This window comes from Micromonospora sp. NPDC047548 (genome assembly GCF_040642975.1).
Taxonomy (GTDB): domain Bacteria; phylum Actinomycetota; class Actinomycetes; order Mycobacteriales; family Micromonosporaceae; genus Micromonospora.
Map to the genome: position 1 here is coordinate 1 of NZ_JBEYTI010000039.1, position 52,143 is coordinate 52,143.

The 52,143-nt window shown below is 73.9% G+C and carries 46 protein-coding genes; 22 read left to right on the forward strand and 24 right to left on the reverse strand.

Going from position 1 to position 52,143, the window contains the following annotated elements:
* The first annotated feature begins 133 nt into the window (after positions 1–133).
* The 6 genes from ABZ807_RS26865 to ABZ807_RS26890 all read left to right on the forward strand — a co-directional run bounded on the left by ABZ807_RS26865 (position 134) and on the right by ABZ807_RS26890 (position 6,508).
* Complete coding sequence (locus tag ABZ807_RS26865; RefSeq protein WP_357163715.1) at positions 134–1,342, forward strand: methyltransferase domain-containing protein; 1,209 nt, start codon at positions 134–136, stop codon at positions 1,340–1,342.
* Between the two features lie 5 nt (positions 1,343–1,347).
* Positions 1,348–1,827, forward strand: coding sequence for a Cys-tRNA(Pro) deacylase (gene ybaK / locus ABZ807_RS26870; protein WP_357163596.1), 480 nt, complete (start codon positions 1,348–1,350; stop codon positions 1,825–1,827).
* Positions 1,828–2,088: 261 nt separating this feature from the next.
* Entirely contained in the window at positions 2,089–3,186 is a 1,098-nt protein-coding gene (locus ABZ807_RS26875) for a substrate-binding domain-containing protein (protein ID WP_357163599.1), read from the forward strand.
* Positions 3,187–3,227: 41 nt separating this feature from the next.
* Positions 3,228–4,052 carry an ATP-binding cassette domain-containing protein gene (locus ABZ807_RS26880; protein ID WP_357163602.1) on the forward strand — a complete coding sequence of 275 codons (825 nt, stop codon included), beginning with the start codon at positions 3,228–3,230 and terminating at the stop codon, positions 4,050–4,052.
* Positions 4,049–5,308, forward strand: a complete 1,260-nt coding sequence (locus ABZ807_RS26885) for an ABC transporter permease (RefSeq protein WP_357163605.1) — start codon at positions 4,049–4,051, stop codon at positions 5,306–5,308. Before ABZ807_RS26880 ends, ABZ807_RS26885 begins: the two co-directional genes overlap by 4 nt.
* An 18-nt stretch (positions 5,309–5,326) precedes the next feature.
* Positions 5,327–6,508, forward strand: coding sequence for an ROK family protein (locus ABZ807_RS26890; protein WP_357163608.1), 1,182 nt, complete (start codon positions 5,327–5,329; stop codon positions 6,506–6,508).
* Between the two features lie 165 nt (positions 6,509–6,673).
* Here the strand turns inward: ABZ807_RS26890 and ABZ807_RS26895 are convergent, their stop codons facing one another.
* From ABZ807_RS26895 to ABZ807_RS26940, 10 genes are all read right to left on the reverse strand, one after another.
* Complete coding sequence (locus ABZ807_RS26895; RefSeq protein WP_357163718.1) at positions 6,674–6,928, reverse strand: hypothetical protein; 255 nt, start codon at positions 6,926–6,928, stop codon at positions 6,674–6,676.
* Between the two features lie 23 nt (positions 6,929–6,951).
* Positions 6,952–7,998 (reverse strand): tRNA (adenosine(37)-N6)-threonylcarbamoyltransferase complex transferase subunit TsaD, encoded by a 1,047-nt coding sequence (gene tsaD / locus ABZ807_RS26900; RefSeq protein ID WP_357163611.1) that lies wholly within the window; start codon positions 7,996–7,998, stop codon positions 6,952–6,954.
* Entirely contained in the window at positions 7,998–8,474 is a 477-nt protein-coding gene (gene rimI, locus ABZ807_RS26905; protein ID WP_357163614.1) for a ribosomal protein S18-alanine N-acetyltransferase, read from the reverse strand. The genes tsaD and rimI overlap by 1 nt, the downstream gene beginning before the upstream one ends.
* Positions 8,471–9,148 (reverse strand): tRNA (adenosine(37)-N6)-threonylcarbamoyltransferase complex dimerization subunit type 1 TsaB, encoded by a 678-nt coding sequence (tsaB, locus tag ABZ807_RS26910; RefSeq protein WP_357163617.1) that lies wholly within the window; start codon positions 9,146–9,148, stop codon positions 8,471–8,473. Before tsaB ends, rimI begins: the two co-directional genes overlap by 4 nt.
* A 202-nt stretch (positions 9,149–9,350) precedes the next feature.
* Positions 9,351–10,052: a uracil-DNA glycosylase gene (gene ung, locus ABZ807_RS26915; protein ID WP_357163620.1), complete on the reverse strand. Its 702-nt coding sequence runs from the start codon at positions 10,050–10,052 to the stop codon at positions 9,351–9,353.
* Positions 10,053–10,106: 54 nt separating this feature from the next.
* Positions 10,107–10,589 (reverse strand): tRNA (adenosine(37)-N6)-threonylcarbamoyltransferase complex ATPase subunit type 1 TsaE, encoded by a 483-nt coding sequence (gene tsaE / locus ABZ807_RS26920; protein WP_357163623.1) that lies wholly within the window; start codon positions 10,587–10,589, stop codon positions 10,107–10,109.
* Positions 10,586–11,683, reverse strand: a complete 1,098-nt coding sequence (locus ABZ807_RS26925; protein ID WP_357163626.1) for an alpha/beta hydrolase — start codon at positions 11,681–11,683, stop codon at positions 10,586–10,588. The genes tsaE and ABZ807_RS26925 overlap by 4 nt, the downstream gene beginning before the upstream one ends.
* Positions 11,680–12,798 (reverse strand): alanine racemase, encoded by a 1,119-nt coding sequence (gene alr, locus ABZ807_RS26930; protein WP_357163629.1) that lies wholly within the window; start codon positions 12,796–12,798, stop codon positions 11,680–11,682. The genes ABZ807_RS26925 and alr overlap by 4 nt, the downstream gene beginning before the upstream one ends.
* A gap of 102 nt (positions 12,799–12,900) precedes the next feature.
* On the reverse strand, positions 12,901–14,373 hold the full coding sequence (locus ABZ807_RS26935; RefSeq protein ID WP_357163632.1) for an NAD(P)H-hydrate dehydratase: 1,473 nt from the start codon (positions 14,371–14,373) through the stop codon (positions 12,901–12,903).
* 57 nt (positions 14,374–14,430) lie between these two features.
* The gene (locus ABZ807_RS26940) at positions 14,431–14,799 is read right to left on the reverse strand and encodes a holo-ACP synthase (protein WP_357163635.1); all 369 of its coding nucleotides are present in this window, start codon (positions 14,797–14,799) and stop codon (positions 14,431–14,433) included.
* A gap of 172 nt (positions 14,800–14,971) precedes the next feature.
* Between ABZ807_RS26940 and ABZ807_RS26945 the strand changes: the two genes are divergently transcribed.
* Both ABZ807_RS26945 and ABZ807_RS26950 read left to right on the forward strand, forming a co-directional pair.
* Positions 14,972–15,268: a hypothetical protein gene (locus tag ABZ807_RS26945; protein WP_357163638.1), complete on the forward strand. Its 297-nt coding sequence runs from the start codon at positions 14,972–14,974 to the stop codon at positions 15,266–15,268.
* Complete coding sequence (locus tag ABZ807_RS26950) at positions 15,265–16,899, forward strand: alpha/beta hydrolase (protein ID WP_357163641.1); 1,635 nt, start codon at positions 15,265–15,267, stop codon at positions 16,897–16,899. The genes ABZ807_RS26945 and ABZ807_RS26950 overlap by 4 nt, the downstream gene beginning before the upstream one ends.
* A 90-nt stretch (positions 16,900–16,989) precedes the next feature.
* On the opposite strand, the gene glmS is transcribed toward ABZ807_RS26950, so the two are convergent.
* Positions 16,990–18,903, reverse strand: coding sequence for a glutamine--fructose-6-phosphate transaminase (isomerizing) (glmS, locus tag ABZ807_RS26955; RefSeq protein WP_357163644.1), 1,914 nt, complete (start codon positions 18,901–18,903; stop codon positions 16,990–16,992).
* 242 nt (positions 18,904–19,145) lie between these two features.
* On the opposite strand from glmS, the gene ABZ807_RS26960 reads away from it, so the two are divergent.
* Genes ABZ807_RS26960 through ABZ807_RS26975 form a run of 4 tightly spaced genes read left to right on the forward strand, consistent with a single transcriptional unit; the run spans position 19,146 to position 22,304 of the window.
* Positions 19,146–20,264: an MmpS family transport accessory protein gene (locus ABZ807_RS26960; protein WP_357163647.1), complete on the forward strand. Its 1,119-nt coding sequence runs from the start codon at positions 19,146–19,148 to the stop codon at positions 20,262–20,264.
* Positions 20,265–20,295: 31 nt separating this feature from the next.
* Positions 20,296–21,489: a pyridoxal phosphate-dependent aminotransferase gene (locus ABZ807_RS26965; RefSeq protein WP_357163650.1), complete on the forward strand. Its 1,194-nt coding sequence runs from the start codon at positions 20,296–20,298 to the stop codon at positions 21,487–21,489.
* Positions 21,489–21,620 carry a hypothetical protein gene (locus ABZ807_RS26970; protein WP_357163653.1) on the forward strand — a complete coding sequence of 44 codons (132 nt, stop codon included), beginning with the start codon at positions 21,489–21,491 and terminating at the stop codon, positions 21,618–21,620. Before ABZ807_RS26965 ends, ABZ807_RS26970 begins: the two co-directional genes overlap by 1 nt.
* Before the next feature lie 3 nt (positions 21,621–21,623).
* Positions 21,624–22,304: a beta-eliminating lyase-related protein gene (locus ABZ807_RS26975; RefSeq protein ID WP_357163721.1), complete on the forward strand. Its 681-nt coding sequence runs from the start codon at positions 21,624–21,626 to the stop codon at positions 22,302–22,304.
* A 96-nt stretch (positions 22,305–22,400) separates the two neighbouring features.
* On the opposite strand, the gene ABZ807_RS26980 is transcribed toward ABZ807_RS26975, so the two are convergent.
* A complete protein-coding gene (locus ABZ807_RS26980) occupies positions 22,401–23,174 on the reverse strand; it encodes a helix-turn-helix transcriptional regulator (RefSeq protein ID WP_357163656.1) in 774 nt (257 codons plus the stop codon).
* A 98-nt stretch (positions 23,175–23,272) separates the two neighbouring features.
* On the opposite strand from ABZ807_RS26980, the gene ABZ807_RS26985 reads away from it, so the two are divergent.
* Both ABZ807_RS26985 and ABZ807_RS26990 read left to right on the forward strand, forming a co-directional pair.
* A complete protein-coding gene (locus ABZ807_RS26985) occupies positions 23,273–26,107 on the forward strand; it encodes an FtsX-like permease family protein (protein WP_357163659.1) in 2,835 nt (944 codons plus the stop codon).
* Positions 26,108–26,109: 2 nt separating this feature from the next.
* Positions 26,110–26,856 (forward strand): ABC transporter ATP-binding protein, encoded by a 747-nt coding sequence (locus ABZ807_RS26990; RefSeq protein ID WP_357163662.1) that lies wholly within the window; start codon positions 26,110–26,112, stop codon positions 26,854–26,856.
* Between the two features lie 19 nt (positions 26,857–26,875).
* Here ABZ807_RS26990 and glmM read toward each other — a convergent pair whose 3' ends face one another.
* From glmM to ABZ807_RS27020, 6 genes are all read right to left on the reverse strand, one after another.
* Entirely contained in the window at positions 26,876–28,231 is a 1,356-nt protein-coding gene (glmM, locus tag ABZ807_RS26995) for a phosphoglucosamine mutase (protein ID WP_357163665.1), read from the reverse strand.
* 112 nt (positions 28,232–28,343) lie between these two features.
* The gene (gene rpsI / locus ABZ807_RS27000; RefSeq protein ID WP_088998399.1) at positions 28,344–28,808 is read right to left on the reverse strand and encodes a 30S ribosomal protein S9; all 465 of its coding nucleotides are present in this window, start codon (positions 28,806–28,808) and stop codon (positions 28,344–28,346) included.
* Between the two features lie 20 nt (positions 28,809–28,828).
* On the reverse strand, positions 28,829–29,272 hold the full coding sequence (rplM, locus tag ABZ807_RS27005) for a 50S ribosomal protein L13 (RefSeq protein WP_089005245.1): 444 nt from the start codon (positions 29,270–29,272) through the stop codon (positions 28,829–28,831).
* A 260-nt stretch (positions 29,273–29,532) separates the two neighbouring features.
* On the reverse strand, positions 29,533–29,826 hold the full coding sequence (locus tag ABZ807_RS27010; RefSeq protein ID WP_357163670.1) for a type II toxin-antitoxin system PemK/MazF family toxin: 294 nt from the start codon (positions 29,824–29,826) through the stop codon (positions 29,533–29,535).
* Complete coding sequence (locus tag ABZ807_RS27015) at positions 29,816–30,073, reverse strand: DUF6364 family protein (protein WP_357163673.1); 258 nt, start codon at positions 30,071–30,073, stop codon at positions 29,816–29,818. The genes ABZ807_RS27010 and ABZ807_RS27015 overlap by 11 nt, the downstream gene beginning before the upstream one ends.
* A gap of 176 nt (positions 30,074–30,249) precedes the next feature.
* Positions 30,250–30,951 carry a class I SAM-dependent methyltransferase gene (locus tag ABZ807_RS27020; protein ID WP_357163676.1) on the reverse strand — a complete coding sequence of 234 codons (702 nt, stop codon included), beginning with the start codon at positions 30,949–30,951 and terminating at the stop codon, positions 30,250–30,252.
* 161 nt (positions 30,952–31,112) lie between these two features.
* On the opposite strand from ABZ807_RS27020, the gene ABZ807_RS27025 reads away from it, so the two are divergent.
* On the forward strand, positions 31,113–32,201 hold the full coding sequence (locus ABZ807_RS27025; RefSeq protein WP_357163678.1) for a uroporphyrinogen-III synthase: 1,089 nt from the start codon (positions 31,113–31,115) through the stop codon (positions 32,199–32,201).
* A 12-nt stretch (positions 32,202–32,213) separates the two neighbouring features.
* On the opposite strand, the gene ABZ807_RS27030 is transcribed toward ABZ807_RS27025, so the two are convergent.
* The 4 genes from ABZ807_RS27030 to ABZ807_RS27045 form a co-directional block, all read right to left on the reverse strand.
* On the reverse strand, positions 32,214–32,834 hold the full coding sequence (locus ABZ807_RS27030; protein ID WP_357163681.1) for an ATP/GTP-binding protein: 621 nt from the start codon (positions 32,832–32,834) through the stop codon (positions 32,214–32,216).
* On the reverse strand, positions 32,815–33,177 hold the full coding sequence (locus tag ABZ807_RS27035) for a DUF742 domain-containing protein (RefSeq protein WP_357163684.1): 363 nt from the start codon (positions 33,175–33,177) through the stop codon (positions 32,815–32,817). Before ABZ807_RS27035 ends, ABZ807_RS27030 begins: the two co-directional genes overlap by 20 nt.
* 90 nt (positions 33,178–33,267) lie before the next feature.
* Positions 33,268–33,675 carry a roadblock/LC7 domain-containing protein gene (locus tag ABZ807_RS27040; RefSeq protein ID WP_007465177.1) on the reverse strand — a complete coding sequence of 136 codons (408 nt, stop codon included), beginning with the start codon at positions 33,673–33,675 and terminating at the stop codon, positions 33,268–33,270.
* The gene (locus tag ABZ807_RS27045; RefSeq protein ID WP_357163687.1) at positions 33,672–36,854 is read right to left on the reverse strand and encodes a nitrate- and nitrite sensing domain-containing protein; all 3,183 of its coding nucleotides are present in this window, start codon (positions 36,852–36,854) and stop codon (positions 33,672–33,674) included. The genes ABZ807_RS27040 and ABZ807_RS27045 overlap by 4 nt, the downstream gene beginning before the upstream one ends.
* Before the next feature lie 434 nt (positions 36,855–37,288).
* Here ABZ807_RS27045 and ABZ807_RS27050 point away from each other — a divergent pair, with 434 nt between their 5' ends.
* Positions 37,289–38,473 carry an ABC transporter substrate-binding protein gene (locus ABZ807_RS27050; protein WP_357163690.1) on the forward strand — a complete coding sequence of 395 codons (1,185 nt, stop codon included), beginning with the start codon at positions 37,289–37,291 and terminating at the stop codon, positions 38,471–38,473.
* Between the two features lie 271 nt (positions 38,474–38,744).
* On the opposite strand, the gene ABZ807_RS27055 is transcribed toward ABZ807_RS27050, so the two are convergent.
* Complete coding sequence (locus tag ABZ807_RS27055) at positions 38,745–39,650, reverse strand: ABC transporter permease (RefSeq protein WP_357163693.1); 906 nt, start codon at positions 39,648–39,650, stop codon at positions 38,745–38,747.
* A gap of 92 nt (positions 39,651–39,742) precedes the next feature.
* Positions 39,743–40,771, reverse strand: coding sequence for an ABC transporter substrate-binding protein (locus ABZ807_RS27060; RefSeq protein ID WP_357163696.1), 1,029 nt, complete (start codon positions 40,769–40,771; stop codon positions 39,743–39,745).
* A gap of 268 nt (positions 40,772–41,039) precedes the next feature.
* Here ABZ807_RS27060 and ABZ807_RS27065 point away from each other — a divergent pair, with 268 nt between their 5' ends.
* The 6 genes from ABZ807_RS27065 to ABZ807_RS27090 all read left to right on the forward strand — a co-directional run bounded on the left by ABZ807_RS27065 (position 41,040) and on the right by ABZ807_RS27090 (position 52,033).
* Positions 41,040–41,819, forward strand: coding sequence for an ABC transporter ATP-binding protein (locus ABZ807_RS27065; RefSeq protein WP_357163699.1), 780 nt, complete (start codon positions 41,040–41,042; stop codon positions 41,817–41,819).
* Between the two features lie 2 nt (positions 41,820–41,821).
* A complete protein-coding gene (locus ABZ807_RS27070; RefSeq protein WP_357163724.1) occupies positions 41,822–42,772 on the forward strand; it encodes an LLM class F420-dependent oxidoreductase in 951 nt (316 codons plus the stop codon).
* Positions 42,769–43,077: a cupin gene (locus ABZ807_RS27075; RefSeq protein ID WP_357163702.1), complete on the forward strand. Its 309-nt coding sequence runs from the start codon at positions 42,769–42,771 to the stop codon at positions 43,075–43,077. The genes ABZ807_RS27070 and ABZ807_RS27075 overlap by 4 nt, the downstream gene beginning before the upstream one ends.
* A gap of 65 nt (positions 43,078–43,142) precedes the next feature.
* Positions 43,143–45,260, forward strand: a complete 2,118-nt coding sequence (locus tag ABZ807_RS27080) for a hypothetical protein (protein WP_357163705.1) — start codon at positions 43,143–43,145, stop codon at positions 45,258–45,260.
* A 303-nt stretch (positions 45,261–45,563) separates the two neighbouring features.
* A complete protein-coding gene (locus ABZ807_RS27085) occupies positions 45,564–51,386 on the forward strand; it encodes a ThuA domain-containing protein (protein WP_357163709.1) in 5,823 nt (1,940 codons plus the stop codon).
* An 83-nt stretch (positions 51,387–51,469) separates the two neighbouring features.
* Positions 51,470–52,033: a hypothetical protein gene (locus ABZ807_RS27090; protein WP_357163712.1), complete on the forward strand. Its 564-nt coding sequence runs from the start codon at positions 51,470–51,472 to the stop codon at positions 52,031–52,033.
* The last annotated feature ends 110 nt before the right edge of the window (positions 52,034–52,143 follow it).

The following is a 52,143-nucleotide window of genomic DNA, read 5'->3' on the forward strand; positions in this document are numbered from 1 at the left end:
GTGGGGCGGGCCGGTGGGGCGGGCCGGTGGGGCGGGCCGGTGGGGCGGGCCGGTGGGGCGGTGGGGCGGGCCGGTGGGGCGGGGCGGTGGGGCGGTGGGGCGGGGCGGTGGGGCGGGCCGGGAGAATGGGCGCGTGGACATCGACCAGTTCGCCGCGCTGCGTACCCCCGAGGGGTCGGCCGCGCTCGCTGCGGCGGGCGGGCTGGCCGGCGGCGACCCGCTGGCCGCGGCCGCCGCGCTCCGCGCCGCCGGGGTGCCGGCCGGGCTGGCCGCCGCCGCGCTGACCCAGGCCGAGCTGCGCCGCCGGGCGGCCGGCAAGTTCGGCCCCGCGGCGGCCGGGATGTTCCTCACCCGGGCCGGGCTGGAGCAGGCCACCCGCCGGCCGGTCGCGGACCGGCGCGCCGCACGGTTGCGCGCGGCCGACGTGCGCACCCTCGCCGACCTCGGGTGCGGCCTCGGTGCGGACGCGCTCGCCGCCGCCCGGGCCGGCATCCGGGTGTACGGGGTGGAGGCCGACCCGGTGACCGCCGCGATGGCCACCGCGAACGCCGAGGCGGCCGGGCTGGCCGGACGGTTCACCGTGGAGTGCGGCGACGCGACGGCGTTCGACGTGACCCGGGTGGACGGGGTCTTCTGCGACCCGGCGCGTCGGCGGGCGGGCACCGGCCGGCGGATCTTCGACCCGAACGCCTACTCCCCGCCCTGGGACTTCGTCACGCACCTGGCCGAGCGGGTGCCGCACACGGTGGTGAAGGTGGCCCCCGGCATCGACCACGCGCTGATCCCGGCGGGTGCCGAGGCGGAGTGGGTGAGCGTGGACGGCGACCTGGTCGAGGCGGCGCTCTGGTGCGGCCGGCTGGCCGAGGTGCCCCGCCGGGCCACCGTGCTGCGCGGCGACGTCGCGCACCGCCTCACCGGCTCGGGCGGGGCGGAGGCGACGGTCGGCCCGACCCGCCGCTTCCTGTACGACCCGGACCCGGCCGTGGTCCGCGCGCACCTGGTCGCCGAACTGGCCGACATCCTCGGCGCGACGATCGCCGACCCGAGCATCGCCTACCTGTACGCGGACACCCCGACCGCCACTCCGTTCGCCCGCTGCCTGGAGGTCACCGACGTGCTGCCGTTCTCGCTCAAGCGGCTGCGCGCGCTGCTGCGGGAGCGCCGGGTGGGGCGGGTGGAGATCCTCAAGCGCGGCTCGGCGCTGGAACCGGAGAAGCTGCGCCGCGACCTGAGGCTGGCCGGCGATGCGGCGGCGAGCCTGGTGCTCACCCGGGTCGCGGCGGCGCCGACAGTGCTGGTCTGCCGGCCCGTCGCGGGCCGGCCCGGGGCCGGGTTAGCGTGACCGGCATGGCGGGACAGGGCACTCCGGCGACGGCACTGCTGGCGAAACGGAAGATCCGGCACAGCACTCACCCGTACGACGTCTCCCCCGACGCGCCCCATTACGGCGCACTGGTCGCCGAGGCACTCGGGGTCCCGCCGCAGCGCGTGTTCAAGTCGCTGGTCACCGAGGTGGACGGGGCCCTGACGGTGGCCGTCGTCCCGGTCACCGGCGAACTGGACCTCAAGGCGCTCGCCGCGGCCGTCGGCGGCAAGCGGGCGACGATGGCCGACCGGAGCGCCGCCGAGCGGGCCACCGGTTACGTCCGGGGCGGGATCAGCCCGCTCGGCCAGCGCAAGCGGCTGCCCACGGTGCCGGACTCCTCGGCGCTGGCGTACGACACCATCTACGTCTCAGCCGGCCGTCGCGGCCTGCAACTCCAACTCGCCCCTGCCGATCTGGTCGCGCTGACCGACGCCACCACCGCCCCCCTCGCCGCCCACTGATCAGTTCCGGCGAAAAGGCACGGCTCAGTTCCGGCGAAAAGGCACGGCGTTCGGGTCCGAAACAGTTTTTCGCCCCGAAACTGATCGACCGGCGCAGTGGGGCCGGACCGGCGGTGATCCGCCATTCTTCGCGTTACGGGATCGTTACGGCGATCAGCGAAACTCTGACCTCGGCAGTCTTGCGCCAGCGACAGGGGTGGCAATACGTTGCCGCTCACAACAAACCGCCTGCCACCGCCCCACCCGAAAGGACCCGTGCAGATGCGCAAGGGCCTCCTCGCCTCCGCCACCGTCGGCCTGCTGGTCGTCACCGGCGTGGCCGGTTGCGGCGACCAGTTCGCCAGCGACAGTCAGGCTGGTGGCGCCAGGAAGCCGAAGGTCGGGGTGATCCTGCCCGACAGCAGGACCTCGGCCCGCTGGGAGGGCGCGGACCGCAGGTTCCTCGAGGAGGCGTTCGACGCCGCCGGTATCGACTCCGACATCCAGAACGCGCAGGGCGACAAGTCCCAGTTCTCCAACATCGCCGAGCAGATGATCACCAATGGGGCGACCGTTCTGATGATCGTCAATCTCGATTCCGGCACCGGCAAGGCGGTGCTGGAGAAGGCGAGATCGCAGGGCATCGCCACCATCGACTACGACCGGCTCACCCTCGGCGGCTCCGCGCAGTACTACGTCAGCTTCGACAACGAGGCCGTGGGCAAGCTCCAGGGCCAGGGCCTGAGCAGGTGCCTGACCGAGAAGGGCGCCGGGAAGCCGGTCGTCGCCTATCTCAACGGTTCACCGACCGACAACAACGCCACCCTGTTCAAGAAGGGCTACGACTCCATCCTCAAGCCCCGATTCGCCGCCGGGGAGTTCACCAAGGGCCCGGACCAGTGGGTGCCCGACTGGAACAACGCCCAGGCCGGGGTCATCTTCGAGCAGATGCTCACCCAGACCGAGGGCAGGATCGACGGCGTCCTCGCGGCCAACGACGGCCTCGCCAACGCGGCCATCTCCGTGCTCAAGAAGAACAAGCTCAACGGCAGGATCCCGGTGACCGGCCAGGACGCCACCGCGCAGGGCCTGCGGCACATCCTCGCCGGCGACCAGTGCATGACCGTCTACAAGGCGATCAAGGAGGAGGCGACGGCCGCCGCAGACCTGGCCATCGCGCTGGCCAACGGGCAACGGAAGGAGACCGGCCAGAAGGTCCGGGACCCGGAGAGCGGCCGGGAGGTGGACGCCCTCCTGCTCACCCCGCAGGCCATCTACCGGGACGACGTCAAGGACGTGATCGCCGACGGCTTCGTCACCAGGGACGAGGTCTGCACCGGGGAGTACGCCAAGCTCTGCGCCGCCGCCGGCATCAGCTGACCGCATCCCAGGCCACCCCGACACGCGAAAAGGAGAACCTCGTGTCCGCGACCCCCCTGCTGGAGCTGAGCGGGATCGACAAGAGCTTCGGTCCCGTGCAGGTCCTGCGTGACGTCGCTCTCTCCGTTCACCCGGGCGAGGTGACCGCGCTGGTCGGCGACAACGGCGCCGGAAAGTCCACCCTGGTCAAGTGCATCAGCGGCATCCACCCGACGGACTCCGGCGAGTTCCTCTTCGAGGGCCGCCCGGTCACCATCGGCAGCCCCCGGGACGCCGCCGCGCTGGGCATCGACGTCGTCTACCAGGACCTCGCGCTCTGCGACAACCTCGACATCGTGCAGAACATGTTCCTCGGGCGGGAGAAGCGCTGCGGGATCGTGCTCGACGAGCCCACCATGGAGCAGATGGCCGCCGAGACGCTCGCCGGACTGGGTGTGCGCAACGTCAAGTCGCTGCGCCAGCACATCTCCAGCCTCTCCGGCGGCCAGCGACAGACCGTCGCCATCGCGAAGGCCGTGCTCTGGAACAGCCGGCTGGTCATCCTCGACGAGCCGACCGCCGCGCTCGGCCTCGCGCAGACCGCCCAGGTCCTCGAGATAGTCCGCCGGCTGGCGGACAACGGCCTGGCCGTGGTGCTCATCTCGCACAACATGAACGACGTCTTCGCCATCTCCGACCGGATCGCCGCGCTCTACCTCGGCCAGCTGGTCGCCCAGGTGAAGACCACCGACATCACCCACTCGCAGGTCGTCGAGCTGATCACCACCGGCCGCTCCCGCCACCTCGGGCTGGGTGGCGAGCCGGCCGCGGGCGCCCCGCGCAACGGCAGCGAGCCAGCCCACCTGATCCCGGGAGCCGTCCGATGACCACCACCCTGCTGCCGCAGGAAGGCCCGGTGGCCGGCACCCCGGCACCGACCGTCGGCGACCACGTCCGCGACTACCTCGCCCGGGTACGCGGGGGCGACCTCGGCTCCCTGCCGGCCGTCATCGGCCTCACCGTGCTCTGCCTGACCTTCGCGACCGCCCGGCCGGTCTTCTTCTCGGCGGCGAACTTCGCGAACCTGTTCACCCAGGGCGCCGCGGTCACCGTGATCGCGATGGGGCTGATCTTCGTCCTGCTGCTCGGCGAGATAGACCTCTCCGCCGGCTTCGCCAGCGGCGTCTGCGCCACCGTCCTGGCCAACGTGGTCAGCGTGCTCGGCTACCCCTGGTACGTGGCGGTCCTCGCCGCGATCGCCACCGGTGTCCTCATCGGTCTCACCATCGGCTTCCTGGTGGCCAAGGTCGGCATCCCGTCCTTCCTGGTCAGCCTGGCCGGCTTCCTCGCCTTCCAGGGCATCGTGCTGCTCCTGATGAAGGAGGGCACCAACATCTCGATCGACGACAAGGTGATCATCGCGATCGAGAACAACTACGTGCCGCCCACCCTCGGCTGGCTGCTGGCCGCCGTGGCGGTCACCGGGTACGGCATCGGGCAGTTCCTCCGCCACCGCAACCGGGCCAACCGGGGCCTGGTCACCGAACCGGTCGCCGTGGTGACCGCCCGGGTCGCCGGGCTGGCCCTCCTGCTCGGCTCCGCCGTCCACGTCCTCAACGCCGAGCGCAGCATCAACACGCTGATCAGCTCCACCAAGGGGATGCCCGTCGTCGTACCACTCATCGGGGCCCTGCTGGTCTTCTGGACCTTCGTGCTCAACCGCACCGCGTACGGCCGGCACCTCTACGCGGTGGGCGGCAACCCGGAGGCCGCCCGGCGGGCCGGCATCAACGTGGACCGGCTGAAAATCTCCGCCTTCGTGATCTGCTCCGCGATGGCGGCCGTGGGGGGCATCATCGCCGCCAGCAAGGACCGTTCGGTCGACCCGAACACGGGCGGCAGCAACGTCCTGCTGTACGCGGTCGGCGCGGCGGTCATCGGCGGCACCAGCCTCTTCGGCGGCAAGGGGCGGATGATCAATGCGGTGCTCGGCGGCGCGGTGGTGGCTGTCATCATCAACGGGATGGGCCTGCTGGACCTCAGCTCCGGCCTGAAGTACACCTCTACCGGACTGGTGCTGCTGCTGGCCGCCGGCGTCGACGCGCTGTCGCGGCGCCGCTCGGTCGCCGCCGGCACGCGCTGACCACGGAGTACCAGGACGATGCGGGTAGGACCGAGCCAGGACGAGATCCGGCGGCAGAACCTCGGTGCGCTGCTGCGGCACGTCCACGTCCACGGCGCGACCTCCCGCGCGGAGCTCACCAGCACCCTCGGGCTCAACCGCAGCACCATCGGCGCGCTGACCGCCGACCTGGCCGGCGCCGGGCTGGTCAGCGAGGGGACGCCGAAGGAGACCGGCCGGGCCGGGCGACCGTCGCTGGTCGTCCGGCCCGAGTCGGCCCGGGTCTACGCGTACGCGTACAGCATCGAGGTGGACCGGTTGCGGGCCGCACGGATCGGTCTCGGCGGTGAGGTGCTCGACCGCCGCGGCCTGGACCGGCCGCGCGGCATGGACGCCGGGGAGACCGCGCCGCTGCTGGCCGGCGTGCTCAAGGAGATGCACCAGCACGTGCCGCCCGGCTCGCTCTGCGTCGGCGCGGGGGTGGCGGTCTGCGGCATGGTGCGCCGGGCCGACGGGCTGGTCCGGCTCGGCCCGACCACCGGCTGGGTGGACGAGCCGATCGGCGCCGCGCTCGCCGCCGCGCTCGGCACCGACGTACCCGTCACCGTCGGCAACGTGGCCGATGTGGCCGCCTTCGCCGAGCACGCCCGGGGCGTCGCGGCAGACTGCGACAACGTCATCTACCTGTACGGCGACGTCGGCGTCGGCGCCGGCATCATCGCCGGCGGGCGGCGGCTCACCGGCCACGGCGGGTACGGCGGCGAGGTCGGACACATGGTGGTGGTCCGCGACGGCGCCCCGTGCGAGTGCGGCTCCCGGGGCTGCTGGGAGACCGAGATCGGCGAGCACGCGCTGCTCCGGGCCGCCGGCCGTCGCGACGCCCATGGCCGGGACGCGTTGCTGGCCGTCTTCGACGCCGCCGACCGGGGCGACGCCCGGGCCCAGACGGCGGTACGCCAGGCCGGCGACTGGCTCGGCTTCGGGGTGGCGAATCTGGTCAACATCTTCAACCCGGAGATGGTCATCTTCGGCGGCACCATGCGGGACCTCTACCTGGCCGCCGCCGCCCAGGTCCGCAGCCGGCTCAACTCGATGGGGCTGCCCGCCTGCCTGGAGCACGTCCGGCTGCGCACTCCCACGCTCGGCGAGGACGCGGCGCTGATCGGCGCCGCGGAGCTGGCCTTCGAACGGCTCCTCGCCGACCCGCTCGACGCCGGCTGAGCGACGGCTCCCGCCGGCGCCCCGGGCCTGCGGCGGGGCGGCTGGTGCTCTTCGCGGTCGCCGCGGCCACCCTGCTGCTGCTCGGGGTCTTCATGGCACTGTCCCGGTGAACTGATCGGGTCGGTGATCCGTACCAGTGGACGGACGGGCAGCCGGCGGGTGCGGTCAGCGGTCGACCTGGGTGAAATCCCAGGAGTGCGGGGGCCGGGCGACCAGCATGGCCGGCGGCTCGGGCAGCGGTCGGGGGTTGCTCCGCCACTTGGAGATGACCACCACCCGGTGGTCGGTGGAGGAGAAGACCTCGCTGGACAGGTGCAGCGGGTCGTGTTCCAGCTCGGGCAGGGCCGTGTCGCAGACCCAGCTGATCAGGTCGCTGAAGCCGTACGGCTCCGCGCGCGCCTCCCACATCCGCACGATCACGTCGACCCTCCCCTTCCGTACCGTCACACGCTGACCGTGGTCAGCGGCAGCGCCGAGTCGGCGGGTAGGTCGAGCCGGCTCGGCGTCACCCCCGCCGCGACCAGGTGCGAGCCGAGCGCCGCGACCATGGCGCCGTTGTCGGTGCAGAGCTTCGGCCGGGGTACGCGCACCCGGATGCCGTGCTTCGCCGCGCGGTGCTCGGCCATCGCCCGCAGCCGCGAGTTGGCGGCCACTCCCCCGCCGATCACCAGCGTCCCGATCCCGTTGGCCCGGCAGGCGTCGAGCGCCTTGGCGGTGAGCACGTCGCAGACCGCCTCCTGGAAGGACGCGGCCACGTCGGCCACCGGCACCGGCTCGCCGGCCCGCTGGCGTGCCTCGACCCAGCGGGCGACGGCGGTCTTCAGGCCCGAGAAGGAGAAGTCGTACCGGTGGGCGGCGAGGTCCTTGGCGGCGGTGAGACCGCGCGGGAACCTGATCGCCGCCGGGTCGCCGGCCCGGGACTCCCGGTCGATGTACGGGCCGCCGGGGAAGGGCAGTCCGAGCAGGCGGGCCACCTTGTCGAAGGCCTCCCCCGCGGCGTCGTCGATGGTCGCGCCGAGCGGGGTGACCCCGCGGGCGAGGTCGTCGACGAGCAGCAGCGAGGAGTGCCCGCCGGAGACCAGCATGGCGACCGCCGGCTCGGGCAGCGGGCCGTGTTCCAGGGTGTCCACGGCGACGTGCGCGGCGAGGTGGTTCACCCCGTACACCGGCTTCTCGGCGGCCAGCGCGTAGCCCTTCGCGGCAGCCACGCCGACCAGCAGCGCGCCGGCCAGCCCGGGGCCGGAGGTGACCGCGATCGCGTCGATGTCGGCGAGCGTCACGCCCGCCTCCTTCAGCGCCCGGTCCATGGTGGGCACGATCGCCTCCAGGTGGGCCCGGCTGGCCACCTCGGGCACCACGCCACCGAACCGGGCGTGCTGCTCGACGCTGGAGGCGAGCGCGTCGGCGAGCAGGGTGTGCCCGCGCACGATGCCGACGCCGGTCTCGTCACAGGAGGTCTCGATGCCGAGGACCAGCGGTTCGTCAGCCATCAGTCGTCCGTCCCGTCCCCGGTCGGGGTCGCGACGCGCCGCATGACCAGCGCGTCGGTGTTGCTCGGTTGGTAGTAGCCGCGGCGGACGCCGATCGGCTCGAAGCCGTACCTGGCGTAGAGCTTCTGGGCGGGGGCGTTGTCCGCCGCGACCTCCAGCAGGACGGTGCGCACCCCGCGCCGCGCCGCCTCGGCGAGCAGCTCCTCCAGCAGCATCCGGCCCACGCCACGCCGCTGGGCGTCCCGCCGGACGGCGATGTTCTGCACCCAGGCCTCGTCCGGCTGGACGGTCAGCCCCGCGTAGCCGAGCACCATGCCGCCGGCGTCGGTGGCGACCCGGTACCACTGTCCGTTGGCCAGCTCGTTCCAGAACATCGCCGGGGACCACTGCTCGGCGCCGAAGAGGTCCGCCTCGATCGGCAGCACCTCGTCGACGTGCCACCAGCGGAACCGGGTCAGCCGTACCGGCGGGCTCACGGCAGGACCGACTTGCGGGCGGTCGCCGCCACGGCGTCCGGCCGGCGCAGGTAGAGCGGGGTGAGCGCCTCCGTCGGCGCGCCGGCCCGGATCCGCTCGGCGGCCAGCGTGGCCAGCGCGGTGGCGTCCGGGTAGCGCGGCTCGACCCGCAGCGGCAGGCCGAACACGTCGGCATACCGGTGGGCGCCGTCGCCCACGGCGGCGGTGGCGGCGAGGGCACGGGCCCGTTCGGCGGCGACCGCCGGCGCGTCGACGTTCGGCCCGGCGATCCGCTGGCCAGCGCCGTCGTAGACGGCCCAGTAGACCTCCCGGCGGCGGGCGTCGCTGGCCGCGAGGACCGGTTCGCCGGCCGCCGCCGGGTGGCCGATGGCGTCCAGCGAGCAGACGCCGTACGTGGGGACGCCGAGCACCTGGCCCATGGTGGCGGCGGTGACCAGGCCGACCCGCAGCCCGGTGAACGGGCCGGGGCCGAGGCCGGCCACGATCGCGGCCAGGTCACGCGGCCGGGCGTCGGCGTCGGCGAGCACCGCGTCCACCTGCGGGGCGAGCAGTTCACCGTGGGCGCGGGCGTCGACCGTGCACCGGTGCGCCCGCGGCACGACACCGTCCGCCGAGACCTCGACCAGCGCGGCGGTCACCGCGGGGGTCGAGGAGTCCAGCACCAGTACGAGCACGGTATGCCAGCCTAGTCGCCCGCCCGGTCACCCCCGGCCACACCCCGTCGAGGGCAGCGCGCCGTCACGATCGGTGACACCCGCCGGAGGACAGGACCGGTGCGAGCGCGATACCTCAGAGTCATCAATATGCGCCGCCGAGCTGCTGCGCCGCCACGGCCAGCGCCAGACCACCGGGAACGGGCCGGCGGGCGGGGCCGGGTCAGCCGGCTGAGCGCTCCCAGTCGACGGTGGGCAGGCCGGCGTCGGCGAGCGCCTTGTTGGCCGCGCTGAACGGGCGGCTGCCGAGGAAGCCGCGCGGGTTCATCGGGCTGGGGTGGCCGGCCTCCAGCACCACGTGCTGCGGGTTGGTGACCAGGGCCGCCTTCTTGCGGGCGTACCCACCCCAGAGCAGGAAGACCACCCGCTGCTCCATGGCGTCGAGCGCCCGGATGGTGGCGTCGGTGAACTCCTCCCACCCCTTGTTGCCGTGCGAGCCGGGAGTGGCCTCGCGGACGGTCAGCACCGCGTTGAGCAGCAGCACGCCCTGCGCCGCCCAGCCGTTCAGGTTGCCGCTGCGGGGCTTCGGCACGCCCAGGTCCTCGCCCAGCTCCTTGAAGACGTTGCGCAGCGACGGCGGCACGGCCACCCCTTCGCGCACGCTGAAGCTGAGCCCGTGCGCCTGCCCGGCCTTGTGGTAGGGGTCCTGCCCGAGGATCAGCACCCGGGTCTCCCGCGGCCCGCACATGCGGTAGGCCGAGAAGAGATCCTCCACCGGCGGGAAGACGGCCCGGGTGGCGTACTCCCCGGCGACGAACTCGGCCAGCGCCGCGGTGCGGGCCGGGTCGAGGTGCGGGGCGAGCGTGGCACGCCACGCCTCCGGCAGCAGCGCCAGCAGGTCGAGGGCGGGGGTCTCGTCGGGCATCGGCAACCTTTCGCAGTCGGTCCCAGGCACTCTAGGCAGCGGGTACGACAGCGCTCAGCGCAGGGCTTCCAGGCGCCGCGCCCAGTCGCCCCCGACCGGCTCCAGCTCGACCAGCCGGGTGTCGTCCTCCCGCCGGTCGAGGCGTACCCGCAGGTGGGCGTCGACCAGCTGCTCGACCAGTCCTTCACCCCACTCGACCACGGTGACCGAGTCGTCCACCGAGGCGTCCAGGTCCAGGTCGTCGATCTCGGCCCGGGGGTCGCCCGCGTCCCCCAGCCGGTACGCGTCGGCGTGCACCAGCGCCACCGTGCCGCCCCGGGCCGGGTCCGGCCGGTGCAGCCGGGCGATCACGAAGGTCGGCGAGGTGATGTCGCCGAGCACCCCGAGCCCGGCGCCGATGCCCTGGGTCAGCGCGGTCTTGCCGGCGCCCAGCGGCCCGGTGAGCAGCAGCAGGTCACCGGCGCGCAGCACGGCGGCCAGCCGGCGGCCGAACGCGTGGGTGTCCTCGACCGTCGGCAGCGTGACGGTCAGCGTCACAGCCCCTCCAGGAAGTCCCCGAGGGCCGCGTTGACCTCGTCCGCGTGTTCCAGCATCACCACGTGCCCACTGTCGTCGACCTTCACGTACCGGGCGTGCGGCAGCCGGCGCACGATCTCCTCCGAGTGGGTCACCGGCGTGATCATGTCCTTGTCCCCGACCACGACCAGCACCGGCGTGCCGCTGAGCGCGCCCAGCGCCGGGAAGCGCGAGTGCGTGGCGAGGGTACGCAGATAACGGGTGACCGTGTCGGCGGAGGTCCGCGAGTTCATCTCCTCCACGTACGAGACCAGGGCCGGGCTGGGCTTGCGGGTGCCGAAGCCGTACTTGCGGGTCAGCAGCCAGGCGACGTTGGAGGTCGACTTCCGGGCCCGGTCGATGACCGTGCCGCCGTACCGGGTGGCGTTGCTCATCATGTAGAGCACCGGCGAGCCGACCCGGCCGAGCAGCGCCGGGGCGACCAGCCTGGTCTCCGCGAGCATGCCGCCCGAGGTGGCCATCAGCACGGTGCCGACCACCCGGTCGCCGAACATCTCCGGGTACAGCTCGGCGAAGGCCATGATGGTCATCCCGCCCATCGAGTGGCCGACCAGCACCAGCGGCCCCTCCGGGGCGGTCCGGTCGATCACCCGGCGCAGGGTGCGGCCCAGCGCGGCGAGGTCGTACTCGCCGCTCTCCAGCCGCCCGGACCGGCCGTGTCCGGGCTGGTCGTACGCGACGATCCGGTGCTCGCCCCGCTCGGCGAGCATCTTGCGCTGGAAGTGGAACGTCCCCATGTCAAGACAGAAGCCGTGCACGAGCACCACGGTCGGCCGCCCCGGGGCCGGGCGGGTCGGCTCCACCACCTCGACGTGGATGTCGGTGCCGTCCGCCAGCTCCAGCCGGAACGCGTCGTCGTACCGCTGCTCGCCGAAGACCTCGTGCGCGTACCGGTCGGCGGGGTCGGCCTTGAGGCGGCGGACCAGGGCGCGCTCGCTCACCACGCCCGCGGCGAGCCCCGCGGCGGCGACGCCGACCGCGGCCCCGACCACGCCGGCGACCCGGCCGGCGGCGGTCCGCGGCCGGGGGACGCGGAAGCGGCGCGACGCGCTCACGGCCGTTCGCCGTCGTAGACCCGGGGCACCCGGCTGCTGCCGAACCGGGTGACGATCTCGTAGTTGATGGTGCTGACCGCCTCGGCCCAGTCGTCGGCGGTGGGCTCGCCGTCCGCGCCGCTGCCGAAGAGGGTGACCACGTCCCCGGCGGCCACCGCGTCCTCGCCGCAGTCGAGCACGAACTGGTCCATGCAGACCCGGCCGGAGATGGTGCGCCGCTTCCCGCCGAGCTGCACCGGCCCGACGTTGGAGGCGTCCCGGGGCACCCCGTCGGCGTAGCCGAGCGGCACCACGGCCAGGTTCGCCTCCCGTGCGGTGGTGTAGGTGTGGCCGTACGAGACGCCGGTGCCCTCCGGCACCCGCTTGGTCAGCATCACCCGGGCCCGGCCGGTCATCGCCGGCCGCAGCCCGAAACGCTCTCCCGCCACCGGCGAGAGCCCGTAGACGGCGAGCCCCGGGCGGATCAGGTCGAAGTGGGTGTCCGGGCGGGTCAGCGTGGCGGCCGAGTTGGCCAGGTGCCGGTAGCGCGGGCGCAGCCCGGCCCGCTCGACCATGGCCAGCCCCTCGTGGAAGACCGCGAGCTGCCGGTCGATGGTGGGGTGACCGGGCAGGTCCGCGTACACGAAGTGGCTCCACACGCCGACCACCTCGACCAGGCCGTCGGCCTGGGCCTTCGCGGCGGCCTCCAGCAGGGTCGGCCAGTCGGCGACGGTGGCCCCGCCACGGGACAACCCGGTGTCGATCTTGAGGTGCAGCCGGGCCGGGCGGTCCGCCCGGCGGCTCGCCTCGATCATCTCGTCCAGCTGCGGCAGGCTGGCGGCACCCAGGTCGACCCCGGCCGCGACCCCCTCGTGCAGCGGCAGCCCGGGGGCGAGCAGCCAGGCCAGCACCGGCGCGGTGATCCCGGCCCGGCGCAGGGTCAGCGCCTCGTCCAGCGTGCAGACCCCGAGCCAGTCCGCCCCGGCGTCGAGCGCGGCGCGGGCGGACGGCACCATGCCGTGGCCGTACCCGTCGCCCTTCACCACCGCCATCAGCTCGGAGCTCGTGCCCGATCGGAGTCGGGCCACATTGTCACGGATCGCGTCGAGATCGACGCGCACCTCGGCCTGCCACATACGCCCAGCCTACTTGCCGGGTGATCACCCGGCAGGCGCTCCCGCCCGGGGCACGGCCGGCGTCGGCGACGCGCCACAGGCCGGGGCGGTGCGGTCGCCGGCTCAGTCCACCAGCGGGGCCAGCACCGGGCGCAGGGCGGCCGCCACGTCGGGTGCGCTCACCGGGCCGCTCCGGGCCGCCTCCCGCCCGGCCAACCCGTGCAGGTACGCGGCCGTCGCCGCCGCCCGCTCCGGGGCCAGCCCGGCGGCGAGCAGCGAGCCGAGCAGCCCGGCCAGCACGTCCCCGGTGCCCCCGGTGGCCAGCGTGGGGGTGCCGGTCGGGTTGACGTACGCCCGGCCGTCCGGCGTGCCGATCACCGTGCGGTCCCCCTTGAGCAGGACCGTCGCGTTCATCCAGGCGGCCAGCCGCAGCGCGGCGGAGACCCGGTCGGCACCCGGCTCCTCCCCGCAGAGCCGGGTGAACTCGCGGTCGTGCGGGGTGATGACGATCGGCGCGTCCCGGTTGCGCAGCCGGTCGGCCAGTGAGCCGTCCACCAGCAGGGTGAGCGCGTCCGCGTCGAGCACCACCGGCACCGGCGCGGAGAGCACCGCGCGCAGCTCGCTGGCGGCCTCCTCACCGGTGCCCAGGCCGGAGCCGCAGACCCAGGCCTGGACCCGACCGGCGTCGGCGACCCGGCCGGTGGCGATCACCGACGGGTGCTGGTGCAGCACCTCCGCCCGGGCCCCGCCGGCGTAGCGGATCATGCCGGTCGGCCCGGCCAGGGCACCGCCCACCGAGAGCACCCCCGCGCCCGGGTACGTCGCCGACCCGGTCGCCACCCCGACCACGCCCCGGCGGTACTTCTCCGCGGCCGGGCCGAGCCGCGGCCACCAGTCGACGACGTCCGACCACTCGGTCACCCGCAGCGCCGGTGACCCGCGCAGCCACGGCTCCAGCCCGATGTCGACCAGCTCCACCTGCCCGGCGAGGGCGGCGGCCGGCCCGACCACCAGAGCCGGCTTGAGCGCCCCGAAGGCCACCGTCACGTCGGCGGGCACCGCGCTGGGCCGGCCGGAGGCGGTCAGCGGCACGTGCCCGGTGTCCACCGCCACCCCGCTCGGCACGTCCACCGCGACCACGGTCGCCCGCGCGCCGTCGCGCCCGCAGTGCCGGACCAGGCTGGCCGCGAGCTGCTCGGCGGTCTCCCGCAGCCCGCCGGCGCCGCCGATCCCGACGATGCCGTCGAGCACCAGGTCGATCGTGGCCGGGGGCCGGTCGACCAGCCGGCCACCGGCGGCGCGCAGCGCCGCCACCCCCTCGCCGTGCGCCCTGCCGGGGGCCAGCAGCAGGGCCGACACGGCGACGCCGCGCCGGGCCAGCAGCGCCCCGGCGTAGAGCGCGTCGCCGCCGTTGTCGCCGGTGCCGACCAGCAGCAGGACCCGCGCGCCGTACACCCCGCCCCGGTCGGCGAGGAGCAGCGCGCAACGGCGGGCCAGCCCGGCCGCGGCCCGCTTCATCAGCGTCCCGGGCGGGAGGGTGGCCATCAGGCCGGCCTCCGCCGCGCGTACGTCCGCGACCCGCCACACCGCTTTCATGCCACCTGAGTCCCATCCGTCACCCCTGCGGGCGGACCCGGGCGGCCCGCCGGCCGATCAGCGTTCCGCGACCACCATGGCCGAGGCGATCCCGCCGTCGTGGGACAGCGAGAGATGCCAGCGGTTGATCCCGCGCTCGACGGCGGCGGCGGCCACCGTGCCGGAGACGGTCAGCCACGGACGGCCGTCCGGGTCCGGCACGATCTCGCAGTCGTGCCAGCTCAGGCCGCCCGGGGCACCGAGCGCCTTGGCTACCGCCTCCTTGGCGGCGAACCGGGCGGCCATCGACTCCGGGGAGCGCGGGTTGCCGGAGCGGGTGTACCGCTCCGCCTCGGTGAAGAGCCGGTCGGCGAGCAGCGGGGTGCGGGCGAGGGCCCGGGCGAACCGGTCCACCAGCACGACGTCGATGCCGACCGCGACGATCACGAAGCCCACCCTACCGGCGGGGGAGGCGGCAGATTAGCTGCCCGGCTCGGCTGTGGGCAACGCCTGTGGAAAACCCTCGGGTACGACCACCGCCCGCCGTCCACAGGGCCTACCGGTGACCCGTGGCGCTGCCTAGCGTCGACGTCGTCTCGGCGAACGGAGGGGGCGTGGGGTGGACGGGGAGCCGTTGGAGGTGCGGCCCGGGGTGCTGCGCGAGGTGGCGGACGGGCTCGCCGACGAGGCGTACGCGCTGGCCCACGGTTTGATCGGGGTGCCGGGGCTGGTGCTGGCGGCAACCGAGTGGCGGGCCGCGACGGCGCTGGCCCGGCTGGAGTCCGCGGTGCACGACTGGCACGGCGCGCTCGGCGCGCGGGTGGCGGAGGCCGGCTCGGCGCTGCGCGCGGCGGCCGACGGGTACGACGCCGCCGACGACCGGGCGGCCGGACGGCTCGCCGGGCTCCCCCGGTGACCGGGTACGCGCAGCTCTGGCGCGCCGCCCCCGGCCGGTGGAGCGAGGCCGGGGCGGCCTGGTCCGGGCTGGCCGACCCGGTGCGGCGCCGCCGGGCGGCGCTGGCCGACCGGGCCGCGGCCCTGCGCACCGGCTGGTCGGGTGGGGCCGCCGGGGCGGCCGACGGTCGGCTCGGCGCGCTCCGGGGCGAGCTGGGCGGGCTGCTGCCCGCCCTGATCGAGGCCGACCAGGTGCTCGCCGAGTTCGCCGGCCGGCTCCGGGCGGCAAAGGCCCGGCTGGCGGAGGCAGTGGCGCTGGCCGACCGCAGTGGTGTGCTCGTCGACCGCCGCGGCGGGGTCAGCGCCGCTCCCGTGCTGGCCATCCCGCCCGGGCGGGAAGCGTGGACCGGCCCGGAGTCGGGGGCCTTTCCTCGCCCGGTCGCCAGCCGGGCGGCGGTTGGCCAGGTGGCCGGCGGGGTGCGGAACGCGCTGGCGCTGGCCGACGCGGCGGACCGGGAGGCCGCCACCCGCCTGGACGAGCTGGCCTCGGCGACCCACGCCGGCTGGGCCGATCCACCACCGCCGGGCCGCCCGGCGGCCGACGCCGATCCGTCGGCCGTCCGCGCCTGGTGGGCGGGCCTCACCCCGGCCCAGCGCCGCTGGCTGGTGCTGCACGAGCCGGGCCGGGTCGGTCACCTCGACGGCGTGCCGGTCGCGGCTCGGGACCAGGCCAACCGGCTGCTGCTCGCCGACCGGCGGGAGGCGCTGCTCGCCGAGCGGCGGGACCTGCTCGGCCGGCTGGCGTCCGGGCCGGCGGTGCGGGCCGGGCTGCGCCGGGTTGACGCGGCGCTGGCCGACCTCGACGGGCTCGCCGGGCGACTGTCGGCGGCCGAGCCGCCCCGGGCGTACCTGCTGGGGCTGGATCCGGCCGGGGACGGGCGGGCGATCGTGGCGCTGGGCAACCCGGACCGCGCCGACCAGGTGCTGACCTACGTGCCGGGGATGACCGCCGACCTCGCCGACGCCCCGGGCGAGCTGGGCCGGGCCGGGCGGGTGCTGTCCCGGTGCGCCGGCATCGCGCCCGGGCGGGAGACCGCGGCGGTGCTCTGGCTGGACTTCGACGCGCCGGACTTCCTGCCCGAGGCGGCCCGGTCCGCCCAGGCCCGGGACGCCGGGCCGGCGCTGCACCGCTTCCAGCAGGGGCTGCGCGAGACCCACGAGGGCCCGCCGGCCCGGCAGACGGTGCTGGGGCACAGTTACGGGTCGGTGGTGGTGGGCGCCGCCGCCCGGGACCACGGTCTCGACGCGGACGCCCTGGTCTTCGTGGGCTCACCCGGGGTCGGGGTGGACCGGGCCGAGGCGCTGCGCCTGCCGCCGGAGCGGGTCTGGGCGAGCACCGCGCCCGACGACGTGATCCGGCTGGTCGAGCCGCCCGGGCAGCTGGCCGGCCGGGCGGTGCTCGCCACGTCGCCGCTGGCCACGGCGGTCTCGCTGCTCCGCCCGGACGACCACGAGCTGTGGTTCGGCCACGATCCCAGCGACCCGGGCTTCGGCGGGCGCACCTTTCCCAGCGGCCGGTACGGCCACACCGGTTACTGGGAGGCCGGCAATCCGGCGCTGGACGGGATGGCTCGGATCGTGCTCGGCCGGTGACCGGCTCCGGCTCGCGCCGTCCGACCGGAAGCAGCGGGCCCCGCCGGCCGTGGTCACGGCGGGCGGGGCCCGGTGGACGTTTCCGTCCGGTCACTCCACGGTGACCGACTTCGCCAGGTTGCGCGGCTGGTCCACGTCGTGCCCCCGGGCCGCGGCGATCTCGGCGGCGAGCACCTGGAGCGGCACGGTGGTGACCAGCGGGGCCAGCAGGGTCGGCGTACGCGGCACGTAGATCAGATGGTCGGCGTAGCGGACGACCGCCTCGTCGCCCTCCTCGGCGATGACGATGGTGCGGGCGCCCCGGGCGCGCACCTCCTGGATGTTGGAGACGACCTTGTCGTGCAGCATGCCCCGGCCGACCGGCGACGGCACGATGCAGATCACCGGGGTGCCCTTGTCGATCAGCGCGATCGGGCCGTGCTTGAGCTCGCCGGCGGCGAAGCCCTCGGCGTGCATGTACGCCAGCTCCTTGAGCTTGAGCGCGCCCTCCAGGGCGACCGGGTAGCCGACGTGCCGGCCGATGAAGAGCACGGTCGGTTCGGACTTCAGCTCCCGGGCCAGCTCGCGGACCGGCTCGATCCGGTCCAGTAGCTCGCGCAGCTTGCCCGGCATCTCCTGGAGCTGGGACACCACCGCGCCCACCTCGTCGGCGAACTTGATCCCGCGCACCTGGGCCAGGTGCAGGCCGATCAGGTAGCAGGCGACGAGCTGGGTGAGGAACGCCTTGGTGGAGGCGACGGCGATCTCCGGCCCGCCGTGGGTGTAGAGCACCGCGTCCGACTCGCGCGGGATGGTCGAGCCGTTGGTGTTGCAGATGGCCAGCACCCGGGCCTTCTGCTCCTTGGCGTGGCGCAGCGCCATCAGGGTGTCCATGGTCTCGCCGGACTGCGAGATCACCACGATCAGCGTGGACCGGTCGAGGACCGGGTCGCGGTAGCGGAACTCGCTGGCCAGTTCGACCTCGCACGGGATCCGGGTCCAGTGCTCGATGGCGTACTTGGCGACCAGACCGGAGTGGTACGCCGTGCCGCAGGCCACGATGAAGATCTTGTCGACGTCGCGCAGGTCCTGGTCGCTGAGGCGGACCTCGTCGAGGGCGATCTCACCGGTCTCGGTGAGCCGGCCGAGCAGCGTGTCGGCGATCGCCTGCGGCTGCTCCTCGATCTCCTTGAGCATGAACCAGTCGTAGCCGCCCTTCTCCGCGGCCGAGGAGTCCCAGTCGATGTGGAAGTCCTTGCCGGTGGCGGGCTGGCCGGCGAAGTCGGTGATCTCGATGCTGTCGCGGGTGATCAGGACGATCTGGTCCTGGCCCAGCTCGACCGCCTCACGGGTGTGCTCGATGAACGCGGCCACGTCGCTGGCCAGGTAGTTCTCCCCGTCGCCGCGGCCGACGACCAGCGGCGAGTTGCGCCGGGCGCCGACCACCGCGCCGGGGACGCCGGCGTCGACGGCCAGCAGGGTGAAGGCGCCCTCCAGCCGCTGGCAAACGACCCGCATGGCCGAGGCCAGCAGCTGCGGGCTGTCGGCCTCGCCGGCCCGGCGCAGGTCGGCCAGCGCCGCCGCCAGCAGGTGGGCGGCGCACTCGGTGTCGGTGTCGCTGGTGAACTGGACGCCGTCGGCCTCCAGCTCGGCCCGGAGCTTCGCGAAGTTCTCGATGATGCCGTTGTGGATCACGGCGACCCGGCCGTCGGGGGCCAGGTGCGGGTGAGCGTTGCGGTCGGTGGGGCCGCCGTGGGTGGCCCAGCGGGTGTGCCCGATGCCGGTGGTGCCGTCGCCGATGCCGATCGGGCTGGCGGCGCAGTCCTCGGGGTTGCTGGCGGCGCGCTCGGAGAGGACCTTCTCCAGGTTGGCCAGCTTGCCGGCCTTCTTCTCGATCAGCAGTTCGTCGTCGCAGACGATCGCCACGCCGGCCGAGTCGTAGCCGCGGTACTCCAGCCGCCGCAGTCCGTCGAGCACGATGCCGAGCGCCGGGCGGGAGCCGGCGTAACCCACGATTCCACACATGGTCCGCAGCCTAACCCAGTTTCGCTCATCGCGTGTGCTCGGAAGTCGGGTAAACAATCACTGAATTTGAGCGATCGGCGAGCGTCGGGCGGCGCCCGGACAAACCTCCCCGCCCGGCGAACCCGCCCGGCGACCCGACGGGGTTGCGGGCCCGTCCCCGGTACGACAGTCTCTCGGCGGATCCGGCACGTCCCTGGGACGGCCCGTTCGTCCCGTTCCCTCTCCCCCGTTCCGGAGCAGACATGCCCGACGCGTCCCCGTCTCCCGAGCCGTCCCAGCCCGGCCCGCAGACTCCCGAACCATCGGCCCCGACGGGCGGCGCGGGCCCCACCCCGGCCGACCCGCCCGCGCCGCCGGCCTCCTCGCCGTACCCCTGGACCCCGCCGGACCCGCCGGCCTCCTCGCCGTACGCCTGGACCCCGCCGGACCCGCTGGCCGGGCCGCAGCCCTGGGCTGCGCCGAGCCCGTGGGCGCCGCCCTCGTCCGCCACCCCTGGGGCGCCGCCGTCCTCTTCGGCCGACCCGGACAGGTGGGCACCGCCCGCCACGCCGCCGACGCCGACGGGAACGCCAGGGGCGGGCGGGACCGCCGCGACGGAGGGGACGGCCGGGCCAGCGGAGACGGCCTCGCCACCCTCGCCCCGGCCAGCAGCGCCCGGAGGCCCGCACCGCCTCCCGGCCGGGCCGACCGGCCTGCCGACCGGCCCGCACGGCTTCCCCACCGGCCCGTACGGCTTCCCGACCGGCCCGCACGGCACGCAGCCCGGCCCCGGCACACCGTCCGCCGGCTGGCCACCGCCCGGCTACCCGCCGCCCTACGCCCACCCCGGGTATCCCCCAGCGCCCGCCCCGACCAACGGACGGCGGATCGCGGGGATCGTCATCGCCCTCGTCACGGTGCTCACCCTCGGGATCTGCGGCTGCCTGGTTGCGGGCGGCATGATGTTCGACCGGTACGCGCCCGAGCCGGTGGCCGAGGACCCGTACTACGACGACCCGTACTACGACGAGGACATCCCGGAGTCGACGTGGACCCCGCCCCCGCCCGTCCAGCCCTCGGCACCGGCCGCCACCCCGTCCAGCGGTCGGGGCAGTTACGCCGTCACCTACGAGGTGACCGGCCAGGGCCCGGCGGACATCCAGTACTACGACGCCAACGGCGACTTCATCCGGCTCGACCGGGTGAAGCTGCCCTGGAGGAAGAAGATCCGCACCGACGACCAGAACCGGGTGATCCTCATCGCCAGCAATACCGACGACGACGGAAGGTCGATCAGCTGTTCCACCACCGTGGCCGGCCGCCCACCGGTGACCGACTCGGTGGACGGCTGGGGCTGGCAGGTGACCTGCGCGGGCCGGTGAGCACGGCGGCGCGACCCGTAGGGTGGGCGTCGTGACGACACCCACCGATGTCGACCCGCTCGTGGCCCGGATGCGTCCGTTCGGCACCACGATCTTCGCCGAGATGTCCGCGTTGGCCGTCCGCACCGGCGCGGTCAACCTCGGGCAGGGCTTCCCGGACAGCGACGGCCCGCCGGAGATGCTGGCCGCGGCGGCCGAAGCGCTGCGCACCGGGCAGAACCAGTACCCGCCGGGCCCGGGCATCCCCGCGCTGCGCCGGGCCGTCGCCGACCACCAGCGCCGCTTCCACGGTCTCGAGTACGACCCGGACGGCGAGATCGTGGTCACCGCCGGCGCCACCGAGGCGGTCGCCGCCAGCATCCTCGCCCTCTGCGAGCCGGGCGACGAGGTGGTCTGCTTCGAGCCGTACTACGACTCGTACGCGGCCTCCATCGCGCTGGCCGGCGCGGTGCGGCGGCCGGTGACGCTGCGTCCCGGCGACGACGGCCGGTACGCCTTCGACCCGGCGGCGCTGCGCGCCGCGTTCGGCCCGCGGACCCGGCTGGTGCTGCTCAACTCTCCGCACAACCCGACCGGCAAGGTGTTCACCCCCGACGAGCTGGCCCTGGTCGCCGAGCTCTGCCAGGAGCACGGCGCGTACGCGGTCACCGACGAGGTGTACGAGCACCTGGTCTTCCCCGACGCCGCCGCGCCGCACGTGCCGCTGGCCACGCTGCCCGGGATGCGGGAGCGGACGCTGCGCATCTCGTCGGCGGGCAAGACCTTCTCCTGCACGGGCTGGAAGGTCGGCTGGGTGAGCGGCCCGGCCCCGCTGGTCTCGGCGGTGCTGCGGGTAAAGCAGTTCCTCACCTTCGTCAACGCGGCGCCGCTGCAACCGGCGGTCGCCGTGGCGCTGGCCCTGCCGGACGCCTATTTCACCGACTTCCGCGACGGCATGCGGCAGCGCCGGGACCAGCTCGTCGCCGGGCTGACCGACGCGGGCTTCGACGCGCTGACCCCGGAGGGGACGTACTTCGTCACCGCCGACGTCACCGCGCTGGGCGGGCGGGACGGGGTGGAGTTCTGCCGGTCGCTGCCCGAGCGCTGCGGCGTGGTGGCGGTGCCCACGCAGGTCTTCTACGACGACCCGGAGGCGGGCCGGCGGCTGGTCCGGTTCGCCTTCTGCAAGCGTCCGGAGGTGCTGACCGAGGCGGTCACCCGGCTGCGCCGGCTGAAGGAGCGGTGATGACCGACGGGTACGCCGACCGGGTCCGCCGGCTCACCGCGCTGCGCGGCTGCGCCACCGTGCTCTCCGGGGCCCGGCCACCCTCGGTCGCCGAGCAGCTCGACGCCATCCGGGCCGCCGCCCCCGACTAGCTGCTGCCGGACTTCTACGGCGAGGGCGGCGCGGTCGAGGCGGTGGAGCGCCGGGTGGCCGACCTGCTCGGTACGGAGGCGGCGGTCTTCTTCCCCAGCGGCACGATGGCGCAGCAGGTCGCCATGCGGTACGGCGCGGAGCTGACCGGCCGCAACGCGGTCGGCCTGCACCCGCTGAGCCACCCGCTGCTGCACGAGCGGGACGCGTACGCGGTGCTCGGCGGGCTGCGGGCGGTGCTCACCACGCCGGCCCCGCGCAACCCCACCGGCGAGGAGGTGGCCGCGCTCGACGAGCCGATCGGCACCCTGCTGCTCGAGCTGCCGCTGCCCGACGCCGGTTTCGTGCTGCCGACCTGGGACGAGCTGGTGGCGGTGGTCGGGACGGCCCGCGACCGGGGTGCCCGGGTGCACCTCGACGGCGCCCGGCTATGGGAGTCCACCGTCCACCTGCACACCCACCAGTTCCGGCTGTGGCTGCCGCATCCGGCCGGCGCGCTGAACGACGCCAACCTCGCCCTCGCCGAGGAGGAGAAGGCGTGGTTCGTCGGCGGCTGGCAGGACACCGAGGTGCCGGGGCTGGCGATGGCCGAGGTGACGGTGGCCGGCCCGGCCCTGGAGTTCGACGCGGCGCAGGTCGTGGAGCTGGGCGAGCGCTTCCTGCGCCGGACCGCGGCGACGGCCTGAGCCACCGGCGGCGACGGTCGGGCCTGGTCGGCCGGGAGCGGTCGCGGCTGGTCGGCCGGGAGCCGTCGCGCTGGTCGGTCGGCGGCGTCAGCCCGGTCAGCCGGCGGCGCGGGCCGGTCCGCCGTTCCCGGTCGGCGGGGCGGCCCGGCCTTCGTTCGGCGGGGCGGCCCGGCCTGCGGTCGGCGGGGCGGCCCGGCCTTCGGTCGGCGGGGCGGCCCGGCCTTCGGTCGGCGGGGCGGCCCGGCCTTCGGTCGGCGGGGCGGCCCGGCCTTCGTTCGGCGGGGCGGCCCGGCCTTCGTTCGGCGGGGCGGCCGGCGACCGGTCGGCGGCGAGTGTGGCGAGCAGCGCGCCGCCGTCGGCGAGCAGCACCAACTCGGCGTCGTCGACGAAGGCGAGGTCCGCCTCGACGTGCCGGCCGGCGGCGGCGAGCAGCAGGCCGACGACCGGGTCCTCGGCACGGCGCCGCAGCCCGTCGAGGTTGCGCAGTTCGCGCATCAGGTGCCCACGCTGGTTGCCGAGCACGGTCCGCACCGTCGCCGCCTCCCCGGAGCTGGCCGCGGCGGTGACCTTGAGGAAGAAGTCGTCCCGGAAGCCGCCGCTGCGGGGGCTGGGTTCGCCGAGCCACCGGTCCAGCTCCGCCCGGCCGTCGGCGGTGATCTCGTAGACCACCCGGTCGGGCTTGACCGGCTGGGTCTGCCGCTCGGAAACCACCAGGCCGTCCCGGGAGAGCCGGTCGAGGATCTGGTAGAGATGCCCAATGTTCAGCGGGCCCCACTGCGGGCCCACCGCCTCCTCGAAGGCGCCCTTCAGCTGGTAGCCGTGGCTGGGGCCGCGGGCGAGCAGGGCCAGGACCGCGTGCTGAATTGCCACCGTCTCCTCCTGTCCGGTCCGGACGCGTCCACCCGGACGGGTCTTGCATTGTCACAATGTATCGCGCAGAGTGTGGTCAGCACACGGGGAGGCGCGACATGGTCCGTTTCATCTGGGGGCAGCTACGCGGCCGTGCTGGGCGGTCGGTGGCGCTGCTGGCCGGCGTACTGGTGGCGACCACCGGTTTCGTCGTCCTGACCGGCGCCACCACCACATCCCGCCTGGACGTCACCGGCACTGTCGAGCGGAACACCCGTGCCGCGTACGACATCCTCGTCCGTCCGAACGGGACGCGCACCCCCCTGGAGGCCGAGCGGGGGCTGGTCCGGCCCAACTACCTCTCCGGCCTCTACGGCGGCATCACCTCCGACCAGTACGACCAGGTGAAGGCCGTCGCCGGGGTGGACGTGGCCGCCCCGATCGCGATGCTCGGCTACTCGACGTCGTCGGTGCCGATGCGGCTCGATCTCACCGACGCCGTCGACCGCTCGCTGGACCGGCAGGTGATCCGGATCGACCCCACCTACGTCGCCGAACGCGGCCTGTCCACCGCGTCGGGCAAGCCCCGGTACGTGTACGTGACCACGCTGCCGCTGATCCATCCCGTCTTCGACGAGAACATGCGGGATTCCGTCCGGTACACCGACGGCCGGACCTACTCCCTCGAGGACGTCTGCGGAATGGTGGTCCGCGAGGTGCAGCCGGACGGCAGCAGCCGGCCGGTCTGCGACCCGCAACGCGGCGGCCTGCTCGGCAACCGCGGCTCGATGTCGGAACGCGACAACTGGAGCGTCACCCCGGTCCGGCTGCTGCCCGACGGCCGGTTCGAGGCGGAGAACGGCGTCCTCGCCCGGAACGGGGACGCCCCGACGGCGACCGCCGAGCGGCTGGCGCTGACCGAACCACTGACCGTGCCGTTCCTGCTCGCCGCCGTGGACCCCGACGCGGAACAGCGACTGGTCGGTCTCGACGACACGGTGGTCGACGGCCGTCCGTTACGTCCCGACGACACGGTGACCGAGACCATGCGCGGCACCGCCCTCAACCGCGACGTTCCGGTACTCGCCACCAACCGTCCCTACCTCGACGGGGAGTTGCGGGCCGCGTTCACCCGGCTGCCCGACGCCCGGCCGGCCGGGCTGCCCGGCGAAGACCTGGAGGAGAGCCTCCGCCGGGCTCCCGGCACACCGGCCGGATCGGTGCGGGCGGAGCTGACCGACGGTTACCGAGCCCAGCTCGCGGAGGGCGTCTCCGGCCAGGGCGGGTGCTGCTTCGGTCAGCTCCAGATCGTCACGCAACCCGGCGCGGTGGCGTACAAGCGGTCGCCGGGCGATGTTCTGCGCGCTGGCGCGGTACCACCGGCCAGCCCGGAGGTCTTCGGTACCGAACGCGAGTTCAGCTGGCTCCCCCGTCCCTGGCTCACCGAGGACGTTGGCGCGCGCTCGCTGCGGCGCATCCCGCTCCCCGCCGGCGGGGCGATCACTCCATTCCGGCAGTGGCGGGCGGTGGGCGTGTTCGACCCGGAGAAGCTGATCGGGTTCAGCGACCTGGGCAAGGTGCCGCTGGAGACGTACGAGCCGCCGCGGGCCGAGGCTGCCGACGAGCGCAGCCGCACCGCGCTCGGCGGGAAGCCGCTGGAGCCGAGCGGCAACCCGGCCGGCTACCTCTCCACGCCGCCGCTGCTGCTCACCAACCTGGCCAGCGTGCCGAAGCTGCTCAAAGGCGGCACCACCCCGCAGCTCAAGGCCCCGATCAGCGCGATCCGGGTGCGGGTGGCCGACGTCGACGGCTACAGCGAACGCTCCGCCGAGCGGGTCCGGCTGATCGCCGAGCAGATCAACCGTGTCACCGGCCTCGACGTCGACATCACCCTCGGCTCCTCCCCGGCGCCGCAGACCGTGGAGCTGCCGGCCGGCTCGTTCGGCCGGCCCGAGCTGCGACTGACCGAGAACTGGTCCGCGCTCGGGGTGGCCTCGGTGATCACGAAGGCGGTCGACCGGAAGAGCGTCGCGCTCTTCGTGCTGGTACTGGTGGTCTGCGTGCTCTTCCTCGGCAACGCGGTCTCCGCCGCGGTCCGGGACCGTCGGCCGGAGCTGGCGGTGCTCGCCTGCCTGGGCTGGCCGGCCCGGCGGATCGGCGCACTGATCCTCGGCGAGGTCGCCACGCTGGGTCTGGCCGCCGGGCTACTCTCGTTCGGGCTGGCGTTCCCGCTCGGCGCCGCGCTGGGCATCGGGATCGACTGGCGGCGGGCGCTGCTCGCCGTACCGGTGGCCCTGCTGCTGGCGCTGGTCGCGGGCCTGGCGCCGGCGCTGCGGGCGGCGCGCGCCCACCCGGCCGCCGCGCTGCGCCCGCCGGTGGCCACGGCCCGATGGATACGCCGACCTCGCACCCTGCCCGGCCTGGCCCTGGTGAACCTGGTGCGCACCCCCGGGCGCACCCTGCTCGGCGCGGGCGCGCTGGCCATCGGGGTGGCCGCGCTGACCCTGGTCACCGCCGCCGCGTATGCCTTCCGCGGCGCGATCGTCGGCAGCCTGCTCGGGGACACCGTGTCGTTGAGCGTGCGCGGTGCGGACACCATGGCCGCAGTCGCGACGGTGCTCCTCGGCGCCGCCGCGGTGGCCGACGTGCTCTACCTGAACATCCGCGACAGGGCGGCCGAGCTGGCGACGCTGCGCGCGGTGGGCTGGACGGACGGCGCACTGGGCCGCCTGATCGGGTACGAGGGTCTCCTGCTCGGCACGCTCGGCGCGCTCGCCGGAGCGGCGCTGGGCCTGGGCGGCGCGGCGTGGCTGATCGGTGACCTGCCGCCGGCGCTCGTCCTGGTCGCCGCCGCCGTGGCGCTGACCGGGGTGCTGGTCACCTCGGTGGCCGCGCTCGTCCCGGCCGCGCTGCTGCGCCGCCTCCCGACCGCACGACTACTCGCAGAGGAGTGACCATGGACGCGACCACGGGCAGCACGGTCCGGACCGCCGGCCTGGTCCGTCAGTTCCGCACCGGCACCGAGCGGCTCACCGCGATCGACGACGTGACACTGGAGATCACCGCCGGCTCCGTCGTGGCACTGACCGGGCCCAGCGGTTCCGGCAAGTCGACGCTGCTGCACATGATCGGCGCCATCGAACAGGCCGACCAGGGCACCGTGACAGTGGACGACGTCGAGGTCACCGCACTGCGCCGGGCGTCTCTGGCCCGGTACCGGCAGCGGGTCGGCTTCGTCTTCCAGCGCTACCACCTGCTGCCCGCGCTGACCGTGCTGGACAACGTCATCGCGCCGATGCTGCCGCGCCGCGGCCGGGCGGACCACGCTGCCCGGGCCCGCGAGCTGCTCGACGCGGTCGGCCTGGCCGGGCGGGAACGGGCGCTGCCTGCGCAGCTCTCCGGCGGCCAGCAGCAGCGGGTCGCCATCGCCCGGGCGCTGATGGGCGCGCCCCGGCTGCTGCTCGCCGACGAGCCGACCGGCAACCTCGACTCGGCCACCGGCGGCCAGATCCTCGACCTGCTGCTGGACCTGCGGGACCGGCACGGGATGACGATCCTGCTGGCCACCCACGAACGGGCCATCGCCGCCCGGTGCGACCGGCTGGTCCGGCTCGGCGACGGACGGATCGTGGATGACCTCGACCTCACCGACGGCGAGGACCCGGCCGACACCTTCGACCGCGCCGCCCGACTGCGCCTGTAGACCGGCCGGCCGGCTCCCGTCAGGCGGTCGGGCTGGCGGACCGTACCTGCTCGGCGATCCGCTCCGCGACGGACCGGGCGGTCGCCTCGGTGGCGGCCTCCACCATCACCCGGACCAGCGGCTCGGTGCCGGACGGGCGCAGCAGCACCCGTCCGGTCTCGCCCAGTTCGGCCTCGGCGCGCTCCACCTCGGCCCGGACGGCGGGCGCGGTCGCGCCGACGGTACGGTCACCGACCGGCACGTTGATCAGCACCTGCGGCAGCTTGGTCACCACCGAGGCCAGCTCGGCCAGCGACCGGCCGGTGGCGGCCAGCCGCGACATCAGGTGCAGCCCGGTGAGCACGCCGTCGCCGGTGGTGGAGTGCGCCGGCATGACGATGTGACCGCTCTGCTCGCCGCCGAGGGCGAGGCCGGAGGCGCGCAGCTCCTCCAGGACGTACCGGTCGCCGACCTTGGTCTCGACCAGTCGGATGCCCTCCGCGGACATCGCCAGGCGCAGCCCGAGGTTGCTCATCACGGTCGCGACCAGGGTGTCCTGGGCGAGCGTGCCGGCCTCCCGCATGGCGAGGGCGAGGATCGCCATCACCTGGTCGCCGTCGACCTCGTCGCCGTCGGCGGTCACCGCGACGCACCGGTCGGCGTCGCCGTCGTGCGCGATACCCAGGTGGGCGCCGTGCTCGACGACGGCGGCGCGCAGCCCGTCGAGGTGGTTGGAACCGCAGTCGTCGTTGATGTTGAGCCCGTCCGGCTCGGCGTGGATGGCGATCACCTCGGCGCCCGCCTCCCGGTACGCCACCGGGGCCACGTCGGCGGCGGCGCCGTTGGCGCAGTCCACCACCACCTTGATCCCGTCCAGCCGGCGCGGCACGGTGCCGACCAGGTGCTGTACGTAGTGGTCGGCGCCGTCGAGCAGGTCGTGCACCCGGCCGACGCCGGCCCCCACCGGCCGGTCCCAGGCGGTGGTGGCGTTCGCCTCGACGGCCGCCTCGATCCGCATCTCGATCTCGTCCGGCAGCTTGTGCCCGCCGGCGGCGAAGAGCTTGATCCCGTTGTCCGGCATCGGGTTGTGCGACGCGGAGAGCATCACGCCCAGGTCGGCCTTGGCCTCGGCGGTGAGGAACGCGACCGCCGGGGTCGGCAGCACGCCGACCCGGACCACGTTGGCCCCGGCGCTGGTGAGGCCGGCGACCACGGCCGCTTCCAGCATCTCACCGCTGGCCCGGGTGTCCCGGCCCACCACGGCCAGCGGGGGATGAGTCTTGTCCGACTCGGCCAGCGTGTGCGCGGCGGCCACCGCCACCGCGAGCGCCAACTCGGGCGTGAGATCCGCGTTCGCCCGCCCGCGTACGCCGTCCGTGCCGAACAACCGGCCCATACCCGCCAACCTCCGATAAAACGGTCCCAGGGAAAAGGCGAACGGCCGGGCCACCTCCCGTGTGGGGGAGGTGGCCCGGCCGTCCGTCAGAAGTACAACGTGCCGCTGATGATCAGCGCTTCGAGTACTGAGGAGCCTTACGGGCCTTCTTGAGGCCGTACTTCTTGCTCTCCTTGACCCGGGCGTCCCGGGTCAGGAAGCCGGCCTTCTTCAGGGCCGGGCGGTCGTCCGGCTCGTTGACGATCAGCGCCCGGGCGATGGCCAGCCGCAGCGCACCGGCCTGGCCGGTGGTGCCGCCGCCGCGCAGGTTGGCGATGACGTCGAACGCCTCGGGCTTCTCGGCGGTGACCAGCGGGTCCTTGATGAGCTGCTGGTGCACCTTGCTCGGGAAGTAGGCCTCGAGGTCGCGGCCGTTGCAGGTGATCTTGCCGCTGCCGGGGACGATGCGCACCCGGACGATGGCCTCCTTGCGCCGACCCACGGTCTGGATCGGGCGGTCGCCGCGGGGCGCGCGGGCGACGGGCGCCGGCGCCTCGGTGGCCTCGGGGGCGACCTCGGTCTCGGTGATGTCGGTCATGCTGCTTCCTTCGCCCGCGCTCACTGCGCGATCTGCTTGATCTCGAACGGCACCGGCTGCTGCGCGCCGTGCGGGTGCTCGGCACCGGCGTAGACCTTCAGCTTCTTGATCAGCTGACGGCCGAGCTTGTTGTGCGGGAGCATCCCCTTCACGGCCAGCTCGATGGCCCGCTCGGGACGCTTGGTCAGCAGCTCGTCGTAGCCGACCTGCTTCAGACCACCCGGGTAACCGGAGTGGCGGTAGGCGATCTTCTGCTGGCGCTTGTTGCCGGTCAGCGCGACCTTGCCCGCGTTCACGATGACGACGAAGTCGCCCGTGTCGACGTGCGGCGCGAAAGTCGGCTTGTGCTTGCCGCGCAGCAGCGTGGCGGCGTGGGTGGCCAGGCGGCCCAGCACGACATCAGAGGCGTCGATAACGTGCCACTGACGCTCGATCTCACCCGGCTTCGGGCTGTACGTACGCACAGGTCTACCTTGTCTCGTCGTCGGTCTGGGGTCGCGCGCCGAGGTGACCAGCGCGCACGAACGACCAAGCGTACCTGATGCGGCACGCCTCTGGATGTCGTACAACAGCAGGCAACGATACTCGCCGCCCCGTCGCCAGGTCAAAACGGGGGGTCACCCCGCATGGCCGGGGACGCCACAATGACGCAGCTCACGCGCCGGACCGCCGGCGCGGCCCCGACCGCGGGCAGACCGCTCAGGTCAGCGCGAAGGTGAGGCGGTCAGAGCTGCTGCAGGATGCGCAGCGCTCGCCCCACCCGCTGCATGGTCTCGGTGTCGGCGACGTCGACGCACTCGGTGAACCACTTCTTCATCGGGGAGGAGAGCCGGTCGGGCATCACCACGTACCCGCCCATCGGCACGGCCAGCGGGGAGTCCCGCAGCAGCGCCGTCTCGACCACCTCGGCCACGATCACGATCGGCACGTCGGTGGAGTTGTAGACGTCGGTGCTGATCACCAGCCCGAACCGTTCCCGGGCGCCCTCGATCCGCCAGATCTCGCCCCTACGCAGCACGTGGACGTCCGCCGAAGAGCGCGTCGTCGACCATGTCGACCTCCCGGGCGTCGGCGAGCGCGGCGGCCTCGAGGTCGAGCCCGGCCCGGCCGACCGCGGCGGCGTGCGCGGTGAAGACCTCGCGCAGCGCCTTCTCCCGGGCCGCCTGGTCCATCCAGGCGGAGAGCGACAGCCCCTCGCGCTTGGCGAACCGGCGTGCCTCCTCGATCGTCTCGTCGGAGAACGACAGGGTCACCTTGGCAGTCATGCCGCCGAGATTACCCAGTGGTATGACCACTAGTCATCCCGCTTCGCGCCGGTCGCCGAAGCGGTCAAACCACCAACCCGGGTGATCGCGCTCTGCGGCGGGTCGCGGGCTCCCCGCACCTGGCTACCGCGACCCGCCGTGAGCGGCCGAGCCCGGGTCGACTGGAGCCGGTGAGATCAGGCGGACGCGCACCGACCCCCGAACACTGCGAACCGCCACGCCTTGAAGAAGCAGTCGACGTCGACCAGGCCGGCCTCGACCAGCCAGCCGCACTGGTCGGCCACGGGCGCCGGCCGGTCGTGCCGCATCCGCTCCCGGGCGGCGGCGATCTCCGCGTCGTCGGAGCCGAGCGCGCCGGCCTGGGCGACCCAGACCTCGTCGTAGCGGCGGTCCAACTCGGGGGTGGGGCCGGCCACCTGCTCGGCGTTGACGAAGACCCCACCCGGCAGCAGCACCGCCGCCGCCCGGCGGTAGAGCGTGCGCTTGCCCTCGTCGTCCAGGTGGTGGATGGCCAGGGCGGAGACGACCGCGTCGTACCGGCCGGCGGGGAGCGGGTCGGTGAGGTCGCCGACGACCGTGCGGTGGGCCACCCCGCGGGCGGCCAGGCCCTCGGCGGCGACCGCGAGCATCCGCGACGCGCCGTCGAGCAGGGTCACCCGCACCCCGGGCACCGCCGCGGTGAGCAGCAGGGAGAGCAGCCCGGTCCCCGCGCCCAGGTCCAGCACCTCGGGGGTACGCCCCGACGCCAGCGCCGTCCGCAGCGGCGGGGCGGCCACCTCGACCGCGGTGCCGTAGAAGTCGTCGAAGCGGGGCACCAGGCGTCGCCGGGCCTGGTCGTAGCTGCCCGCCACCGCGTCGAAGGCCGCCGTCACGCTCATGCCACGCCTCCCATATTTCAAGAAAGTCGTCTCACATCATAGACCCTGCGGATCGGTCGCGTGCCCCCGCGCGGGTGTGCGTCGCTCTTGACAGGACCGAAACAGAAGGGACCCGGCGCGGAAACCGCCCGGCGGCACGCTTCTCGGGCATAGGAGGAGTGATGCGGGACGAACTGGCCGGCTTCACCATCGGGGTCACCGCCGACCGGCGGCGCGACGAGCTGGCCGCGCTACTGCGACGGCGGGGCGCCCGGGTGGTGCTCGCCCCGGCCCTGCGGATCGTGCCGCTGGCCGACGACAGCGACCTGCGCGAGGCGACCCGCGCCTGCCTGGACCGGCCGCCGGACGTCCTGATGGCGAACACCGGCATCGGGATGCGCGGCTGGCTGGAGGCGGCCGAGGGCTGGGGGCTCGCCGGACCGCTGCGGTCGGTGCTCTCCCGGTCGTACGTGGTGGCCCGGGGGCCGAAGGCGCGGGGCGCGATCCGGGCCGCCGGCCTGCACCACCGGTGGTCGCCGGACTCGGAGAGCTGCGACGAGGTGGTCGACCACCTGCGCGAGCGCGGGGTGGCCGGTCAGGTCGTCGCCGTGCAGCTGCACGGCGACCGGCAGCCGGAGTGCACCGAGGCGCTGGAGGCTGCCGGGGCCATCGTCATCGAGGTGCCGGTCTACCGCTGGGCGCCGCCCACCGACCCGGCACCGCTGCACCGGCTCATCGACCTGGTCGCCGGCCGGCTGGTCGACGCCGTCACCTTCACCTCGGCGCCAGCGGCGGAGGCGCTGCTGCGGGCGGCCGGTGACCGTGCCGAGACGGTGCTGGAGGCGCTGCGCGGGGAGGTACTGGCCAGCTGCGTCGGCGCCGTCACCGCGGCACCGCTGGTCCGCCGGGGGGTCCCGGTCAGCGCACCCGCCCGGGCCCGCCTCGGGGCGCTGGTCCGGCAGATCGTCGACGAGCTGCCCCGGCGTACGGTGACCGTCAAGGCCGCCGGGCACCTGCTGACCCTGCGCGGGCACGCGGCCGTGGTCGACGGCGAGCTGCGGCCGCTCGCGCCGGCCCCGATGACGGTGCTGCGGGCGCTGGCCGCGTCGCCCGGCCGGGTGCTGTCCCGCACGGCGCTGCTGCGCACCCTGCCCCGGGGCGCGGACGAGCACGCGGTGGAGATGGCGGTGGCCCGGCTGCGGGCCGGGCTCCGGGCACCCCGCGTGGTGCAGACCGTGGTCAAGCGGGGTTACCGCCTCCGGGTCGACTGACCCGGAGACGGTTCAGCCCACCGGGGCGTAGCCGCGGCCGTGCTCGGACTCCAGCCGGAGCATGGCGTGCTCGACCACCGTCACCAGCACCTGCTTCACCGAGTCGCGCCGCCGGGCGTCGCACATCACCAGCGGTACGTCCCGCGAGATGGCCAGCGCCTCGCGGACCTCCTCCAGCTCGTACTGCGGCGCGTCGTCGAACCGGTTCAGCGCCACCACGTACGGCAGGTTCCGGTTCTCGAAGTAGTCCAGCGGCGCGAAGGCGTCCGTGATCCGGCGGGTGTCCACCAGGACGGTGGCACCCACCGCCCCCCGGATGATCTCGTCCCACATGAACCAGAAGCGGGTCTGGCCCGGGGTGCCGAAGAGGTACAGGATCAGGTCCTGCGCCATGGTGATCCGGCCGAAGTCCATGGCGACCGTGGTGGTCTCCTTGCCGGGCACCTTCGACGGGTCGTCGATGCCCACGCCGGCCGCCGTCATCAGCGCCTCGGTGGTCAGCGGCTCGATCTCGGAGATGGCGCCGACCAGTGTCGTCTTGCCCACGCCGAAGCCGCCCGCGACCACGATCTTCGCGGAGATGATCTCCCGGCTGCGGCGCGCCCCGGCGGGGTCATAGTTCGCGAAGTCCACTTAGCACCCTTCCCAGCAGGTTCATCCGCTCCTCGTAGCCCTCGGCCGGAGCGGCAGTGTGTAGCGTCAGCAGGCTCTCGGCCACCATGTCGGCGACCAGCACCCGGGTGACGCCCAGCGGCATCCGGGTGTACGCGGCGATTTCCGCCAGCGACTGTGCCCGGCCCTCGCAGACCGTGGCGATGCGGTACTTGTCGTGCCCGGCGAAGCGCGCCTCGGTGGCCTGGGTGAGGCTGGCCGACAGCACCGCCTCCAGGGCGATGTCCCGGCTCGGCTCGGTACGGCCCCGGGTGACCGCGTACGGCCGTACCAACGCCCCGCGTGGGTCCCGCCGTGGTTCCATTCGCCATCACCTCCTCCCGCCCGGAGCCCACCGGCACCGGATCGCCTGTCCCTCGCCGGGCGCGAGCACGCCCGGCGTCGTACATCCCGGCTACGAGCGCACGGCGTCGCGTGGCAGCGGCACCAGCGCGGCACCCACCCGCTCGACGAGCAACGCCATCTCGTAGCCGACCTGCCCGACGTCACAGCTGCGCGCGGCGAGGACCGCCATCGACGACCCGTCGCTGATCGACATCAGGAACAGGTAGCCGCTGTCCATCTCGATCACCGTCTGGAGCACGCCGCCCGCGCTGAACATCCGGGCGGCTCCCTCGGTCAGGCTCACCACCCCGGAGGTGATGGCGGCGAGCTGGTCCGCCCGGTCCCCCGGGAGATCCCGTGAGGAAGCGAGCAGCAGCCCGTCCGCGGACACCGCCACCACGTGGGCGATGCCCGCCACGCTGTCGGCGAAGTTGGTGAGCAGCCAACCCATGTCCTGCATGGCCGCTGGCCTGTTCATCGGCGCGTCTCCTTGGTCGAGGTGCTGTTCTGGTCCGTACCGGCCGAACGGCCGCGCTGCACGCCGCGGTGGTAGGCGGAGAGCAGGCCGCGGACCTCGTCGGGGGTACGGCGGCTGCGGTCCCGCCCGCCCTTGGGCTCGACGCCGCCGGGGACGAGCTGGGCCTGGGGCACCCGCTTCGGCAGGCCGGAGCGGGTGGTTCCGGCGTTGGCCGGCTCGGCGGCCCGGGTGGCCCGGGACCAGCCTTCGTCGGCCGCCGTCCGCCAGGCGCCCGGCTCCGCGGGTGGCGGGGTGGCAGGCTCCGTGGGCGGCGGGGCGGTGCGGGCCGCCGGTGGCGCGGACGGCACCGCCGGCGGGACGTACGACGGGGGTGGCGGCGCGGCCGGCGTGTGCGCGGCGGCCGACGCCACCGACGGGGTGCCGGAGGCCGTCGGGGCGCTCGGCACCCGGGTCGGCAGTGGCGGCCGGGTGCGCTTCGCGACGGCGCCGTCGGCCGGCGGCTCGTCGAAGCTCGGCCGGGTGAAGATCGCGGTGGCGTCGTCTCCGTGGGAGCGGAACCACACCGCCTCCATTTCCCGGAAGATCGGCGAGTCGGCCGGCCGGTCCGGCGGGGCCACCACCGGAGTGGCCGGCACCGGGGCCGGCGGGGTGTACGGCACCGCCAGGGCCCCCGGGGTCGTCGGGGCGAAGGGCGCCGCCGGGGCGGGCGTGAACGGGGTCGCCGGGGTGAACAGCGCGGGCGCCGTGGCGAACGGTTCGGCCGGTGCCGACGGCACGCCGGCAACCGGTCCACGGGGCAGTGCCGGGGCGGCGTCGGCGGCCGGGGCCCGCTTCGGCAGCGGGTCGAGGACGGGCTGGGTCGCCGTCGGAGCGCCGGCCGAGTAGCCGCCGCCGTACGCCGGCTCCGCCGGCACGGACGAGGCGGGCACGGCGGACGCCGGCACGGACGAGGTCGGCACGGACGAGGTGGGCGCGGACGGCGGGACCTGGCCGCCGAGGGTCACCGCCGGAGCGGTGTCCCGCGCGTCGACCGGGGGCTGCCAGGGCGCCGGCACCGGCGGGGCGGCCCGCCACTGGTCGGTCAGCGTCGCCGCGCCGGTACGCCCCCCGGCCAGCGAATCACCGAGGCCGGCCGTGGTGAGGGGCGCCTGCTCCACCGCCAGCGGCTGGCGCGGCCGGTGCAGCGCCAGGTCCCGGCCCCCGTGGGCGGGCAGCACCACCGTCGAGTTCGGCAGCGTCACCTGGGCGACCGTGCCGCCCTCGACGTTGCGCCGCAGCTCGACCCGGATGCCGTACCGGGAGGCGAGCCGGCTCACCACGGCGAGACCCATCAGCCGGAACGCGGCCACGTCCACGCTCGGCGGCGCGGCCAGCCGGCGGTTGAGCGAGTCGAGCTGCTCCTCGGTGAGGCCCAGGCCACGGTCCTCGACCTGGATCAGCACGTAGTCGCGGATCCGGCGGCCGTCGGCGACCACGGTGGTGGTCGGCGGCGAGAAGCGGGTGGCGTTGTCGAGCAGCTCGGCGACCAGCCGGACCACGTCGTTGACCGCGTGGGCGGCGACCGAGATGTCGGTGTCGACGGTGCCGAACTCGATGCGGTTGTAGAGCTCGACCTCGGACTGGGCGGCCCGCAGCACGTCGACCAGCAGCGCGTCGTCGCGGCGGGGCGCCGTCGAATCGGCGCCGGCCAGGACGAGCAGGTTCTCGTCGTTGCGGCGCATCCGGGTGGCCAGGTGGTCGAGCTCGAAGAGCTGGGCGAGGCGCTTCGGGTCCTCCTCGCTGCGCTCGATCGCGTCCAGCTCGCCGATCATCCGGTCGACCAGCGTCTGGCTGCGCCGGGCCAGGTTGAGGAACATCGCCGAGACGCTGGTACGCAGGGCGGCCTGTTCGGCGGCGACCCGGACCGCCTCCCGGTGCACGACGTTGAAGGCCGAGGCCACCTGCCCGACCTCGTCGCGGTTGGTCAGCCGGATCGGGTCGCGGACCTGGCCGACGATCTCCTCCACCCCGCCGTCGCCGACGCTGCCCATGCTCTGCAGCCGCCGCACCGCGTCCGGCAGGTCGTGGTTGGCCACCGACAGGGCGCCCTCCCGCAACAGCCGCAGCGAGTGGTTGAGCGAGCGGGCCAGCACCACGGCGAGCGAGACGGCGATGATCAGGGTGAGCAGCACCAGCACCGACTCGACGACGGCCTGCCGGATGACGTCGCTGCGGGCCTGCTCGGCCCGGCTCAGCAGGCGGTCCTGGAGCTGGATCTCGGCCCACCGCATCAGGTCGTTGACCGCGCCGATCGAGGCGCTGGCGTCGGTCGCGCCGACCAGCGGCTGCTGCCCCACCGAGCGGGTGATGTCGCTGGCCACCCGGTCGGCGAGCCCGACCGCGTCGCCGGAGACCGTGCCCTCGACCAGGGCCCGCTGCTCCGGGTCGGCGGCCAGGGAGAAGGAGACCAGTGCCTCCTGCTGGCTGGTCAGCGTGGTCACGAAGGCGGAGAACTGCTCCTCGTCGAGCCGGCCGGCGCTGAGCGCGGTGTACGCGACCGCCTCCTCCTCCGCGACGGCCGCCTTGGCCCGGCCGAACGCGGCCACCGCGCGACGGGCGTCGGCGAGGCTCTCCTGGCCGGCGAGCTGGGCCAGGGTGTCGCCGTACGAGACGAGGTCGGTGAGGACGATGCCGTACCGCAGGGTGGCCTCGGCCACCGGCATCTGCCGGCGGTCGAGCACCTCCTGGCGGGTGCTGTTGAGCGTCTCCAGGTGGTCGTCGATGACCTTGAGCCGGTCGCGGACGGCCGCCGGGACCTCGCCGATCTCCGCCCGCTCCGCGCGGTACTCCGTGATCCGCTGGTCGGTGGCGCGGACCCGCAGGTTGTAGTCGTCGACCTTCTGCTGCGGCGTGGCCAGGTAGCCGGCCGCCGCCATCCGCTCCTTGTGCAGGTCCTGGGTGAGCGCGGAGATGTCGACGGAGAGCGCGGTCAGCGACCGGATCCGGGTCGCGTCGTACGCGCCCTCTCCGGTGGAGATGAGTCGGATAGTTGCCAGAGCAATAACTGCGGCGACCGGAACCACGAGAATGAGGGCGAGTTTGGAGCGGATCCGCGCGTCCCTCAATCGGGGCAGCCGCCGCCCCCGCTCACGCTGAGCGGCGTCGCCAATTTCGGGCAGGGTCGTCGGTCCGGTGCTCACGACATCGCCTCCGTCGTTTCTTCCACGCCTGCCCGCCGACCCGTGCCTGGTGCAGCGGAGAGCGCCACGCGCGGCACGGCCGCGATTTCATCAGAGATGATCGCGTTTGGGAAGCCGCAGTGAGGCAGGAAACGGCCAGCCGGCAACCTGGTCACCTTTTAGCCTCTTTCTCGCCCACGCTCTGAACAGGCATTGTCACTCCAGAGTGGTCGGTTGCCTCTCCGGAGTGAGCATCCGTAAATATTTGATGACCCCAACATGTGGGAAAGCCGTCCCGAAACCACTCCGGACTCCCGCGCTTGACCGCGAGGCCCGGCATTGGCAAGGTTTTGCAGGCTTCGCGCACACCGTACGGCAGACGATCCCGTTTCTCCACTGAGGACGGACTAGCGGCGGTGACCGGGCAGCGCCCGCGCCGCACCTGGAGGACTGAGTTGAGCCCCATCCGCTCCGCGACCATCGCGGCGCTCGCATCGGCCGTGCTGGCCACCACGCTCACCGCCTGTTCGTTCGGGGCGGGGCAGGAGGAGGACACGAGCCCCATCGTCATCGCCGCGGACCTCGAACTCTCCGGCGCGGCGGCCCCGGTCGGCAAGGCGCACCAACGCGCGCTGGAACTGAAGATCGAGCAGCTGAACACGTCCGGCGCCCTGGGCAGCCGGAAGATCCGGCTCGAGGTGAAGGACAACCGTTCCGACGCCAGTGAGTCACTGCGCAACATCGGCGACTTCAGCAACGATTCCAAGGTCAGCGCGATCATCATGGGTGGTTGCAACGAATGCGCCGTCGGCGCCGCCCGCGCCATCAACGAGAAGAAGATCCCCACCATCGCGCTCGCCCCGTCCAGCGCGATCTCCGACCCGGTCGCCGACCGGCGGTACGTCTTCAAACTGGCCCCCAACGCCGCCGACAGCGCGGGGACGCTCACCACGGAACTGCGCCGGAAGGGCATCCGCAAGGTCGCCGTCCTGCACAGCGACGACGACTACGGCCGGGAGGGTCTGACCGCGCTGAAGGGCGAGTTCGCCAAGGCCGGGCTGCGGCTGGCCCGCAGTGAGGCCGTCCGCAGCACCGACACCGACGTCAGCCAGCCGGTCCGCCTGCTCACCTCTCGCGAGCCCCAGGCGCTGGTCATCTGGACCCCGCCGGAGCAGGCCACGCTCGCCGCGATCAGCGCGCAGGAGGCCGGCTTCTCCGGGTCGCTCTACTTCGACGCGGCCGCCGCCGGCGACCTCTTCCTCGGCAACGCGGCCCGCTCCACCGAACGGGCCACCCTGGTCTTCACCCAGACCATGGTGATCGACGACGTCATCGCCACCACCCCGGCGAAGGCCGCCCGCCGGCAGTGGTTCCAGGACTACACCGCCAGGTTCGGCACCTACAACGGCTTCTCCTCGTTCGCTGCGGACGCGGTCCAGCTGATCACCGACGCCGTCCTGCGGGCCGGCGGCCCGGCCGGCCGGGTCAACCGGGACGGCATCCGGGACGTGCTGGAGACGTCGCAGATGGACGGGCTGTCCGGGCCGATCCGGATGACGCCGGACAACCACTCCGGCCTGATGCCGCAGGCGCTGACCACCCTCGTCGCGCGTGGCGGGCGCTGGCGCCTGGCGGGCTGAGCGTTTTCGGCGTCTCGCCGGCTTCAGGGGGCGCTGTGGGTGTGGTCACACCTCGGTCGGCACGCGTCGTCGGTCACCGGCCGGCTCCCTGTCGGGGGCCGGCCGGTCGTCGTCCGATGACCCGCCGGGGTGCCGCCCGGCGTCAGGTCGGGTGACCGGGGTGCTGAGCGTCATCAGGGGGTGCGGCACGCCCACGACGGGGTGACGGGGAGCCGGCGTGTCGCGGCGGGGACGGCGCATGCCGGGTCTGCCGTCGGCGGCGCGGCCGGGGTCAGCGGGCGCTGGTGGTGGCCCGCACCCAGGGCAGGGCGAGGCGCTCGACCAGGGACAGGGCGGCGTAGAGCAGGATGCTCATGGCCGCGATCAGCACGATCGCCGCCCAGGCGGTCGCGGTGTCCCCGATGCCGTTGTACTGCAGGATCTGGTAGCCGAGCCCCGGCTTGTCGGAGTAGAACTCCCCGATCACCGCGCCGATGGCGGCCAGCGGCATCGCCACCTTCAGCCCGACGAAGATCTGCGGCAGCGCGGCCGGGAAACGCACCTTGCGGAACGACTGCCACCACGAGGCGTTCAGCGACCGGGCCAGCTCGGCCAGGTCCGCGGGGGTGGTGGTGAGCCCGGTCGCCGTGGAGAGCACGATCGGGAAGAAGCAGAGCAGGAAGACCATGGTCAGGATCGGCTTCTCGCCCCAGCCGACCGAGACCACCAGCAGCGGCCCGAGGGCGATCTTCGGCACCGCGTTGACCGCCACCAGCAGCGGCGCGAACATCCGCTCGATCCGCCGGGAGGCGGCCAGGGCCATCCCGATCAGCACCCCGGCGGCGGCGGAGAGCACGAAACCGAGCAGCGTCATCAGCGTGGTGATCCCCAGCGCCGGCAGCAGCACGTCGACCGCCGCGGTCAACGCGGCCCACACGTCCTGCGGGGGCGGCAGGGACGCCGGGTGGACCAGTTCCAGCCCCGAGGTGACCAGCCACCAGGCGGTCACCGCGACCACCAGGCCGAGCAGCGGCAGGCCGACGGTCGCCGGGCGTGCCCCCGGGCGCCACGACGCCGCGGCGGCCGGTGGTGTGGTCGGGGTCGCCACCCCGGGCGCGTCGGCTGCGGCGCCGGTGGCGACGTCGCGCTCCGCCTCGCCCGCCCCGGAGCGGGTACGGATCTCCGTCACGTGTCCCATCCTCTCCTGCCGGCCAGGGGGCCGGCACGGTCACGGGGGCACGGCCACCGGTCAGCCCGGTGACCGCACCCCCGTGGCGCGGTCGGTGCCGATCAGGCCTTCGGCGCCAGGTTGAAATCGATGATCTGGTCGGGGGTGATGTTCTGCTTGAGCGCGCCGGCGCCCTGCAGGAGCGCGATGCTCTTGGCCACCCGCTCGCTGTCCAGGGTGCCGATGGCGGTGCCGGAGTTGCTGGACCGGACGTACCCGGCCATCAGCTGGAGCTCGGCGGCGGCCGCGGCCGGGTTGGTCGCGTCGACGTTCTTCTTCAGCAGGTCGGCGGCCTCCTGCGGGTTGTCCAGGGCGTACGCCAGGCCCTTGAGCAGCGCCGCGGTGAAGCGCTTGACCATCTCCGGCTTCTCCTTGGCGATCTTGGCCGAGGTGATCAGCGCGTTGCCGTAGAGGTCCTGCATGACCTCGCTGTACGGCAGGACGACCGGCTTCTTCTTGGTCACCGCCTCGACCGTGGGCTGGCCGACCACGAACTGGCCGATGCCGTCGACCGTGCCGGAGGCCAGCGTGCCCATCAGCGTCTGCGCCTCACCGTTGACCCAGGTCACCTTGCTGGCGTCCACGCCGGCCAGCCGGGCGTACGTCGGGAAGAGCTGGCGGACCACGGAGGTGGGGGTGTCGGCGAGCTTCTTGCCCTCCAGGTCCTTCGGCGTGGCGATGTTCTTGCCCTCGACGGTGACCACGGCGGCCATCGTGCGCTGCTGGATCGCCGCCACCGCCACGAAGTCCTTGGCAACGCCGTTGCCGAGCTGGAGGAGGCCACCGGTCAGGTCGATCGGGCCGAAGTCGGCCTTACCGCCGACGATGGTCTGGATGACCGCGCCGGTGCCCTGGCCCGGCTTGATCTCCACGTCGAAGCCGGCCTCCTTGAAGAAGCCCTTCTCCTTCGCCACCCAGGCGTACGAGTCACGGCCGAAGTTGCCGAACGAGGTGAGATAGGTCACCTTCTCCAGCGCCTTGCCGTCGCCGCCCTTGGCCTTGGACTCGTCGGAGCCGCTGCTGCACCCTGAAACCAGGGCGAGGGCGGTGGCCAGGGCGGCCGCGGCGACCGTACGGGTCAGCCTTCTCATCAGTGCACCATGTCCTTTCCGACCGGGTGATGTGCCACCCGGAGGGGTTGTCGGTCCGGCGGTGCCGGCGTGAGTGGGGAGCCGACGCCACCGTCGTGAAGGGACTCTTCGCGGGCACAGCGTACGAGAGACCCACCGTCACCACGCCAGGCGCATCGGGTTGCGGAACGGAAACAACCAGGGTCCACCCCGGACTGTTGGCAAGGGACACCCGCCGGATAGCCTTTGTCGGATTCCTGACCGCCCACTCAGTGGAGGCCCGCCGGACATGATCCGACTCGCCGACGTGTCGCGTACGTTCGACGGCCGCTCCGGCCGGGTCGAGGCGCTGCGCGGCATCGACCTGGAGGTCAGCGAGGGCGAGTTCGTCGCGGTGCTGGGCCGCTCCGGCTGCGGGAAGTCGACCCTGCTCCGCATGGTCGCCGGGCTGCTGCCGGTCACCAGCGGCGAGATCACCGTGGGCGGCACGGTGATCACCCGGCCGCGCCAGGACATCGCGATGCTCTTCCAGCGCCCCGCCCTGCTCCCCTGGCGCACGGTGCTCGACAACGTCCTGCTGCCGGTGGAGATCTTCGGCTGGAGCCGGGCGAAGCACCGGGAGCAGGCCCGCCAGCTGCTGGAGATGGCCGGCCTCGGCGGCTTCGAGAAGCGGCTGCCGCACGAGCTCTCCGGTGGCATGCAGCAGCGGGTGTCGCTCTGCCGGTCGCTGATCGGCGAGCCCCGGGTGATGCTGATGGACGAGCCCTTCTCCGCCCTGGACGCGCTCACCCGGGAGGAACTCTCCGGCGAGCTGCAACGGGTGCACGTCCAGACCGGGGCCACCGTCGTCTTCGTCACCCACTCCATCGACGAGGCGGTGCTGCTGGCCGACCGGGTGGTCGTGCTCAGCCCGCGCCCGGGGCGGATCCGCAAGGTCGTCGAGGTGGCCATCCCCCGACCGCGCACCCTCGGCCGCAACGCCCACCTGGCGGACGTCGCCCGGGTCAGCGCCGAACTGCACGAACTGCTGATGGAACGCGAGACGCCGGCCGTGGCCGAGAACCGATGAGCATGCGGGTCGCGGTCTTCACCGAGCCGCACCGTGGCGCCAGCTACGACGACCAACTCCGGTTCGCCCGGCTGGTCGAGGCGGGCGGCTTCGACGGTTTCCTCCGGGCCGACCACTACCAGGCGATGGGGGACGAGTCGGGGCTGCCCGGCCCGACCGACGCCTGGCTGACCCTGGCCGCGCTGGCCCGGGAGACCACCAGGATCCGGCTCGGCACGCTGGTCACCTCGGCCACCTTCCGGCTGCCCGGGCCGCTGGCGGTGATGGTGGCCCAGGTGGACCAGATGAGCGGCGGCCGGGTCGAGCTGGGCATCGGGGCCGGCTGGTACGAGCGCGAGCACACCTCGTACGGCATCCCGTTCCCCGGGGTGGGCGAGCGGTTCGACCGGCTGGCCGAGCAGCTGGAGATCATCACCGGCCTCTGGCGGACCCCGGTCGGCGAGACCTACAGCTACCTCGGCGACCACTACCGGCTGGTGGACGCGCCCGCACTGCCCAAGCCCGTGCAACAGCCCGGCCCGCCGGTGATCGTCGGAGGGCGCGGCCCGAAGCGCACCCCCGAGCTGGCCGCCCGGTACGCCGACGAGTTCAACATGCCCTTCAAGTCGGTCGAGGAGACCGCCGGCGCGTACGAGCGGGTCCGCGAGGCATGCGACCGGACCGGCCGTACCGAGTCGGGGCGGGGCCCGCTGGTGCTCTCCGCCGGGGTGGTGGTGGCGATCGGGCGTACCGACGCCGAGGCCCGCCGCCGGGCCGAGCCGCTGCACGTCAAGAGCGCCCTGCCGCCGGAGGACCCGGTGGTGGGCTCCCCCGCGCAACTGGTCGACCGGCTCGGCCGGTTCGCCGCGATCGGCGCCACCCGGGTGCACCTGCGGCTGATCGAACTCGACGACCTGGACCACCTGGAGCTCATCGCCGGCGAGGTGCTCCCCCAACTGAACGGAACGCGATGACCGACGTGGTTGACGACACCGAACTCGGCCCGGTGGGCCAGGAGATCGTCTACGAGAACGACCGGGTCCGGGTGTGGCACATCCGCCTGGAGCCGGGTGAGCGGCAGCCGCTGCACCGGCACGACCACCCGTACCTGGTGGTGGCCGTCCAAGGCGCGAAGAACGTGGTGCAGACGGTCGACGGCACCCGGATCGACGCCGACGAGCCCACCGGCGGGGTGGTCTACCGGGATCCGGGTGCGGTCCACATGCTCACCAACATCGGTGACACGACGTATCTGGCCCGTCTCGTCGAGTTGAAGTAACCCCAGGCCGCCGCCCCGCCGCGCCACAGTGGCGATCGGGCGCACCGGGCCGTAACGTGCGCCACATGGCCTTTCGGACGTGGGGCAGACTGCTGCTCACCGCACTCGGGGTGAGCGTGCTGGCCGGGGCCGGCCAGCTCGGCATCGCGTACGGGTTCGGCATCGTACGGCTCACCGGCGCCTTCACCGACGTCAACCGGTGGCCGGCGCAGCTCGCCTGGGTGGGCTGGTTCGCCGTGACCGCCGCCGTGGTCGGCGCCGTGGTCACCGTGCGCCTCGCCCGCCGGGACGGGCTGCCGGCCGGCACCGGCGTGCCGCTCGCCGTCTCCGGCGCCGCCGCGCTCGGCGCCACCGTCGTCGCCCCGCTCTGCATGCAACCCGCCCGGGCCGCCGAACTCAGCACCGTCGACCCGGTCTGGGCGGTCGGGATCTGCGCGGTCGTCGGCGCGGTGATCGGCGCGGGCGCCGCCTCGGCCGTGCTGCTCCGGCCGCCGCTGGGCTGGAACGTCGCGCTGCTGGTCGGCGCGGTCTGGCTGATCGCGCTGGTCTCCGTCGCACCGGCGCTGCTGTCCGCCGGACCGCCGCGCAGCGTACGCCTCGGCGTGCTGGAGCCGTCCTGGCTGGACGCGGACGCGGCGCAGCGGCTGGCCATGCTGGTTCTCCCCGCGGTGGCGCTGCTGGCCGGCGCGGCGACCGGCAGGCTGGCCCGCCGGCGCGGGCACGTCCCGCTGATCAGCGGGGGCGCCGGGGCGGCCGGTCCGGTGCTGCTCGCCTTCGCCTACCTGACCGCCGGCCCCGGCGACTCCGTCGACCGCTACCAGCTCGCCCCGTACTACGGCGCGGTGATCGCCGTCGCGGCCGGCGCGCTGGGTTCGGCCGCCGCCGCGCTGCTGCGCTGGCCGATCTTCGCCGCCACCGGAGCCGACGCCGCCGTCGAGCCGACCGACATCCTGCGCCCGCTGCCCCACGCCCCGGCCCTGAGCGCGGCCTCCGGCGAGGGCCCGACCACCGTGGACCTGGCCGGCGTCGTCGGCGCGGCCACCTCGCCGGGCTACGGCACGCCGCCCGGCCCGGGCCGGACGGGCGAGCCGACCCCGGCGCACTGGGACTGGCCGGTCACGCCCGGCACCCCGACCACCGCGCCGGCCCCGTCCGGTACGCGCCTGGACGCTGGTTTCGCACTCGACGCCCCGGCCACCGAACCGGTGTCGGCGAGCTGGGACGAGCCATCCGGCCGGGGACCGGAAGAGCCGTCGGACGGCGACCTGCCGGTTGGAGAGCCGTCGGACGGCGACCTGCCGGTGGGCGGGAGCCGCGCGGCGGAGGGCGACCCGCCGGCCGCCACCCCGGCGGGCGCACCCCAGCCGCGGGACCGCCGCACCACCCCGGCGGAGTCTCCGCGGGCGTCGGAGCCGGCCGCTCCCGCTACCGAGCCGAGCCCGGCGACCACCTGGGCCGCCGAGCCGGCCGACACCGCCGCGGCGGTCACCCCCGGGCCACGGCCGAAGCGGACCCGCAAGCCCCGCTCCGCCAGGTCGGACGAGCCGGCGGACGCGGTCTCTCCCACCACCGCCCCCACCCCGCTCGACACGGCAGGGCTCGACACGGCAGGGCTCGACACGGCAGGGCTCGACACGCCCGCAGGCCGCACGCCGGCCAGCGCCGGCACCGGTGCCACCCCAGCCGCCGACGAGCGGGCACCCCGGCCCCGGCACCAGCTGCCCGACTTGAATAGCGCGGTGAGCTGGAACGCCTTCGCCGCTCCCCGGCCAGCGCCGGCGCCACCCCGGGCCGAGCTGCCCTTCCCGGACCACGATCCGGACGAGGAACCAAAGCCGGTCACCTTCCGCTGGAACGCGGGCGACTCCCGGCCCGGCACCCCGCGTACGCCGGGTCGGGCGGCCGACCTGCCCGCCGCCGAGGTGCCCGGCTCGACGGTCGACGCCCGCCCGGCGGAGCCGGCGGCTGGCAACTCCCGGCCGAAGCGTGGGCTGTTCCGCCGGAACAAGGCGCCCGGCCCCGAGCAGCCGGCCGAGGCCCCGGAGGCGGAGCCGCTGGCCGTGCAGGACGAGGAGTACGTGGACTGGGTCACCGGCCTGAGCCGCCCGCTGGCCGACAACGAGCCGGAGACGGAGCGCGGCCGCCGCTCACTGCGCTCCACCGGCCGTCACCACCGGGACTGAGCACCGCCGCAGGGCACCGGGAGCCGGGCGAGCGGCCCCGCCGTGTTCGCACCTTTCCTCCGCGCGCGCCGGAAAGGCCACTCGCCGATATCGAATCGTTACATGCCCATGCCTTGCTGGAAACCGATCCGGCGGCGCTAATTTGTTCAATCGATCGACATATTTCGGTACGCGGCCTCGGCGTGGCCCCGGACCGACCCGACCGGCGCGTGCCTCGGCGTGGCCCGCACCGACCGACCGGGGATGGACTGCGGCGAGTCGTCCCCATGCACACCGCTGTCCCACCAGGACAAGGAGCATGGAGTGTCCTCATCCCGCCGACGCCGCCGGTTGCGCGGCTCGCTGATCGCTGCCCTATCGACCCTGACCCTGCTCGCCGGCGCCCTGACCGGCCCGACCGCCGCCCAGGCCGACGCCCAGGCCGCCCAGGCCGCCGCCCAGCCGCTTCCCGCAGCGGCCCCGGCCGCCGCCGAGCCCTTCGCGGTGCTGGTCTTCTCCAAGACCGCCGGCTTCCGGCACGACTCCATCCCGGCCGGCCTCGCCGCCATCCGGAAGCTCGGTGCCGACAACGGGTTCACCGTCGACGCCACCGAGGACGGCGCCGCCTTCACCGACACCAACCTGGCGAAGTACCAGGCGGTGATCTGGCTCTCCACCACCGGCGATGTCCTCGATCCCGACCAGCAGGCGGCGTTCGAGCGCTACATCCGCGCCGGCGGCGGCTACGTCGGCGTACACGCCGCCTCGGACACCGAGTACAGCTGGGCCTGGTACGGCGACCTGGTCGGCGCGTACTTCGCCGGCCACCCGGCCAACCAGCAGGCCACCGTCAAGGTGGAGGACCACGCGCACCCGTCCAGCGTCACGCTGCCGGACCGCTGGTCCCGGTTCGACGAGTGGTACAACTTCCAGTCCAACCCGCGCGGCGACGTGCACGTGCTGGCCAGCCTGGACGAGACGAGCTACGCCCCCGGCGCCGGCGCGATGGGCGCCGACCACCCGACCGCCTGGTGCCAGGACTTCGACGGCGGCCGGGCCTGGTACACCGGCGGCGGCCACACCCAGGAGTCGTACGCCGAGCCGGAGTTCCTCACCCACCTGCTGGGCGGCATCCGGACCGCGGCCGGGGTGGCGAAGGCCGACTGCGGCGCCTCGAAGACGTCGAGCTTCGAGAAGGTGACCCTGGACAGCAACACCAACAACCCGATGGAGCTGGACGTCGCCCCCGACGGCCGGGTCTTCTACGTCGAGCGCGACGGCCGGGTGCAGATCGTCAAGCCGGACACCGGCAACACGGTCACCGCGCTCCGGCTGAGCGTCTTCACCGGCAACGAGGACGGCCTGATCGGCCTCCGGCTCGACCCGGACTTCGCCGACAACGGTTGGGTCTACCTCTACCACGCCCCGAACGACGGCGTGGCGCGCAACCTGGTGTCCCGGTTCACCGTCACCGGGGACACCATCGACCCGGCCAGCCGCAAGGACGTCCTGCGGGTCGACACCCAGCGCAACACCTGCTGCCACGCCGGCGGCAGCATGGTCTTCGACCGGGCCGGCAATCTCTACCTGGCCACCGGCGACAACACCAACCCGTTCGAGTCGGACGCGTTCACCCCGATCGACGAGCGCCCGGGCCGGCAGGACTACGACGCCCAGCGCACCTCCGGCAACACCAACGACCTGCGCGGCAAGGTGATCCGGATCCACCCCGAGGACGACGGGACGTACACCGTGCCGGCGGGGAACCTCTTCGCGCCGGGCACCGCGAAGACCCGTCCGGAGATCTTCGCGATGGGCTTCCGCAACCCGTTCCGGATCGGCATCGACCCGGCCACCGACACGCTCTACGTCGCCGACTACGGGCCGGACGCCGGCGCGGCCAACCCGAACCGGGGTCCCGAGGGCACGGTCGAGTGGAACATCGTCGACCGGCCGGGCAACTACGGCTGGCCGTACTGCACCGGGGCGAACTACGCCTACAACGATTACCAGTTCCCGTCCGGGCCGAGCGGCGCGAAGTTCGACTGCGCCGCGCCGGTCAACGACTCCCCCAACAACACCGGCCTGACCAACCTGCCCCCGGCGATCGCGGCCACCGTCGACTACGACTACTCCGGCAACCCACGCTTCCCCGAGATCGGCGGCGGCGGCGCCCCGATGGGCGGCCCGGTCTACCGGTACGACGCCGACAACCCGTCGAATCGCAAGTGGCCGGCCTACTACGACGGCAAGGCGCTCTTCGGTGAGTGGAACCAGTCGAAGATGTACACCATGCAGGTCGGCGCGACCGGCCGGACGCTGGTCGACATCAACCAGCTGCTGACCGGGATGACCTTCATCCGCCCGATGGACTTCGAGTTCGGGTCCGACGGCGCGCTCTACCTGATCGAGTGGGGCAGCGGCTTCGGCGGCAACAACGACAACTCCGGGGTCTACCGGATCGACTACATCGCCGGCGAGCGGGCCCCGATCGCCCAGGCCAGCGCCGATCCGACCTCGGGGCCCGCGCCGCTGACCGTCAGGTTCTCCAGCGCCGGCTCCCGCGACCCGGACGGTGGCACGCTCACGTACGCCTGGGCGTTCGGCGACGGGCAGAACTCCACCGAGGCGAACCCGACGCACACCTACGCCACGGCCGGCAACTACACCGCGCAGCTCACCGTCACCAACCCCAGCGGTCGCACCGCGGTGGCGAACGTGCCGGTCACGGTCGGCAACACCGCCCCGACGGTGACCATCGAGTTCCCCCCGAACGGTGGCTTCTTCGACTGGGGCGACCAGGTCCGCTACACGGTCAAGGTGACCGACCCGGAGGACGGCGCCGTCGACTGCGACCGGGTGAAGCTCCAGGTGCTGCTCGGCCACGACGAGCACGCCCACCCGCTGGAGCAGCACACCGGCTGCTCGGGCGTTGTGCAGACCTCGCTGGCCTCCGGGCACGGCGCCGAGGCGAACGTCTTCGCCGTCTTCGAGGCGACCTACACCGACGACGGCGGCGCCGGCGGCGCGGGCCCGCTCACCGGCCGGGCGATCGAGCAGTTGCAGCCCAAGCGGAAGCAGGCCGAGTACTACACCGCCACCGGCCGGGCCCCCGGCAGCACCGGCGGCGGTGACCCGGGCGTGCAGAAGGAGACCACCTCCGACTCCGCCGGCGGCGGCCAGAACATCGGCTTCATCGAGGACGGCGACTGGTGGTCGCTGGCCCCGGCCAGCCTGACCGGGGTCGACTCGATCCGGTTCCGGGTCGCCTCGGCCACCCAGGGCGGGCGGATCGAGGTCCGCACCGGGGCCGTCGACGGCCCGCTGGTCGCGTCCATCGACGTGCCGGGCACCGGCGGCTGGCAGCAGTACGTCGACGTGAGCGCCCCGGTCACCGGCAGCGGCGGCGGGACGCTGTACTTCGTGGCCCGCGAACCGGCCGGCGGCGCTGGCTCGGTGTTCAACGTCAACTGGATGGACTTCCTCGGCCGGGGCGTGACGGAGAACGCGCCGCCGCAGGTCACGGCCAAGGCCACCCCGGCCACCGGCACCGCGCCGGTCACCGTCGCCTTCGACGGCACGGCCACCGACGCCGAGGGCGACACCCCGCTGACGTACGCCTGGGACTTCGGTGACGGCGGGACGGCGACCACGCTGGACGCCACCCACACGTACCCGGTGCCGGGCACCTTCACCGCCACGCTGACGGTGACCGACAAGCGGGGCGCGAAGTCGTACGCGAACGTCCCGGTCAGGGTGGACGCGCCGAACACGTCCTGCTTCGGGGCGCGCTCGGACGACTTCCTCGGCACCAGCCTGGACAAGACCCGCTGGACGGTGGTCCGGGAGAACCAGCTCTACTCGGTCGCCGGCGGCGCGCTGCGGCTGCCCACCTCGTCCGGTGACCTCTACGGCGCGCGCAACGACGCCACCAACCTGGTCCTCCAGCCCGCACCCAGCGGCGCCTGGCAGGCCACCACGAAGATCACTCTGCCCACCACGGCCGACTACCAGCAGGCCGGCCTGCTGCTCTACGGCGACGACGACAACTACGCCAAGCTGGACCTGCTGCACGCCGGCAGCCGCCGGGTGGAGTTCATCCGGGAGACCGCCGGCACCCCGCGCAACGAGGCGGCCGACAGCACCGCCGCACCGGCCGGTGACAGCGTCTTCCTGCGTCTGACCAGCGACGGCACGAACCTGACGGCGGCCCTTTCCGCCGACGGGACGACCTTCACCCCGGTCGGCCGGGCGGCGGCGCTCGCCGGCATCACCAACCCGCGGCTGGGGCTGTTCGCGCTCAACGGCGGCACCACCGCCCCGGTGGTGGACGCGGCCTTCGACTGGTTCCAGCTCTCCCCGGACGCGCCGGCCGAGCCGGTCGACCCGTCCGACGAGTTCACCGGCGCCGCGCTCGACAAGTGCCGGTGGAACGCGGTGCTGCGGGAGGACCCGGCGGCCTACCGGGTGACCGGCGGCGCGCTGCGGATCGACGTGCCGAAGGGTGACATCTATGGCACCAACAACACCGGGCCGACGAACTTCATCCTCCAGACCGCGCCCGCAGGCGACTGGACCCTGGAGACGAAGGTCGACGGCAGCCTGCTGAGCGAGCAGTACCAGCAGGCCGGCCTGATCGTCCACGCCGACGACGACAACTACCTCAAGTTCGACTTCATCGTGGACAACCAGCCCGGTCAGCCGGTGGCCCGGCGGATCGAGTTCCGCAGCGAGGTCGGCGGGGTGGTACAGAACCCGCAGCCCCAGGTGAGCAACCTGACCGGGGCGGCGTGGCACCTGCGGCTGGCCCGCGCCGGCAACACCTTCACCGCGTCGTACTCGGCCGACGGGCAGGACTGGACGACGCTGCCGGCGTTGACCAGCACCGCCGTCGGGGCCACCCCGAAGGTGGGTCTGTTCACCCTCGGGGCGAACGCGACGGCCTCGAAGACCGCCTCGTTCGACTACTTCCGGCTCGGCACCGAACCAGTCGACACGACCGCGCCGGTGACCACCGCCACGGTCTCCGGCACCCCGACCGGGGGCTGGCACACCGGGCCGGTCACCGTCACGCTGGCTGCGGTCGACGAGGCCGACGGCAGCGGGGTGGCGGGCACCGAGTACCAGCTCGACGGGGCCACCGACTGGACCGCGTACACCGGCCCGGTCCAGGTCACCGGGGACGGGACGTACGAGCTGCGGTTCCGCTCCACCGACGGGGCTGGCAACGTGGAGGCGACGAAGAAGGTCGCCGTGAAGATCGACGCCACCGCGCCGGTCAGCTCGGCGGCGTTCGCCCCGGCGAACGACGACGGCTGGCACGCCGGGACAGTCCCGGTGTTGCTCACCTCCACCGACGCCGGCTCCGGGGTGAAGCTGCTGGAGTGGTCGCTGGACGGGGGCGCCTGGACGGCGTACACCGCGCCGGTCGAGGTGACCGGGGACGGCGCGCACGAGCTGCTCTACCGGGCCACCGACGCCGCCGGCACCGTCGAGACGCTGAAGTCGGCGGTGCTCCGGATCGACGGCGTGAAGCCGACGCTGCTGGTGTCCGGGATCGCTGACGGCCAGCTCTACGGCGACAGCCAGGACGTCCGGATCTCCTGGCAGGCGGTCGACCCGACCTCGGGCATCAAGGTGACGACCGGCGTGCTGGACGGCCGGGCGTACGCCAACAACACCCTGCAGGCCATGTACGAGCTGCCGCTCGGCCTGCACGAGCTGACCGTGACCGCGACCGACAAGGCGGGCAACTCCACCACCTCGACGGTCCGGTTCTTCGTCACCACCTCGTTCCGGGACCTGCAGAACCTGCTGGACCGGTTCAAGGCGACCGGGCGGCTCTCGGCCAAGGCGCACCAGCAGCTGTCGAACAAGCTGGGCGCCGCCCGGACCGCCGAGGCGGCCGGCAACGACGCAAAGGCGATCAAGCTGCTGGGCGAGTTCCGGACGCTGGTCGCCAAGTCCGGTCTGATCGGTGAGGCGGAGGTCCGGGACGTACTGACCCGGGACACCGACGCCATGATCGTCCGGCTCGGCGGCGAGGCCAGCCGGGCGGGCGTGAGGGCGAACGACGGCAAGCCGGTCGAGGGCGCTGGCCGGCTCGGTGACGATCCCACCCGGATCGCCCGGGGCCGTTCGCTGTAGAGGAAGCGGGGTCCGTTCCCGTAGTCGACCCGTGACGGCGGGAACGGACCCCACCCACACCGACCCGAGTGGAGCCGACTTCGATGCGTACCTGGAGGATCTTCGCCGCCGCACTCACCACGGCGTGCCTGGTGGCACTGCCCACGGCCCCGGCGGCAGGGCACAGCGGCAAACTCAAACTGGCGGTGGCGGGAGACGGCGCCGGCGGGGTCACCGTGCAGGCCACCTGGGCCGACGGCCACCGGCTGGACCAGCCGGTACGGCTGACCCTCACCGCCGAGGGTGAGGGCGGCCGCAAGGCCGGACCGCTGCAACTGGAACCGGCGGCGGAGGGCCAGGGCTTCTACGCCAGCGGCCCGCTGCTCTCCCCCGGCAGTTGGAAGGTCACGGTCAGCTCGCCGACGCCGTACCAGAGCACGGCGACCGCCCAGGTGCAGGCGAAGGCCGCCCAGTCACCGCCCCCACCGCCCATCGCCGGGCCCGCGGCGCTGGGCGCCGGCGACCCGGCGCGGCCGACGGAGCGGGGCGGCACCGGCTGGTGGCCGGTGCTGGCGGGCGCGCTCGCGGCCGTCGCGCTGGCGGCGGCGGTGCCTCTGCTGCTGCTGCGCCGCCGCCGCACCATCCCTGACCCGGCCGCCCGGCCCTGACGCTGGCCGGGCGGCGCCGGATCCGGGCCGGGTGGATTCCGGCGAGGTGACGCCGGGCGGGCGGGCGGCCGGGGCCGGCGGCCGGGCGCCCGGGCCCAACCAGGTATAGG

Excerpts from the sequence above, each read along its gene's own strand:
- ybaK (WP_357163596.1), top strand. The coding sequence starts at position 1,348 with ATGGCGGGACAGGGCACTCCGGCGACGGCACTGCTGGCGAAACGGAAG.
- ABZ807_RS26875 (WP_357163599.1), top strand. The coding sequence starts at position 2,089 with ATGCGCAAGGGCCTCCTCGCCTCCGCCACCGTCGGCCTGCTGGTCGTC.
- ABZ807_RS26885 (WP_357163605.1), top strand. The coding sequence starts at position 4,049 with ATGACCACCACCCTGCTGCCGCAGGAAGGCCCGGTGGCCGGCACCCCG.
- ABZ807_RS26890 (WP_357163608.1), top strand. The coding sequence starts at position 5,327 with ATGCGGGTAGGACCGAGCCAGGACGAGATCCGGCGGCAGAACCTCGGT.
- tsaD (WP_357163611.1), bottom strand. The coding sequence starts at position 7,998 with ATGGCTGACGAACCGCTGGTCCTCGGCATCGAGACCTCCTGTGACGAG.
- ung (WP_357163620.1), bottom strand. The coding sequence starts at position 10,052 with ATGCCCGACGAGACCCCCGCCCTCGACCTGCTGGCGCTGCTGCCGGAG.
- alr (WP_357163629.1), bottom strand. The coding sequence starts at position 12,798 with ATGTGGCAGGCCGAGGTGCGCGTCGATCTCGACGCGATCCGTGACAAT.
- ABZ807_RS26935 (WP_357163632.1), bottom strand. The coding sequence starts at position 14,373 with ATGAAAGCGGTGTGGCGGGTCGCGGACGTACGCGCGGCGGAGGCCGGC.
- glmS (WP_357163644.1), bottom strand. The coding sequence starts at position 18,903 with ATGTGTGGAATCGTGGGTTACGCCGGCTCCCGCCCGGCGCTCGGCATC.
- ABZ807_RS26960 (WP_357163647.1), top strand. The coding sequence starts at position 19,146 with ATGCCCGACGCGTCCCCGTCTCCCGAGCCGTCCCAGCCCGGCCCGCAG.
- ABZ807_RS26970 (WP_357163653.1), top strand. The coding sequence starts at position 21,489 with ATGACCGACGGGTACGCCGACCGGGTCCGCCGGCTCACCGCGCTGCGC.
- ABZ807_RS26985 (WP_357163659.1), top strand. The coding sequence starts at position 23,273 with ATGGTCCGTTTCATCTGGGGGCAGCTACGCGGCCGTGCTGGGCGGTCG.
- ABZ807_RS26990 (WP_357163662.1), top strand. The coding sequence starts at position 26,110 with ATGGACGCGACCACGGGCAGCACGGTCCGGACCGCCGGCCTGGTCCGT.
- glmM (WP_357163665.1), bottom strand. The coding sequence starts at position 28,231 with ATGGGCCGGTTGTTCGGCACGGACGGCGTACGCGGGCGGGCGAACGCG.
- rpsI (WP_088998399.1), bottom strand. The coding sequence starts at position 28,808 with ATGACCGACATCACCGAGACCGAGGTCGCCCCCGAGGCCACCGAGGCG.
- ABZ807_RS27015 (WP_357163673.1), bottom strand. The coding sequence starts at position 30,073 with ATGACTGCCAAGGTGACCCTGTCGTTCTCCGACGAGACGATCGAGGAG.
- ABZ807_RS27020 (WP_357163676.1), bottom strand. The coding sequence starts at position 30,951 with ATGAGCGTGACGGCGGCCTTCGACGCGGTGGCGGGCAGCTACGACCAG.
- ABZ807_RS27025 (WP_357163678.1), top strand. The coding sequence starts at position 31,113 with ATGCGGGACGAACTGGCCGGCTTCACCATCGGGGTCACCGCCGACCGG.
- ABZ807_RS27035 (WP_357163684.1), bottom strand. The coding sequence starts at position 33,177 with ATGGAACCACGGCGGGACCCACGCGGGGCGTTGGTACGGCCGTACGCG.
- ABZ807_RS27040 (WP_007465177.1), bottom strand. The coding sequence starts at position 33,675 with ATGAACAGGCCAGCGGCCATGCAGGACATGGGTTGGCTGCTCACCAAC.
- ABZ807_RS27055 (WP_357163693.1), bottom strand. The coding sequence starts at position 39,650 with ATGGGACACGTGACGGAGATCCGTACCCGCTCCGGGGCGGGCGAGGCG.
- ABZ807_RS27060 (WP_357163696.1), bottom strand. The coding sequence starts at position 40,771 with ATGAGAAGGCTGACCCGTACGGTCGCCGCGGCCGCCCTGGCCACCGCC.
- ABZ807_RS27065 (WP_357163699.1), top strand. The coding sequence starts at position 41,040 with ATGATCCGACTCGCCGACGTGTCGCGTACGTTCGACGGCCGCTCCGGC.
- ABZ807_RS27070 (WP_357163724.1), top strand. The coding sequence starts at position 41,822 with ATGCGGGTCGCGGTCTTCACCGAGCCGCACCGTGGCGCCAGCTACGAC.
- ABZ807_RS27075 (WP_357163702.1), top strand. The coding sequence starts at position 42,769 with ATGACCGACGTGGTTGACGACACCGAACTCGGCCCGGTGGGCCAGGAG.
- ABZ807_RS27080 (WP_357163705.1), top strand. The coding sequence starts at position 43,143 with ATGGCCTTTCGGACGTGGGGCAGACTGCTGCTCACCGCACTCGGGGTG.
- ABZ807_RS27090 (WP_357163712.1), top strand. The coding sequence starts at position 51,470 with ATGCGTACCTGGAGGATCTTCGCCGCCGCACTCACCACGGCGTGCCTG.